Genomic DNA, 56294 nt, shown 5'->3' with positions numbered 1-56294 from the left:
GGTCAGCCAGTTGATCGTCGAGCAGGTGTTGTTCGACAACGGCCGCAAAAAGGCGGAGCGCGATTTTGCCAAGGCCGATGTCGAGGTGGCCGCCGTGACGCTGGCCGAGGATGTGAACGGGCGCGTGTTCGAGGCGCTCTCGCTCTATCTGGATGCAGCACAGGCGCGCGAGCGGTTGGTGCTGGAGCGGCGCACGCTGGAGGATATGAGCCATTTTGAATGGATCATGTCGGAGCGGGTCAAGGGCGGCGTATCGGATATGTCTGACCTCAATATCCTGCGCTCGCGTCTGGCGGAAATCCGCGAGGTGATGGCTGGGCAGCAAGAGGCCGAAGCCACGGCGCTGGCAGAATTGAACGCCATGGCGGCGCGGCCCCTTGGGGGGGTGACGGGCCTGTCGGAGGTGCCGGTTGACGCGGGGTCTGTGCAATCCTTGGACGTTCTGCGCGCCATGGCCGAGGCCGAACGCGACACCGCTGAGGCGGTGATGGCGCGGGCGGGTTTCTTGCCCGGATTGACGGCGGGGGGCACGGTTGGCAATGGCGACACGAGTTTTGGGCTGAACCTGCGGTCCGAACAATTGCTGGGTTTGGGCACCGGGGCGCAATTGAAGGCGGTGGACGCCGATAAAGAAGCCGCCAAGCGCCGCCGCGCGCAGGCGGATGAGGATAGCAACCGGGTTGTGCAGCGGCTGGAGGGGCAGTTGAGCGCCCTGTCGCGGCAGGTGGGCGAGGCAAGCACGCTGCGCGATACCGCCAGGGCCAATCTTGATCTTTTCCAAGCGCAATACGATGCCGGGCAGCGTGATGTCATGGATGTGGTTGGTGTCTATGAGACCTTTGCCCAGCGGCAAGCGCGCGCGCTGGCCCTGAAATACGAACTGGCGCTGGCGCGGCTGGAACTGGCGCGGCATTTGGGCGTGCTGGCGGAGGGGAGCCGGATTTGACCAAGGCCCCCGTCGCCCTGACGATCACGACCGGCGCGCGCGGGGGTGAGGCAAGTGGCCCACAACCTGCGCCAGCGCGGTTTGGTGAGCGGGCTGTGGCGCGGGCGAAACTGGGGGTGGCCTATGCCGCGCTTTTGGGTATCGAAGCGGTCGAGCGCGATATTCTGGAGGCGATGATCGCGAGCAAGGCGGGGGGTGGCCCTACTGACCAGCCGCAACCGCGCGCCCTGGCCGATGGGTTGGAGGCGGCGGGGCTGATGGCGCGGGTCGAGCCGGTGGCGCATCCGCATCCTGATCAATGGCCGGCGCTGGCGCAGATGACGAGCGGGCAATTCGTGCTGGTGCTGTCACAGGCGGGCAGCGTGTTGACGATCCACGACACCACCTGCGCCGATCAGCGCGCCGAGGTGCCGCTGGCCGAGTTCGAGCCGTTCTTTACCGGCCTTGTGGTGCGGGCCGATGCCCCGGTGCAAAGCCTGAGCCGCGCGCATGATGCGCCCGAGGCCGCGCCGCATTGGTTCTGGAGCCAGTTTGCCGGGTTCCGGCGGCATATCGCAGAAGTGGCGCTTGGCTCTTTCGTGGCCAATATTCTGGCGGTGGCGGTCGCGCTTTTTGCGCTTCAGGTTTACGACCGGGTGATCCCGCATCAATCCGAGGCGACGCTGTGGGTATTGGCGGCGGGGGCGGGTCTTGCGCTGGTGATGGAAGCCGCGCTGAAAATTGCGCGGGCGCAGTTGATGGACGGGGCCGGGCGGCAGATCGAACTCAATGTGCAGCGAATTCTGATGGACCGTATTCTTGGGATGCGGTCCGAGATTGCGAGCAAGAGCCCGTCGCAGATATTCTCGGCGATGCGGGAATTCGGATCGGTGCGTGAATTCTTTACCGTCTCGACCATTGGCACGCTGACGGATTTGCCGTTCATCGTGGTGTTTCTGGCGCTGGTGGCGTCGATTGCGGGCAATGTGGTTTGGGTCTTGATCCTGGGCGGGGTGATCATGGTTCTGCCCGGTTTCCTGCTGCAACGCCGGATGATGCGGCTGACGCAAGAGATGCAGGGGGCGAGCGCGCGGGGGGCGCGGCTGTTGCATGAGGCGATATTCGAGCTTGATACGCTCAAGACGCAGCGGGCCGAGGAACGGTTTCGCCGGATTTGGGGCGAGTTGACGGCGCTTCAGGCGATCAAGTCGAGCGAGCAGCGGCGGCTGGGATCAGTGCTGAGTTTCTGGGCGCAGGCGGTGCAGCAGGCGACCTATATCGTGGCGGTGATCCTTGGCTCTTATCTGGTGTTCGCGGGCGAATTCACTGTGGGTTCGATCATCGCCGTGGGGATTCTGACCAGCCGCACACTGGGGCCGCTGACGCAGCTTTCGAGCACGCTGGCACGCTGGGGCAATGTGAAATCGGCGCTGGTGGGGCTGGATGCGATTGCGCTGGCGGATCAGGACGAGGGCGAGGGGCGCAGCTATTTGCGGCGCACGGCGTTGACCGGCGCCTATGAGCTGCGCGAGGTGCAGTTTGCCTATGACGCAGGCGGAGCGCCGGTGCTGGATATTCCGGGGTTGATCATTCAGCCCGGTCAGGTGGTGGCGGTGCTGGGCACCAACGGGTCTGGCAAATCGACCTTTCTCAAGCTCTTGTCGGGGCTTTATGCCCCAAGCCGGGGGCGATTGATGCTGGATGGCACCGATATGGGGCAGATCGCGCCGCGCGATTTGCGGCGGATGATTGGCTATCTGGGGCAGGATGTGCGGCTGTTCACCGGCAGCCTGCGCGAGAACCTGAACCTGACCTTGCTGGAGCGCGATGACGCGCGGCTGATGCAGGCGCTGGATTTTGCCGGTTTGGGGCCCTTTGTGCGCGGTCATCCCAAGGGGTTGGACCTCGAGATACTGGACGGTGGTCAAGGGCTGAGCCAAGGGCAGCGGCAGAGCATTGGCTGGGCGCGGCTATGGTTGCAGGACCCGGCGGTGTGCCTGTTGGACGAGCCGACGGCGGCGCTGGATCAGACGCTGGAGCGCACGCTGGTCAGCCGGTTGGAGACATGGCTGAAGGGGCGCACGGCGGTGATCGCGACGCACCGGATGCCGATCCTGAGCCTGACAAGCCGGACACTTATTCTGCAAGCCGGGCGGATGGCGGTGGACGGGCCGCGCGATCAGGTGCTGGCGCATCTGGCGCAGGCGGCAGGCACCGGGCCGGGAGGGGCATGAGATGAGCGACGTTGGCGCGCGCAGTACGGCCAGCATTCTGGCGGAATTGAACGGGCGCTTGCGCGGGCCGAGCCTGATGGTTTGGCTTTGTGCGGCGAGCGTGTGGATTTTCATCCTCTGGGCGGCGTTTGCCTGGATCGACGAGATCGTGCGCGCGCCGGGCGAGTTTATTTCCACCTCGCGGCCGCAGATCATCCAGAATCTTGAAGGGGGTATTCTGGCGGAATTGCTGGTGCAGGAGGGGGATGTGGTGGCGCGCGGCGATGTTCTGGCGCGGCTGCACGATACGCGGTTCAATTCCGAAGTGGCGGATCTCCAGGACCAGATCGCGGGGCTTGAGGTGCGGCAACTGCGGCTTGAGGCGGAATTGGCGGGGCAGTTCGATTTTACGGTGCCCGACGGGCTGGCGGGGCAGGCGGGGGAAATGGTCGCCTCGGAGCGCGCGCTTTTGAAGGCGCGGCAAGAGGATTTCGTCAAGCGCAGCGAAGGGGCCAAGCGCGTGATGCAGCAATCCGCCGAGGAAAAGCGGCTGTTGGAAGGATTGCTGGAGAAAAAGATCGTGGCGCTGATTGAGGTTACGCGCGCCCGCAAGGCGCATGCGGATTCCGAGAAACGCTATGATGAGATCATCACCCAAGCCGAGTTGGAGCGGGCAGAGGCCTATTCCGAGACCCTCAAGGAATTGGCGACGCTGCGCCAGAATTTGCGGGCCAGTCAGGATCAGTTGAACCGGACGGTGCTGCTGAGCCCATTGCGCGGGGTGGTCAACAATCTGAGCGTGACGACGATTGGCGGTGTGGTGCGCCCCGGCGAAGAGATTCTGGAGATCATCCCGCTGGATGAAGAGATGTTTGTTGAGGCGCGGGTCGAGCCACGCAATATCGCCAATATCCGGCGCGGGCAGGAGGCGACGATCAAACTGACCGCCTATGACTATACGATTTATGGCACCCTAAAGGGCCGGGTGGATTTCATTTCAGCCGATACGTTCAAGGATGAGCGGGCGCGTGAGGCGGATGGTGATCCGCATTACAAAGTATCGCTGCGGGTGGATATGAGCGCGCTAACACCCCGTCAGGCGGGGATAGAGATCAGGCCGGGCATGCAGGCCGAGGTGGAGTTGCACACCGGCGAAAAGACCGTGCTGCAGTACTTGCTGAAACCGCTCTACAAGAGCCAACAGGCGCTGCGCGAGCCGTAAGGCACGTTGCGTCTGATCGGGGTCATATCGCCCCGGTCCCCGAGCCGTGGCCACGACGTTACCTCGGAGAGGTCCCGGGGCAAGCCCGGGACGGGGGTGGTTTTGATGGGGCGCAACACGCTATAGAGGCAGGGCAATGGGCATGAAAAAGGCGGCGATGGCACGGGGCCACGCCGCCTTTTTGGTTCTGTGCCAGGCTTAGCCTTCGGCGGGCTTGGGTGCCGCGGGGGCTGCGGCGGCGGGGGCCGCGGGCTTGGGGGCGTTCTTGTTGCCGGTCAGAGGATCGTCCTGACGCTGCACCGAGCCTTCGAAATGCGCGCCGCTTTCGATGGCGATGGTCTTGTGGATGATGTCCCCCTCGACGCGGGCGGTCGAGGTCAGGCGCACCTTGAGGCCACGTACGCGGCCCACGATACGACCGTTGATCACCACGTCATCGGCAATCACTTCGCCCTTGATGGTGGCGCCTTCGCCCACGGTCAGCAGATGCGCGCGGATATCGCCCTCGATAGATCCCTCGACCTGAATATCGCCGGTGGTCTTGAGGTTGCCGGTCACGTGCAGGTCCGAGGACAGCACAGAGGCGGGCGGCTTGGCCTTGGGGGCGGAGGCCTTGAATTCCGTATTCAGCGCGTCAGGCCGCGCCGAATCGAGCCGGTTCTCGGAGGCAGCCGGTTTGGCCTCTGCAGGCTTTTGCGCGGGTTCGTTGATTTTGCTCTTAGAAAACATTGTTTGCAGCCTTGATATATATCATGGGGTTGACGGACTTGTCGCCGACGCGGACCTCGTAGTGTAGATGTGTGCCCGTAGAACGTCCAGAGTTGCCCATATCACCAATCCGTTCCCCGCGCGAGACCCTTTGCCCGACGTTGACACGGATTTGAGACAGATGCGCGTAGCGGGTTTCGATGCCAAAGGCGTGCTGGATCTTGATCAGGCGGCCATAGCCCGAAAGCCAGCCCGCGTGGGTCACGACCCCGTCGGCGGTTGAATAGATCGGCGTGCCATGGGGGGCGGCGAAATCGGTGCCTTGGTGCATCCGGCCCCAGCGCATGCCATAGCCCGATGTGTAGCGGAACGCGCTTTTGACGGGCAGGGCAAAGGGCGCCTTTTGCGCGGCAATGCGGTAGAGGTTCAGCTCGTCCATCCGGCCAAGGATGCGGTTTGCGCGCTCGGCATCGACAGAGGGTTCTTCGCCACGGGTAGAGAAGGACAGCGGCATCAGCGGGCCGCCCTGGCCGGAATAGCCCCGGCGCACAGTATCAAGCAAAGAATCGGTGTTCAGCCCTGCGGCACGAAACATCTTGTCGAGCGGTTCGACAGAGATCGCCATCGCATCCTCAAGCTGGCTGAAGATCTGGTCGTTCTGATCCTTGAGCAGGTCCAGTTCCAAAGCCATCTCTTCGGCTTTGAGGAGGGCATCCTGGGCATTGGCGATGGTTGTATCGCGTTCCTCTGCGGCATCCTCGAGTGCGGCGGTCAGGAAATCGACGGTGGCATCAGAGCCTGCGTCGGCCGTCGGCCCGACGCCGGTGCCGCCCTCTGTCTCGAGGGAGAGGGCCAATTGCTCGACCTCGTCGCGCGCTTCTTCGCGCTCTGACATGGTGCGGCGCAGGGTGGATTGGATCACCTCGATGCCGGTTTCCAATTCGCGGCGGCGGGTTTCGGACGCCAGCAATTCGGACTGCATCAGCGAAATCTGTTCGAGCGCGGAAGAGAACCGCTCTTGTGCGGCAATCGCCTCTTGCGCGCGCTTGTCGCGTTCGGAGGACAGGGCGTTGAGGCGGTTTTCATAGGTGCGCTGATCGCGCTTGGCCTGTTCGCGGAAGTTGCCGGCCCCGATATTGTCCATCACGAGGATAGAGGTGGCGATGATTGACCACGCTATGATCGCCGAGGCCCCGAGAAAGGCGAAAAGCTGTGTTGAGGGGCGCAGGCGAATGAACCGCGTGTCATTGTCGGATCGCAAAAAGACCCGACGTTCGGGAAAATACCTTTCAAGGATCGCATGGATTTTTATCGCAAGTCTTGTTCTCACGCGCTCATTGTCCCTGTTACCCCTGCCGTAGTCCTAAAGGATGCCGCATTGATTGCAGGCACCGTAATGAACCGTGATTAGCCAGCGGTCGGGCTTTGGGCAAGATTTTTGACCAATCAGGGGGCGAGGCTGGGCTGTTTCTTGCCCGAGTGGCGGAAATTCGCCGATACTGCGGCCTGAATTTCAACCTTGAATTGAGCCAGCCTCGCTTAAAGGCCAGTAAAAATCGGGTGGAATGCCTGCTTCGGCCCGTTTTTCCTCGTTAAAGGGGGGTTTCAGCGCGCCGTGGAAGTAGCGGCGTACGAGGTCGTGGAAGGTGGTCTTGGGGTCGAGGTCGTGGCGACCGCACAGAAAGTGGAACCATTTGGAGCCATAGGCGACGTGATGCACCTCTTCGGCATAGATCACCTGCATGGCGGCGACGGCGGCGGACTCTCCTGCGCGGTCGAACACTTCGATCATGCCGGGGGTGACATCAAGGCCACGCGCCTCGAGCACCATGGGCACGACGGCAAGCCGGCCCATGAAATCCTGCGCCGTATCTTCGGCGGCGCGCCACATGCCTGCATGGGCGGGCAGAGCGCCATAATGGCTGCCCATCGCTTCAAGACAGTCGCATATCATGTTGAAATGCTTGGATTCCTCATCGGCGGATTTGACCCAATCATCGTAAAAGCCAAGCGGCATTGGGATGTCTGCAAAGCGTGCGATGATATCCCAATGCAGATCGACGGCGTTGAGTTCGATATGGGCCACGGCATGAAGAAGCGCGATGCGGCCCTGCACCGAACCGGGGCGGCGGCGCGGCACGTCGCGCGGGTCGAGCAGTTCGGGCTTGGCGGGCCGGGCGGGACGCAGGGGCGGTTGCGCATGCCCCAAAGGAATGTCGTGCCCTGCCGCGCGCGCGGCGAACCATGTGGCAGCATGGGCGCGCGACAGCGCCGTTTTGGTGCGGCCGTCGTGGGTAGAGAGCACCGCGACGGCCATGTCTGTCAGGGTTTGGGGGGTCACAGGGCCTTGACCGCGTCCAGCACCTCTTCGGCGTGGCCGGGCACCTTGACCTTGCGCCAGACACGCGCGATGCGACCCTCGCCATCAATCAGGAAGGTCGAGCGTTCGATGCCAAAGTATTTCTTGCCATACATGCTCTTTTCCGCCCAAACGCCGTAGGCTTCGCAAACATCCGTATGTTCGTCAGACAGGAGAGGCACAGTAAGTGCATGTTTCGATGCGAATTTTTCGTGGCTTGCGAGGCTGTCTTTGGAGATGCCCATGACCGTCACACCGGCGGCGTCGAACTGATCCTTGAGGGTGGAAAAGGCCACCGCCTCTTTTGTGCAGCCCGAGGTGTCATCGCGGGGATAGAAAAACAGGACAACTGCGCCGGGACGCAGGGCCGAGAGCGTAGTACTGTCACCCCCGGTGCGCGGCAGGGTGAAATCGGGGGCCATTTCGGATGTATCGGGCATAGGGTATCCTCTGGGATGAAAAATTGTGAATTCCATATTAGGACGCAAGAGACCAGAATAAAGCCACGAGGCAGAAGAGAGGCGCAAGACGCGCCCGAACGGATAGGATGAGCACGCAGCCGACACAAGAGCAGGGCGCGGCGGAAACGTCAGAGCCTGTCGCAAACCCGACCGCGCGCCCCCGCACGCGGCGTCAGGGTCGGCGTGCGCTGCGGCATGTGATGCAGTTTTTCTTTTCCTGCGCGGTGCTGGTTGTGGTTCTGGGCCTTGGTGTGGCGATGAGCATTGGCGCAAGCCTGCGCGCGCCCGGTTGGTTGCAGGAACGCATCGCCACGCGGATTGATGCAAGCGTGCCGGGGTATGCCCTTCGTTTTGGCGAGATGTCTTTGGTGGTGGGTGAGGATCTGGTGCCGCGTGTGGCGCTGCGCGATGTGGTGCTGGCCAATCTGGACGGGGTGCCGCTGGTCACGCTGGGATCGCTTGCGGTCACGGTGGCGCCCGCGCCGCTTTTGCGCGGCGAGGTGCAGCCCAAGGCGGTGCATCTGTCGGGGGCGCGTTTGGGGCTGCGGCGGATGGCGTCGGGCGAGTTCGCGATCATGTTCGAGGGCACGGGGCAGAACGGGACATTCAACGAGCAGATGGATGCGCTCTTTGCCCGACCACAACTGGATGCGCTGTCCCGTGTGACGGCGGATAACCTGACGCTGCGCTATGAGGATGCGCGCGCGGGCCGCGCCTGGAGTGCGGATGGCGGGCGGTTGGAGTTGACGCGCGCAGGCGATGATCTGACCTTGCGGGGCGATGTGGCGCTTTTGGGGGCGCGCGATTATGCGACAACGCTGGCGGTGAACTACACGGGCCGGATTGGCAGCAAGGTGGCAGAGTTTGGCGCTACTTTTGAGGATATGCCGGCAGGTGACATTGCCGGACAGTCGCCGGCGCTGGCGTGGCTGGGGGCGTTGCAAGCGCCGATTTCCGGGGCGCTGCGGGCGGAGGTGGACGCCGAGGGGCGGCTGGGCCCGCTCAACGCCACGTTGCAGATTGGGGCCGGTGTGCTTCAGCCTACAGCCGCCACGGCCCCGATCAAGTTTCGCTCGGCACGTAGCTATTTCACCTATGATCCCATGGTGCAGGAAATCCGGTTTACCGAATTGTCGGTCGATAGCGCCTGGGGGCAGGCGCGGGCCGAGGGCACGGCGCGGCTGGTGGGGATGGAGGCCGGGTGGCCGCGCGAATTGCAGGCACAGATCCGGGTGAGCGATGTGGTCGCGGACCCCGCCGATCTTTATCCCGAACCGATCCGGTTAGAAGAGGCGCAGGTGGCGCTGCGATTGCGGCTTGATCCATTCGTGCTGACCCTAGGCGCGTTGACCCTGAGCGATCAGGGTCAGTATCTGCGGGCGCGTGGCGAAGCGCGGGGCAGCGAGGCGGGGTGGGATATCTCGTTTGAGGGGGAAATGGACGGGCTGGCCCCAGAACGTCTGATGGCGCTCTGGCCACGTGCGGCGCTGGCCAATACCCGTAACTGGATTGATCAGAACGTAAAGACAGCGGATCTGCGAGATATCCAACTGGCCTTGCAGTTGCGGCCAAACCATCGGCCCGAATTCTACATTGGGTTTGATTTCGCGGATCTGGAGACGGTCTATATCCGTGACGTGCCGGCCCTTTCCGGGGCCTCTGGGCGGGCGTCGCTTTATGACCATCGCTTTGTCATTCATGCCGAGCGCGGGCATGTCGAGGCGGAAGAGGGCGGGTTCCTGAATGTTGCGGGGACCAGTTTCATCATCCCGGATGTGCGCGTCAAGGAAAGCCCGGCTGAGGTTATGCTGCAAAGCCGAAGCACGATCACGGCGGCGCTGTCGCTGCTTGATTCGCCGCCCTTCCGGTTTTTGCAAAAGGCCGGGCAGCCGGTGACGGTCGCCGAGGGGCAAGCCGAGTTGGGGGGGCAGTTGGTGTTCCTCTTGAAAAAGCAACTGACGGCGGAAGAGGTGGCCTTTGACGTGACCGGCACATTGAGTGCGGTGCAAAGTGACACGCTGCTCAAGGGGCGGCGGCTTGCGGCGGAGACGCTGGAGATCGAGGCGAGTAACACAGGTTTGGAGATTGGCGGCGCGGCGCAGGTTGGCGACGTGCCGGTTCGGGGCAGTTGGAGCATCGCGATTGGTGGCAACCCGCAAGGCGAAAGCCGCGTGCGCGGGCAAATCGAGCTGTCGCAGCGGTTTCTGGAGGAGTTCAAGATCGGGCTGCCGCCGGGCAGTGTGACGGGGGCCGGGCAGGGGGTGATGGAAATCGGCTTTGCCAAGGGACAGGCGCCGGAGTTTGCGCTGAGTTCCGATCTGGCGGGTGTCGGTTTGCGGTTGCCGCAACTGGATTGGGCATTGGGCGAGGCACAGCTTGGGCGGCTGGATGTGACGGGCCGTCTGGGTTCTGTGCCCGAGATCACGGCGCTGGGCCTGAGCGGTGCCGGGTTAGAGGCGCGCGGGCGGGTAAGCCTGAACGCAGGCGGTGGGCTGGACCGGGCCGAGTTCAGCCGGGTCACGCTGGGCGGATGGCTTGATGCGCCGGTGGCGCTGGTCGGGCGTGGGGTGGGCGTCGCACCGCGTATCGAGGTGACGGGCGGAACGGTTGATCTGCGGCAGACATCGCTGGGCGGTGCGGGCACTGGCGCGCGTGACGGCGGCGGCGGCGGTGGGGTGCCGATTGCCTTGCGGTTGGAGCGGTTGCAAATCTCGGAAGGGTTGGCGTTGACCAGGTTTAGCGCCGATCTGGATACCACGGGCGGCGCGAGTGGGAGCTTTACGGGGCTTTTGAACGATATCGCGCCAATCAGCGGGCAGGTGGTGCCGGTGGGGGCGCGCAGTGCCTTTCGGATCAGATCTGACGATGCCGGTGGCGTTCTCAAGGCGGCGGGGTTGTTGCGGCAAGCCCGCGAGGGGGCGCTGGAACTGGTGCTGACGCCCGCGCCGGAACCCGGGAGCTATGACGGGGTATTGGGCATTGATCAGGTTCGCATAAAGGAGGCCCCGGCGCTGGCGGCGCTGCTGAATACGGTCAGTGTGGTTGGGCTTTTGGAGCAGTTCTATGGGCAGGGGCTGCATTTTGGTCGGGTCGATGCGCGGTTTCGGCTGACGCCGGAGCGGCTGATCCTGTTGGAGGGCAGTGCGGTGGGGGCCTCGGTCGGAATTTCGATGGATGGCTATTATGGTCTGGCCGAGAAGCAGATGGATATGCAAGGCGTGGTCTCGCCCGTCTATCTGCTCAATGGCATCGGAGAGGCCTTTACCCGGCCCGGTGAGGGGCTTATCGGGATGAACTATACGCTCAAGGGGCCATCTTCGGACCCGGCGGTGTCGGTCAATCCGTTGTCAGCGCTTGCGCCGGGATTCCTGCGCGAGATGTTCCGGCGGCCTGCGCCCACGGTGGGCACGGGGCGGGCAGCCACCTCGGGTCAGGTCGAAAAGCCGCAAGAGCGCGAGGCGCAGGACATTCACCGAAGACAGGACAGATGAAGCTATCGGATTTTGATTTTGACCTGCCGGAGGCGCTGATTGCCACGCGCCCCGCAAGGCCCCGACGTGCGGCGCGGTTGCTGGTGGCCGAGGGTGAGGGGATCACCGATGCGGGGGTGGCTGATCTGGGGCGCTGGCTGCGGCCCGGTGATCGGTTGGTCCTGAATGACACGCGGGTGATCCCGGCGCGGCTGTCGGGTTTGCGCCATCGGTCGGGCGCGCAAGGGGACACGGCGGCGAAGATCGAGGTCACGCTGCTGGAGCCGGGGGCGGATGGCAGCTGGGGTGCGCTGATCAAGCCGTTGAAAAAGGTGAGCGAGGGCGAGGAAATCGTGTTTTCCGAGCGGCTCTCGGCGGTGCTTTTGGCCAAGGAAGAGGGGCAGGGGCGGCTGCGGTTCAACCTTGTGGGCGACGATTTCGATGCGGCGCTGGCAGAGGCGGGGGCAATGCCGCTGCCGCCCTATATCGCCGCGCGCCGACCTGCGGATGAACAGGACAAGGTGGATTATCAGACTGTTTGGGCGCGGGCACCGGGGGCGGTGGCGGCGCCGACGGCCTCGTTGCACTTTGATGAGGCGCTGCTTGCGGAACTGGCGGCGCTGGGCGTGGGGTTTAGCCATGTCACGCTGCATGTGGGGGCGGGGACGTTTTTGCCGGTCAAGGTCGAGGATGTGACCACCCACCGGATGCATGCCGAATGGGGCGAAGTCAGTGCCAAGGCTGCCGCCGAGATGGCCGCGACGCGCGCGGCGGGCGGGCGCATCATTCCGGTGGGCACCACCGCGCTGCGATTGATCGAGACGGCGGCGCGGGCCACTGGCGAAATCGCGGCCTGGTCAGGGGATACGGATATTTTCATCTATCCCGGTTTTGAGTTCCGCGTTGCGGATGCTTTGATGACCAATTTTCACCTGCCGAAATCGACATTGATGATGCTGGTGTCCGCGCTGATGGGGCAGGATACGATCCGGCGGATCTATGCCCATGCGGTGGCGGCGCGCTATCGCTTTTTCTCTTATGGGGATGCGTCGCTCTTGATCCCTGCGGCAAAGGCTGACAGGCGGGGCGCGCAAGGGACAGAGTAAGTCGTCTTTGGGGTGCCGCACCGTCGTGCATCTGTTAGGCTGGTCCCGAAGAATAAGGAGAGCGCGATGTTTCAGGTGCTGTCGGGGGCGTGGGCCCTCTTGCTGGGCATGATGTTGTTGCAGGTTGGCAATGGCATGCAGGGCACGCTTCTGGGGGTTCGGGGCGCTCTTGAAGGGTTTTCGACCTACGAGATGTCGGTGGTCATGTCGTCTTATTTCGTGGGCTTTCTGTTTGGGTCGCGGATGGCGCCGGATATGATCCGCCGGGTCGGGCATGTGCGGGTCTTTGCGGCCCTTGGCTCGATGATTTCGGCGGTTCTGATCCTTTATCCCACGATTACAGAGCCTTGGGCTTGGTCGATTGGGCGGGTGTTGATCGGATTCTGCTTTTCTGGCGTTTATGTGACCGCCGAAAGCTGGCTGAACAATTCCGCAACCAATGCCACGCGCGGCAAGGCGCTGTCGCTCTATATGATCGTGCAGATGATCGGCATCGTGTCGGCGCAGGGGTTGATGGTGCTGGCGGACCCGTCGGGCTATGTTCTGTTCGTCATCCCGTCGGTTCTGGTGTCGCTGGCCTTTGCGCCCATTCTGCTGTCGGTCAGCCCGACACCTGCATTTGGCACGACCAAGCCGCTCTCGCTTAGGCAGATCATGAAAATCTCGCCTCTGGGCTGTGTCGGGATGCTGCTGACCGGGGGGGTCTTTGCGGCGCAATTCGGGATGGCGGCGGTCTATGGTGCCGAAGCGGGGCTGAGCGTGGGGCAAATCTCGGCCTTTGTCGCGTCGTTTTACGTGGCTGCGGTGGTGGCGCAATATCCGCTTGGGTGGCTGTCTGACCGGATGGACCGGCGCAAGCTGATTGCGGCGGTATCGCTGGGCACGGGTATCGGCGCGGTGGTCGGTATGCTGCTGGGGGACAATTTCTGGTTTCTGATGCTGGCGGCCTTTATCGTCGGGGGCACGTCGAACCCGCTTTATTCGCTCTTGATTGCCTACACCAACGACTTTCTCGCGCATGAGGATATGGCGGCGGCGGCCGGTGGCATGGTGTTCATCAACGGCTTGGGGGCGATTGCCGGACCGCTGATGGTCGGCTGGATGATGGGGGTGATGGGGCCGGGGGGCTATTTTCTATATATCGCGATACTGATGTTTGCGATGGTGGCCTATGCCATCTATCGGATGACGCAGCGCAAAGCCCCGACGGTGCGCGAAACCGACCGGTATATGCCGGTTTCGCCGTCTTCTTCGCCGATGGCGGTAGAATTTGCGCAAGAATATGCCATTGAGAGCGCGCAAGAGGCGAAAGAGGATTGAAATCGGGAAATTATATCCTTTCTGTAGCATTATGTTACTGTGGAACGGGCTAAAATCCCGTTACCGTCTTAAAAACGTCATAGGATATTGAGGAGTCCCCCTATGGTCACACCCGACGACGTGCTGCGGTTCTGGCTTGATGAGGTCGGACCGGCGGGGTGGTACAAGACATCCGAGGCGCTGGATGCCGAAGTGCGGGAGCGGTTCTTGGCGGCATGGGAGAATGCCCGAGAGGGGGCGTGCGGTCTTTGGCTGACCTATCCCAATGGCATGCTGGCCTATGTGATCCTGACCGATCAGTTTCCGCGCAATATGTTCCGGGATGACGCGCGGGCCTTTGCCACCGACCAACAGGCGCTGGCGGCGGGCAAGGCGGCCATCAACCGCGGATGGGATATGCGGGTCGACGAACCGGCGCGGCAGTTCTTTTACCTGCCGCTCATGCATTCCGAAAACCTCTGTGATCAGGAACGCTGTGTGCGCCTCATGTGCGAGCGTATGCCCGAGCACGGGGCCGAGAACCTGACGCATGCGCGGGCGCATCGCGAGGTGATCCGGCAGTTTGGTCGTTTTCCCTATCGCAATGCCGCGTTGGCGCGGCCATCCACGGCGTCTGAACGGGCGTTCGAGTCTGAGGGTGGCTATGGCGGCACCTTGCGGCGGATCATGCAGGCGGCGTGATCTGCCCTTTTACTGTGTTCCGAATTGTTGGAAAAACGCGCGGGGCGATTGTTTGTTCAATCGGTCAATCATGTCGCGTTGCGATTTGGTGTAAAATAGTTTAATGGCAAACTAAATTTGGAAACGGAGGGCCACATGGCGTCGACTACCTATGATATGATTGTAATCGGGGCGGGTCCGGGCGGCTATGTGGCCGCAATCCGGGGCGCGCAACTGGGCCTCAAGGTGGCGATTGTCGAGCGCGAGCATATGGGCGGCATTTGCCTGAACTGGGGCTGTATCCCAACCAAGGCGATGCTGCGCTCGTCCGAGGTGTTTCACCTGATGCACCGCGCCAAGGAGTTTGGCCTGAAGGCCGAGGGGATCGGCTATGATCTTGATGCGGTGGTCAAACGTTCGCGGGGGGTGGCCAAGCAGTTGAGCGGCGGCGTCGCGCATCTGATGAAGAAGAACAAGGTCACGGTGGTGATGGGGGCTGCGAGTTTGCCCGCCAAGGGCAAGGTCAGCGTCAAGACCGAGAAGGGCGTCGAAGAGCTGGAGGCCAAGCACATCATTCTGGCCACTGGCGCGCGGGCCCGTGAATTGCCGGGGCTAGAGGCCGACGGTGATTTGGTGTGGACCTATAAGCACGCGCTGGTGCCATCCCGCATGCCCAAAAAGCTTTTGGTGATTGGGTCGGGGGCCATCGGGATCGAGTTTGCCAGTTTCTACAATACCTTGGGTGCTGATACGACAGTGGTCGAGGTGATGGACCGTATTCTGCCGGTGGAGGATGCCGAGATCTCTGCCTTCGCCAAAAAGGCGTTTACCAAGCAAAAGATGAAGATCATGGAAAAGGCCATGGTCAAGCAATTGGACCGGGGCAAGGGCACCGTGACCGCGCATATCGAGATGGGCGGCAAGGTTGAAAAGCACGAATTTGATACGGTGATTTCCGCTGTGGGTATTGTCGGCAATGTCGAGGGGCTGGGCCTAGAGGCGTTGGGCGTCAAGATTGACCGCACCCATGTGGTGACGGATGAGTATTGCCGCACCGGGGTAGAGGGCCTTTATGCCATCGGCGATATCGCGGGCGCGCCGTGGCTGGCGCACAAGGCCAGCCATGAGGGCGTTATGGTCGCCGAATTGATCGCAGGCGGGCATCCGCATCCGGTGAAACCCGAGAGCATCGCGGGCTGCACCTATTGCCATCCGCAGGTGGCGAGCGTTGGCCTGACGGAAGCCAAGGCCAAGGAAAAGGGCTATGCTGTCAAAGTGGGCCGTTTCCCGTTCATCGGCAATGGCAAGGCGATTGCGCTGGGCGAGCCGGAGGGCATGATCAAGACGGTGTTCGATGCCAAGACGGGCGAGCTTTTGGGCGCGCATATGGTGGGTGCCGAGGTGACGGAATTGATCCAAGGCTATGTGGTGGGCCGTCAGTTGGAGACCACCGAAGAAGACCTGATGAACACGGTCTTCCCGCATCCCACGCTAAGCGAGATGATGCATGAAAGTGTGCTCGATGCCTATGATCGGGTGATCCACATCTAAAGCAGTAACGCTGACGCGCCCGGATCAGGGCGCGTCGTTGAAATGCCACCGCGCACGGCGGGGCACGCGCACCGCGAGCATGGGCTTGAGCAGGCCCATGCGAAAGCGGGTAAGGTCGAGCGCCTCATGCACGCCCACGGTTTCTTCGCCATCGAGCTGAGTTTTGACCGCTGAGCGGCTGTAAAACGGCGCGTCGAGCATGGGTTTCACCTGATGTGGCTGATACCCGGCATCGGCGCGGGTATCGCGCGCCACCTGCCAGAGACTGCGGCGCATCTTGGCTTTGGGCGGCAGGGGGATGGTCTGTGCTTGCCCGTCTGCATCGAAATGCACCGCCGCAGCGAGCGATGAGCCATCCATCCGCACCGCGTCATAAAAGCAGGTTGAGCCGCCCCGCACCGGGTAGCGCCCCCATGTCCAATATCTGAAATCCTGTTCCAGCGCGCGGGTGCCGAAATTGGCATCGAAATAGCCATGGCCCGTCCATTGCCAACCGGGCGCGTCGAGATCGACCTCGATCGTCGAAGTGGGGCCAAAGGGCCGCCAGATATGGGTGCCCTCGGGGGTGAGCGGGAGTTCCACTTGTGTGAGCGCCGTTGGGGTCACGGTGATGCGCCCGCGCACGCGCGAAATGAGAGGGGGCGAGGAGATTTCATTGATCTCGATGATCAGGCGGCCATCTTCCCAGCGCATCGAGGAAGGGCCAACGGTCAGGCAATCGCGGCTCTGGCGCAGGGCCGATGTGCCCCGGTCGGTCATGGTAAAGCGGCCACCGGGGCCGTAGGTGGCGACGTTGATGCAGACGTGATTGGCCGGGTTGCGGCGGCCTGACCATGCATACCACGGCGAGAATACCGAACCGATGAAGGCAATCACGCTGACGGCGCGCCCGCCATCATCGCTCAGGCCGTCGATATACCACCAGGCGTAGCCGTTTGAGGGCACGTCGAGGTCAAAGTTCGGTCGCTCAAGATCGCCTCTGCCGCGTGCCGGGCGGAGAGCGTGGCCATCGGCACCCCCGCCCCCGGATGGGCCCCGCCCCCCACGAGGTAGAGCCCCCGGATCGGTGTGCGCGCCGTGGGCCGTTTCAGGCCCGCCGTCATGCCGTGCGGGCTCTGCCCGTAGAGCGATCCGAGAGAGGCGGGAAACATCCGGTCGAAGCGCGCCGGTGTCGTCAGCGCTCCCTCGCCCGGCAAGGGACTGAAGCGCAGGCCAAAACCCGCGAGGGTCTGAAAGGTTCGGGTGTGACATGAGGCGAAATCCTCGGCTGTTTGGGTGAGGCCATCGAGTGGTGGCGCGTTGAGAATGATCTCGAACCGCTCGCGGTGGGGCGGGTGTTCCGAGAGGCCACGATCCTGTGCGCAGATATAGATCGTAGGGTCGCGCGGGCAGCGCCCGGCGTTCAAATCATCGAATTCGCTGCGGGCATCCGTGGCGAAGAACACGTTGTGATGTGCCAGATCAAGGCCCGAGGGCGTGGCGGCAAAGGCCCAGACCTGCGCCGACAGGCTGCGTGGCAGTTTCAGAGTTTGGGAGGCAACCGAGGTTGTGGCGGGCCCGAGAGCACCAAGGGCAAGGGCGCGCGGATCGCCGTTGAACACGATGTAATCCGCCGCAAGCCGCGTGCCATCGCCAAGGGTAACACCGCGGACCTGTGCGCCCTCGGTCTCGATCCGCGCGACATGAGCGCCGTAGTGAAAATCTGCGCCATGGGCGCGGGCCAGCGCCTCGAGGCTTTGCGCAAGGCGGTGCATGCCGCCCCGCACCACCCAAACGCCAGCGGCCTCGGCCTGCCAGATGAGCGACAGAAGGGCGGGGGATTGGTAGGGCGAGCCGCCGACATAGGTGGCATAGCGGCCAAAGAGCTGTCTCAGGCGAGGATCATCAAACTGGCGCGCAAGGCTTTGTGCCAGGGTTGAGAGTGGGGACATGGCGTGAAGCAGGGCCGGTTGTCGGGCGACAGTTGCCGCGAGGGCCAGTGCAGAGGGTGATGCCGCCTGCATCATCGGTGCGTCGAAGGCGGAAAAGAGGCGACGGGCACGGGCGCAAAACTGTGTGAACTGCCGGGCGGCTTTGTTGCCCGCGAAATCATGGATCGCGGCGCGGCTGCGGGTTTCGTCGGCGAAAAGGTCTAGGCGGCTGCCATCGGGCCAGAAATGCCGGGCGAGGACGTCTTGGCGTACGAGGTCAATGTGATCCTCAAGACGCGCGCCGACACTGGCAAAGAGCGCGTCGAACACCGCCCGCATCGTCAGAACGGTGGGTCCGGCATCGACGGGCCCCGCATCCGAGGGCAGGGCACGCATTTTGCCGCCGGGGCCTGCGTGGCGTTCCAGCACGGTGACGGCAAGCCCCGCATGCGCAAGGCGCAGCGCCGCAGCCAGCCCCGCGATCCCGGCGCCGACAATCACAACCCTGTCGCGCGTTTTCAGAGGGGGCGTGTCTGATTTCATAACGCGATTGTTGACTCGCGCGAGCAATGTGTCCAGTATGATTTACACATGGTGTGTCAGAATAATGATACATCCCTCGAAAAAGGAGCGGCCATGCCCATTGAGACCCGCATTGAAGCGGCCATAGCGCAGGCGATTGCGCGGGGGCAGGCGGGGCAGACCCCGGCCCGATTGGCGGATGCCCTCGATTATTCCACCAGCCCCGGCGGCGCGCGCATACGTCCGACGATTCTCATGTCTGTGGCGCTGGCCTGCGGCGATGATCGCCCTGAATTGAGCGATGCCGCCGCTGCCGCGCTGGAAATCATGCATTGTGCAAGCCTTGTGCATGACGATTTGCCGTGTTTCGATGATGCCGATTTGCGGCGCGGCAAGCCTTCGGTGCATCGCGCCTATTCCGAACCGCTGGCGGTGCTGGCGGGTGATGCGCTTATCATCATGTCGTTTGAAATTCTTGCCCGAGTGGCAGAGTGCGATGCGGCGCGCGCCAATGCGCTGATTCTGGCGCTGGCGCGGCGCAGTGGCATGCCAAACGGCATTTGTGCCGGGCAGGGCTGGGAGAGTGAGCCGACCGTTGATCTGGAGGCCTATCACCGTTCCAAGACCGGCGCGCTCTTTATTGCCGCCACGCAGATGGGGGCCATCGCGGCGGGGCACGAGCCCGAGCCGTGGTATGAGCTGGGCGCGCGCATTGGCGCCGCGTTTCAGGTGGCGGATGATCTGCGCGATGCGCTTTTGGATGCCGAAACCTTGGGCAAGCCGGTGGGGCAGGATGATCTGCACGGGCGGCCCAATGCCGTATCGGAATTGGGTGTGGCCGGGGCTGTGACGCGGCTCAAGGATATTCTGGCAGGGGCGATTTCGTCGATTCCGTCCTGTCCCGGCGAGGCGCGGCTGGCCAAGATGGTGCAGATGCAGGCCGAACGCATTATCTCGGTGCTGCCTGCGCGCATGCGGGCCTGACATGACCGTGGCGGGCGATTTGCCCGAGCGCCGAGAGCGGCGGCGCGGTGGTTGGGTGACACGGCTGATCGCCAATCCGCGCTTTCAGAAGTGGGCCAGCGGCTTTCCCCTGACGCGCGGCATTGCGCGGCGCGACGGGGCCGAGATTTTCGATATTGTTCAAGGCTTCGTGCAATCGCAGGTGCTCTCAGCGATCGTTGAGCTGGATCTATTGCATCATCTGGCCGACGGGCCGGAGGCACCAACTGTCCTTGCTCGACGGGCCGGCATGGCCGAAGACCGCATGGCGATTCTGCTTCAGGCGGGGGCAGCCTTGGGGCTTTTCAAGCGGCGTCGCGACGGGCGTTTTGCGCTGGCTCGCAAGGGCGCGGCGATTCTCGGGGTGCCGGGGCTGGAGGCGATGATTCGTCACCACAGCGCCTTTTACGCCGATATGGCCGATCCTGTGGCGCTGTTGCGCGGGCAGGGCGACACGGAATTGGCGCGGTTCTGGCCCTATGTGTTTGGCGCAGCGGCCGAGATGGAGCCAGAGGTCGCGCGGCGCTATTCCGATCTTATGGCGCAGTCTCAGGGGCTTGTGGCGCAGGATGTGCTGCGGATGGTGCCCTTTCGCGATAGTAGGCATCTGCTGGATATTGGTGGCGGGAGCGGGGCGTTTCTGGCTGCGGTTGCCGCCCGCTATCCCGATCTGCGGCTCAGCCTTTTTGATCTGCCAGAGGTTATTCCTGCGGCGCAGGGGCGATTGACACAGGCTGGTCTAACTGGGCGGTTGACACTTTTTCCAGGCTCTTTTCGCAGTGATCCGTTGCCTGAGGGGGCTGATACCATCTCGCTCATCCGGGTTCTTTATGACCATGACGACGCCACGGTGACGGCGCTTTTGGCCAAGGTGCATGCTGCCTTGCCCCCCGGTGGGCGGCTGATTGTGGCAGAACCGATGGCCGGTGGTGCCAGCCCCGAGCGGGCGGGTGACGTCTATTTTGCCTTTTATACCATGGCGATGGGCACTGGGCGCGCGCGCTCTGCGGCGCGTATTGCCGAGCTGTGCCGCGCGGCGGGGTTTGCGGACATTCGCATCCCGCGCAGCCCGCGCCCCTTCGTTACCAGTGCTCTGAGCTGTGTAAAGAACGGCTGACGAAAATAATTCTGACAGTGTAAAGAAGAGTTGACACTTTGGCCTGTCCCGTTACACTTACAGGCAAGGGGAATCCAAAATCTGACAGTGTCAGACAACGGACAGGAGGCCACCATCGAAACCCGCGCCGTTCATCTCAGAGGACCAGAAGACCTCTCGGTTGATAGCCTGACGCTCAAAGCGCCGGGGGCCGGAGATCTGGTGGTTGACGTGACCCATTCGGGCATTTCCACCGGCACGGAAAAACTGTTCTGGTCCGGTCAGATGCCGCCGTTTCCCGGTATGGGCTATCCGCTGGTGCCCGGTTACGAGGCCGCCGGTGAGGTGGTCGAGGCCGCACCCGGCACCGGTTATAAGCCCGGCGATCATGTGTTCGTGCCCGGTGCTGATTGCTACGAGGGGGCCTTTGGTCTCTTTGGTGGTGCCTCTGCGCGGCTTGTGACCAAGGCGTCGCGGGTGTGCCGAATCGATGCGGGTTTCGGGGCCGAGGGCGCGCTTTTGGCGCTGGCGGCGACGGCGCGGCATGCGATGGCAGGGCTGGACAAGGCAGTGCCGGACCTCATCGTAGGGCACGGCGTTCTGGGGCGCTTGTTGGCGCGGTTGACCATTGCGGCGGGCGCACCTGCGCCGACCGTCTGGGAAACGCAGGCGGGGCGCAGCACCGGGGCGCAGGGCTATTCGGTGATCCATCCCGATACGGACACGCGCCGCGACTACCGCGCGATTTACGATGCCTCGGGCGATCCCGCGATCCTGAATACGCTGATCGGGCGTCTGGCCAAGGGTGGCGAGGTGGTGCTGGCAGGGTTCTATCCCCAGGCGCTCAGCTTTGCCTTTCCCATGGCGTTCATGAAGGAAGCGCGGCTGCGCGTTGCGGCGGAATGGGTCCATGACGACCTGACCGCGACCCGCGCGCTCGTCGAATCGGGTGTGCTTAGCCTGAGTGGGCTGATCACACATCAGGCATCGGCAAATGCCGCGCCGCAGGCCTATCGGACCGCGTTCAGCGATCCCGATTGCCTGAAAATGATACTCAACTGGAAGGACGCGGCATGAAGGACGAAGTACCGAATCTCAAGGATTTCGACCAGCGGCTGCGCGACGAGGCGCATGAAGAGCCCACCCTCGAAATTCCGCAAGGCGAACCCAAGTCCAAGACGCAGATCATCGCGATTTACGGCAAGGGCGGCATCGGCAAATCCTTTACGCTGGCCAATCTGAGCCACATGATGGCCGAGATGGGCAAGCGCGTGTTGCTGATCGGGTGCGATCCGAAATCCGATACCACGAGCCTGCTTTTTGGCGGCAAAGCGTGCCCCACGATCATCGAGACTTCGACCCGCAAGAATCTGGCGGGCGAGCCAGTCAAGATCGGCGATGTTTGTTTCAAGCGCGGCGGCGTGTTCGCGATGGAATTGGGCGGTCCAGAAGTGGGCCGGGGCTGTGGCGGACGCGGGATCATTCACGGGTTTGAGCTTCTGGAAAAGCTCGGGTTCCATGACTGGGATTTCGACTATGTCTTGTTGGATTTCCTTGGTGACGTGGTGTGTGGCGGGTTTGGTTTGCCGATTGCGCGGGACATGGCGCAAAAGGTCATTCTGGTGGCGTCAAACGATCTGCAGTCACTTTATGTGGCGAACAATGTCTGCTCGGCGGTGGAATACTTCCGCAAATTGGGTGGCAATGTTGGTGTGGCGGGTTTGGTCATCAACAAGGATGACCACTCTGGCGAGGCACAAGCCTTTGCCAAATCGGTGAATATCCCGGTGCTGGCCGCGATCCCGCAGGATGACGATCTGCGCAAGAAATCCGCGAATTATCAGATCGTTGGCACGGCGGCGAGCCAGTGGGGCGATCTATTTGCCGAGCTGGCCGATGCGGTCTCTGTTGCGCCGCCGGTGCGACCCAATCCGCTGGATCAGGACGGGCTTTTGGCACTGTTCGACAGCAAGGACACGGGCGGCGACTATGTGCTGGAACCGGCGACAGATGAGGATATGCGCGGCAAATATGCAGCGCCCAAAGCCTCTTTGGAGGTGGTTTATGACGATGCGTGAGGAACCCCGCCGCGAGACATTGGCCGAGGTGCAGCGCCTGCTGGCGCGCGCGCGCCCCGATCAATTGCGCCGCCTTTTGGCCGATATTCAGGCCGTCCAGCAGATGACCAACCGGGATGAGCACGCATCCCCCCAAAGGCGGGTGTCATGAGCGATGAAGTCACATATGACGGGGCCGCAGAGGCCCGCGTGATCACCGGCACCGCCGTTGAGACCGCGCCTGACCTGGCGGGTGGCTGCCATTCCGGGGCAGAGATGGAAAAGGCTGCGCGTCTGGCGGGGCAATCGGAATTGCTGGATCAATATGCCCGCGATTATCCCAAAGGGCCGCATGACCAGCCGCAGAGCATGTGCCCGGCCTTTGGCAGTTTGCGTGTGGGCCTGCGGATGAAGCGGGTGGCGACGGTGCTGTCTGGCTCGGCCTGCTGCGTCTATGGTCTGACTTTCGTGTCGCATTTCTACGGCGCGCGCCGCTCGGTGGGCTATGTGCCGTTCAATTCCGAGACACTTGTTACCGGCAAGCTATTCGAAGACATCCGCGAGAGCGTGCATGAAATGGCTGATCCGGAGCGGTTCGATGCCATTGTCGTGACCAACCTCTGTGTGCCGACGGCAAGCGGCGTGCCGCTGCGCCTGTTGCCCAGTGAAATCAACGGTGTGCGGATTGTGGGCATTGATGTGCCCGGGTTCGGTATCCCGACCCATGCCGAGGCCAAGGATGTGTTGGCGGGGGCGATGCTGAATTACGCCCGCAAAGAAGTGATGGCGGGGCCAGTTGCGGCCCCTGCGGGTGGCAAGTCTGATCGCCCGACCGTGACATTGCTGGGCGAGATGTTTCCGGCAGACCCGATGATGATCGGCGCGATGCTGGCGCCCATGGGCCTTGCCGCCGGGCCGGTCGTGCCCTGCCGCGAATGGCGCGAGCTTTATGCCGCGCTGGATTGCGGCGCGGTGGCGGCGATCCATCCGTTCTATACCGCTGCAATCCGCGAATTCGAGGCCGCAGGCCGCCCCATCGTGGGTTCGGCACCGGTGGGCCATGATGGCACCGCCGCGTGGTTGGCGGGTATTGGCGATGCCTTTGGTCTCTCGTCAGAGAAGGTTGCGGCGGCGCAGAACGCCTTTTTGCCCGCGATCAAAGGTGCTTTGGCCAATGCGCCGATCAAGGGCACGATCACCCTTTCGGGTTATGAAGGCAGCGAATTGCTGGTGGCGCGGTTGTTGATCGAAAGCGGAGCGCATGTGCCTTATGTCGGCACGGCCTGCCCCAAAACACCGTGGTCGGCGGCGGATGCCGAATGGCTGGTGTCCAAGGGCGTCAAGGTCAAATTCCGCGCCTCGCTGGAAGATGACTGCGCGGCGATGGAAGCGGTTCAGCCTGATTTGGCGATTGGCACAACGCCCGTTGTGCAAAAGGCCAAGGCCAAGGGCATTCCATCGCTTTATTTCACCAATCTTATCTCGGCGCGGCCCTTGATGGGCCCGGCGGGGGCGGGAAGCCTGGCCGAGGTGGTCAATGCGGCCATGGGCAACAAGGCCCGTATGGACAGCATGCGCGAGTTCTTTGCCGGGGTGGGCGAAGGCGACACCGCCGGTATCTGGGAAGGCAGTCCAAATCTGCGCCCCGATTTCCGCGCGCAGCATCAGAAAAAGCTCGATAAGCAGGCGCGTGCCGCCAAAGCGCAGGAGATGATCTGATGCTTATTCAGGATCATGATCGCGCGGGCGGGTATTGGGGGGCGGTCTATGCCTTCTGCGCCGTCAAGGGATTGCAAGTGGTGATCGACGGCCCCGTGGGCTGCGAGAACCTGCCGGTGACCTCTGTGCTGCATTACACCGACGCGCTGCCGCCACATGAGTTGCCCATCGTGGTGACGGGCTTGGGCGAAGGCGAGATGGGGGCTGGCACCGAAGAGGCGATGAAGCGCGCCTGGGGCACGCTTGATCCAGCGCTGCCTGCGGTGGTTGTGACCGGCTCGATCGCCGAGATGATCGGCGGCGGTGTGACGCCGCAAGGCACGAATATTCAACGCTTTTTGCCGCGCACCATTGACGAGGATCAATGGCAGTCGGCGGATCGGGCGATGACGTGGATTTTCACCGAATTCGGCATGACCAAGGGGCGGATGCCCCCTGAAAAGCCGCGTGAGGAGGGGGCAGCCCCCCGCGTCAATATCCTTGGGCCGATGTATGGCACGTTCAACATGCCGTCGGACCTGCACGAAATCCGGCGTCTGGTCGAGGGGATCGGGGCCGAGGTGAATATGGTGATGCCCTTGGGCGCGCATCTGGCCGAGATGCGCAATCTGGTCAACGCCGACGTCAATGTCGTTATGTATCGCGAGTTTGGCCGGGGTTTGGCCGAGGTTCTGGGCAAGCCCTATCTGCAAGCGCCCATTGGCGTAGAGAGCACGACGCTGTTCCTGCGCAAGCTGGGCGAGATGCTGGGGCTTGACCCGGAACCATTCATCGAACGTGAGAAACATTCGACGCTAAAGCCGGTCTGGGATCTGTGGCGCTCTGTGACGCAGGATTTCTTTGCCACCGCGAATTTCGGGATCGTGGCGAACGAGACCTATGCCCGCGGTATCCGGCTTTATCTTGAGGGCGATCTTGGCCTGCCCTGCGCCTTTGCGGTGGCGCGCTGTGCGGGCAAGAAGACCAACAACGAGGAAGTGCGCAGTCTGGTTCATACCAAGCGGCCGCTTATCCTGATGGGGTCGATCAACGAAAAGATCTATCTGGCCGAGACGCGCGCCGGATTTGGCCCGCAGCCGGTATTCCTGCCCATGAGCTTTCCGGGGGCGGCTATCCGGCGCGCCACAGGAACGCCAGTGATGGGCTATGCCGGGGCAACGTGGCTTTTGCAGGAAGTGTGCAACGGGCTTTTTGATGCGCTCTTTCACATCCTGCCGTTGGCCACCGAAATGGATGCTGTGCAGGCGACGCCCACACCGCTGCGCCGGGATTTCCCATGGGATGCCGATGCCGCCCGCGAGTTGGAGCGGATCGTGGCCGAACATCCGGTACTGACGCGGATTTCCGCGGCCAAGACATTGCGCGATGCCGCCGAAGACGCGGCGTTGCGGCAGGGCGACGAACGGGTCGTGTTGCAAACCGTTCAAGCGATTTCCCCCCGTATGACCGGGGTTCCAGTTCGAGAGGAGGACTGAGACGATGACTGACATGACATCAAACCCGCCCCGAGTGCGCAGCCGTCAGGCGCGCCGCCGTGGTCTGGAGTTTCAGCTCTATTTTGCTCTGATTTTTGCGTTGGCGCTGCCCTTCGCCACTCTGCGCTGGATGCGCGAAGTGGTGCAGTATCGCACGCTTGATCTGCGCGGACCCTTGGCGCGTGCCTGGGCCGAGGCGGATCGCACAACGCCACTGATTTTCTCGGCCTGATAGGCCGAGATCACGAGCTGCCTGCTCCATGATGGGGCGGACAGAACCCTGCGGGGCCATGCAGGCCCCGAAGGACCCGGTCGCGGGGCACGCGACGTCAGCATAACGTTCCGGAGGAAAGTTCATGGCTGATAAATCTGACCTGTCGTTCACAGGTCTCACCGACGAGCAGGCCCAGGAGCTGCATTCTGTGTACATGAGTGGCCTTTGGCTGTTCACGGCACTTGCAGTGGTTGCACACATTGCAACCTTCATCTGGTTCCCGTGGTTTTAAGGATAGGGGATAGACATGGCAAAGTTCTACAAGATCTGGCTCATTTTCGACCCCCGCCGCGTTTTCGTGGCGCAGGGCGCGTTCCTGTTCCTTCTGGCCGCGATGATCCATCTCGTGCTGCTCAGCACCGACGGTTTCAACTGGTTTGAAATCGCCGCTGCCAAGTATGGTCAGTGATTTCACTGTCCCAATGATCGCTGCGGGCGGGGCCAACGCCGCCCGCGGCTACCTAACGAAACGAAACGGCTGAGCGGGCACCCGCGACGGCCGGACAACGCGGGGACCACGAGATGGCTTTGCTCAGTTTTGAAAGAAAGTACCGTGTCCGCGGAGGAACGCTGATTGGCGGCGATCTGTTCGATTTTTGGGTCGGGCCCTTCTATGTCGGCTTCTTCGGGGTCACGACCGCATTTTTCGCAGCCCTTGGCACGATCCTGATTTTCTGGGGAGCGTCGCAACAGGGGACGTTCAACCCATGGCTCATCAACATCGCGCCACCTGACCTGAGCTACGGTCTTGGTCTGGCACCGCTGATGGAGGGAGGGTTGTGGCAAATCATCACCTTCTGCGCCACCGGGGCCTTTATCAGCTGGGCGCTGCGCGAGGTGGAAATCTGTCGCAAACTGGGGATGGGCTATCATGTGCCCTTTGCCTTTAGTTTCGCGATCCTGGCCTATGTGACGCTGGTGATCTTTCGCCCGCTTCTGATGGGGGCCTGGGGGCACGGGTTTCCATATGGGATCTTCAGTCACCTCGATTGGGTCTCGAATACCGGATATGCCTATCTGCACTTCCACTACAATCCGGCGCATATGCTGGCGGTGACGCTGTTCTTTACCACCACCTTTGCTCTGGCGCTGCATGGCGGCCTGATCCTGTCGGCGGCCAACCCCGAGAAGGGCGAAGAGATGAAGACGCCCGATCACGAGGACACCTTCTTTCGCGACTTCATTGGCTATTCTGTCGGCACGCTGGGCATCCACCGCGTTGGCTTTCTTCTGGCGATCAATGCGGTCTTCTTTTCGGCGGTCTGTATCATCATTTCCGGCCCGGTCTGGACCAAAGGCTGGCCCGAGTGGTGGAACTGGTGGCTCGACCTGCCGATCTGGCCCTCTCAGGTAGGGATGTGAACCATGATTGAATATCAGAACATTTTCACCCAAGTTCAGGTGCAGGGCACGCCCGAGATGGGCATGGACGACACCGGCGGGCGGCTGACGGCCGAACGCGCCGGCAAGCCCTTCTTCTCGACCCTCGTCGGTTGGCTTGGCAACGCGCAGATCGGGCCGATCAACCTCGGCATGCTGGGTGTGGTCAGCCTGATCAGCGGCTTCATGTGGTTCTTTATCGTCGGCCTCAATATGCTGGCGCAGGTGGGCTGGTCTTTGCCCGAGTTTCTGCGCCAACTCTTCTGGCTGGCGCTGGAGCCGCCGGGGCCGGAGCATGGGCTGTCGATGCCGCCGCTCAATGATGGCGGTTGGTATATCATCAGCTCGTTCTTTCTGCTGGTGGCGGTCTGTGCCTGGTGGTTGCGCACCTATCAACTGGCCGCAAGCCACAAGATGGGCAAACATGTCGCCTGGGCCTTTGCCTCTGCCATCTGGCTCTTTCTGGTGCTGGGCCTCTTCCGGCCGATCCTGATGGGGTCGTGGTCCGAGGCGGTGCCTTACGGTATCTTCCCGCACCTTGACTGGACCACGGCGTTCTCGATCCGCTACGGCAACCTCTACTACAACCCGTTCCACTGTCTCTCGATCGTGTTCCTCTATGGCTCGGTGCTGCTGTTTGCGATGCACGGGGCGACCATTCTGGCTGTGACCCGCTTTGGCGGCGACCGGGAGTTGGAACAGATCGTCGACCGCGGCACGGCGTCTGAGCGTGCGGCCCTCTTCTGGCGCTGGACCATGGGGTTCAACGCGACGATGGAGGGGATTCACCGCTGGGCCTGGTGGTTTGCGGTTCTCACCCCGATTACGGGTGGTATCGGCATCCTGCTGACCGGCACGGTCGTGGACAACTGGTTCATCTGGGCACAAGAGCACAACTTTGCGCCGATGTACGACGGGTCTTATGGCTACGAGGCTTATGGCTCTTACGAGGCCTTTATCGGAAAAGGAGAGTAAGCCATGTTTCCCAAATGGTTTGACAAATGGAACCGTGACAATCCGACCAATATCTTTGGTCCGGCGGTGGCCATCGGCACAGTGGGCGGCGCGGTCTTTGTGGCAGCTCTCTTGGTGACATGGGGCCAGCCCTATGCCACCGAGAGTATGCAGACCGGCCCACGCGGCACGGGCATGTCGGTGCCCGAGTTCAAGGTGGATCTGGCCAAGCCCGATCCCTCGATCGAGAGCTTCCTTGCCTCAACCTCGGCACCCGTTGTGCCACAAGGGGGCGAGCAGACCGCCGGTGAGGCCCGTGAAAACGTGCCGCCGGGGTTGGAAAACCTCACGGTTGAGAACTATGATCGCTTGCTGACCGCGATGCGTGTCTGGACCGGAATTCCCGATCTTTTCGAGAGCCCGGACAATTACCAGACCTCTGTGGGCCATGTCATGATCGGCATGACCCAGAACCTCAACGAGGAATGGTCCGGTCACGTCAACGCCAACAAGGAGGTGGGTGTGACCTGTTACACCTGCCACCGTGGTCAGCCGGTGCCCTCGGACATCTGGTACAAGATCAGCCCGGTCAATGAGGCCGTCGAGGGTTGGTCGGCCAATCAGAACCGGGTGACGGTGCAGTCGCAATACACCTCGTTGCCCTCGGACGCGCTTGAGAAATACCTGCTCGATGGCGAGAGCATCAAGGTGCATGATCTTGAATCCCGTGTGGCGGGTGTGCCGGGCACGGATGATTATCCGGGTATCCAGCAGGCCGAGCGGACCTATTCGCTGATGAATTATGTCAGCAATTCGCTTGGGGTGAACTGTGTGTTCTGCCACAATTCCCGCGCCTTCTATGACGGGGCGCAGGTCACACCGCAGTGGGGCACGGAAATCCTCGGGATCGAAATGGTGTTGGAGTTGAACAACACCTATCTCGTGCCGCTTGAGGGTCTCTTGCCCGAGAACCGGCTGGGACCTGTCTATGCTGACGCGCCCAAGGCCGCCTGCAAGACCTGTCACAAGGGATATCAGCAGCCTCTGCAAGGCACCAATGTGATCGGCGACTGGCCCGAGCTTGCCACGACAAGCGGCGAGCCGGATTACAGCAACTGACAAAGCACGGGGGCGCTATGATGCGCCCCCGTTGCCCTTTGCCGCCCCTCGCGCGGGTGGCATCAGCGCCACCGGGGAGGAGGCCGCCATGACCCACACCAGACCCAACACACCGCTTCTGGACCGTATCGCCGGACCATCGGATTTGCGCCAGATGCCGGACCGGCAATTGGCCGCCCTTGCCGATGAATTGCGCGCCGAGGTGATTTCCGCCGTGTCGGAAACCGGCGGGCATCTGGGATCATCCCTGGGCGTGGTCGAATTGACAGTGGCCATTCACGCGGTGTTCAGCACGCCGATGGACAAGCTGATCTGGGACGTGGGCCATCAATGCTATCCCCACAAGATTTTGACCGGCCGCCGCGACCGTATCCGCACGCTGCGGCAAAAGGATGGGCTGTCGGGGTTCACCAAGCGCAGCGAGTCGATCTACGATCCGTTTGGCGCGGCGCATTCCTCGACCTCGATCAGTGCCGCGCTTGGCTTTGCTGTCGGGCGCGACATGGGGCAGGCGACGGGCGATGCGATTGCCGTGATTGGCGATGGATCAATCAGCGCCGGCATGGCCTATGAGGCGCTCAACAACGCTGGGGCCGAGGGCCGGCGGTTGTTTGTCATTCTCAACGACAACGAAATGAGTATCGCGCCGCCGGTTGGGGCGATGTCGTCCTATCTCAGCCGCATGTATGCCAGCGAGCCTCTGGCGCGTATGGCGTCTCTCGCCGAAGGGTTCGAGGCGGCGCTGCCGACGCCGTTGCGAGAAAGCGCCAAGCGCGCGCGGCAATTGGTGACGGGGCTCACGGGCTCTGGCACGCTGTTTGAAGAGCTTGGATTTCAATATGTCGGGCCGATTGATGGCCATGACATGGGGCAGCTTCTATCTGTGCTGCGCGCTGCGCGCACGCGGGCGACGGGGCCGGTTCTGATCCATGTCTGCACCGTCAAGGGTAAGGGCTATGCCCCGGCCGAGGGGGCGGCGGACAAGGGCCACGGCGTGTCGAAATTCGACCCGGCCACCGGCGCTCAGGCGAAATCGAAACCCGGTGCGCCGTCCTACACGGGTGTATTCGGACAAGCGCTGGTCGATGAAGCGGCGCGCGATGATCGCATCGTTGCCGTAACCGCCGCGATGCCCGATGGCACTGGCCTGACCAAAATGGCCGAGCGGTTTCCGGCGCGGGTGTTCGATGTGGGCATTGCCGAGCAACACGCTGTGACCTTTGCCGCCGGGATGGCGGCAAGCGGATTGAAGCCGTTTTGCACGATCTACTCTACCTTCCTGCAACGCGCCTATGATCAGGTTGTGCATGATGTGGCCCTGCAAGGGCTGCCGGTGCGATTTGCCATTGACCGCGCGGGGCTGGTGGGGGCCGATGGTGCCACCCATGCGGGCGCGTTCGACATCGGGTATCTCGGCAATCTGCCGGGCATGACCCTGATGGCGGCGGCCGATGAGGCGGAATTGGTCCATATGGTCGCCACTGCTGCCGCGCATGATGCAGGGCCGATTGCCTTTCGCTATCCGCGTGGATCCGGCACGGGCGTTGCGCTGCCCGAACGGGGCAAGCCGCTGGCCATTGGCAAGGGCCGCGTGATCGAGGAGGGCACCGATGTGGCGATCCTCAGCTTTGGCGCGCATCTTTTTGAATGTCAGGTCGCGGCCGATATGGTGGCGGATGACGGGATTACCGTGACCGTGGCCGATGCCCGCTTTGCCAAACCGCTCGACACGGACCTCTTGATGCAGCTGGTTGGCCATCACCGCGCGCTCATCACGGTGGAACAGGGGGCAATGGGGGGCTTTGGCAGCATGGTTCTGCACGAGTTGGCGCGGCGTGGCGCGTTTGACAAGGGGCTGATCCTGCGCACGCTTTGCTTGCCGGATCGGTTCATAGATCAGGCGGACCCTGCGGATATGTATGCCGATGCGGGCCTGTCGGCCACGGATATTGCCCATTCGATCCGTGCCGCTGTGGCAGGGCGGGCCGAAGTGGTGCCATTGCGGCAGGTGCGCTGACTCTACGGCGCAGGCGGGCGTGTTACGGTCTGAAGATAGGCCCAGACATCCTGTGCCATTTGCACATCGCGCAATTGATAGGCCATCTTGCCGCGTGCCTGCGGATCATCAAGGTAGGTGCGCAAAAATGCCGTGGCATCGCGGATGTAGCCCACGAAGCCCTCTTCGTTCCAGCGTAGGCCGGATGTACCCGCCGCCACCATCGAGCGGGAGTAGTTGAAGCCCGGCACGCTGCCCGCGTGCCGCCCGATCACGCCATAGAGATTGGGGCCGGTGCGCCCACCGCGCACCACCGGCGTTTCAGTCTCGTCGATGATTGAATGGCAGGCCCGGCAATCCTTGAAAAGCGCCTCGCCCCGCTGTGCATCGGCGGCCAGCGTCGCGGTGCCAAGTCCCGACAGCCCAGGAATCAAAAGCCCAAGAATCAAAATCGCGCAAAGGTTGCGCATGCTGAGACCTCCTCGCCTCCGCTTTCCCGTTATTAGGTGGGCGGTCTTGAGGTCAGGTCAATCAGCGGGGCGGGCAGATCACGCGGTTGTCACACCGCGTGCGCTATGCGTTTGACGGCCAGAAATATCACGCCACGGCATGCGCGAGGGCGCATTGCTTCCAGAGCACGGTCAGGGCCCGCACGAGGTGGTCGAGATCGGCATCGGTATGCAGCGGGCCGGGGGTAAAGCGCAGGCGTTCGGTTCCCTTGGGCACTGTGGGATAGTTGATGGGCTGCACATAGATGCCATAGTCGCGCATCAGGATGTCAGCCAGCATCCGGCATTTGACCGGGTCCTTGATCATCACCGGGATGATATGGCTGTCATTGTCCAGATGCGGAATGCCCACCCGGTCCAGCAAGCTGCGCAACCGCGCCACTTGCGCGCGCTGCGCCTGCCGCTCTGTTTGCGATTCCTTGAGGTGGCGGATGCTGGCCGTCGCCGCCGCAGCCACTGCCGGGGGCAGGGCCGTGGTAAAGATAAAGCCGCTGGCGAAAGAGCGGATAAAGTCGCACATCGCGGCAGAGCCGGTGACATAGCCGCCCATGCAGCCATAGGCCTTGCCCAGTGTGCCTTCGATCAGGGTGATCCGATGCGCAAGGCCGCGTTCCTCGGACACGCCACCACCGCGCGGGCCGTAGAGGCCGACGGCATGCACCTCGTCAAGATAGGTCATCGCGCCATGTTTCTCGGCCACTTCGACGATTTCTTCCATCGGGCTGATGTCACCATCCATGGAATAGACGCTCTCGAAGGCGACGATCTTGGGCGCATTGGCGGGCAGGGCGGCCAGTTTGCGATCCAGATCCTCGGGGTCGTTATGCCGCCAGATCACCTTTTTGGCGCGGCTGTGGCGGATGCCTTCGATCATGCTGGCGTGGTTCAGCTCGTCCGACAGGATCACCGCATCGGGCAGGCGCGCGCCAAGGGTCGAGAGTGCGGCCCAGTTCGAGACATAGCCAGAGGTGAACAGCAGCGCCGCCTCTTTGCCATGCAGATCGGCCAATTCGCGCTCCAGCACCAGATGGTGATGGGCTGTGCCCGAGATGTTGCGCGTGCCGCCCGCGCCGGTGCCGCAGGCGTCGATCGCGTCTTTCATCGCTTGGCGGACCACGGGATGCTGTCCCATGCCGAGATAGTCGTTGGAACACCAGACCGTGACCTCTTCGGGTGCGTCTGCATCATGGCTCTTGGCCTTGGGAAAGGCGCCGCATTGCCGCTCCAGCTCTGCGAAAATGCGGTAATTGCCTTCCTTTTTCAGCGCGTCGAGTTGCGCCGTGAACATGGCATCAAAATCCATGATGTCCCTCCGGTCTTGATTTTTCAGGTGTGGGTTTGGGCGCGGGCAGCATCCAGCGCCAGAGTTTCGCATCCGGCAATGGCAGCACCATCAACCAGTGTTCGAGAAGGGCCAGCGCCGTGATCGCCGCCAGCAGGGCAAAGCCAACGGCTGTCTCGGGTGTGGGCGCGGACCACAGCCGCTCGAGCCAGCAGGCCACGGCAAAGCTAAGCGCCGAGACCGTGAGCGGAAAGAACCAGCCCACGGGGGCCATGCGGAAATGGCTGGCCAGATGCGCCAGTTGCGCAGGCAGGAATTCGGTATTGATCTTGGGCACGCCGAAATAGAGGTTCAGCTTGGCGCTGATCCGGGCGAAATAAAGGATGCTGAAGGTCCAGAGACCAACGGTGTTGACCGCATCGGTGGCATAGAGCCAAAGCAGAATCAGCACGCCGGTCAGCAGCATTTCGTGATAGGCGACCGTGCCCCAGGCGCGGATGAACCGCTCCCACCCGACGATATGCGCGGGGCAGGGGCGCTGGTTGGGTCCGGTGATCGCCCCGGTGAGAAAGCTGAGCTCGATCCAACCCCAGATCGCCAATGCCGCGAGGAATGCCCCACAGGCCGCGCCGGTGCCGGTTTGCCCCAAGGTCGTCTCGTAGCCCCAGATACCCAGTGCCAGTACGGGCAGCGCCATCAGCACCGCCCGCCGCCGTGCCGCAGCCCCCCGCCGTTCGCAGAGCCGCACGACAATGAGGATCGCCCCGGTGGCGAACCACCAGAGAAAAACCGCCATCAGCGCTGCGATCCAGGGGCTTGTCACGACTGTCCTTTCATCTGGCTTTAAATACCTCGGGGGGCATGGGGGGCTGGCCCCCCACTTGGGTCAATAGGCCGGTTCCATCCGGGTCGAAGCGGGCAGGGCGTGCTTCTTCGCCGGAATGGTGTAGAGCCCGACAAAGGCCGCCGCCGCGCGCATCTGTGCGCCCAGCGACCGCAAGCGCCCGCTCAGGCCGCCCTGCGTGCGGGCCACTGCCAGATCGGCATTCGCCTTTTGCAGCTTCACCAACCCGGTTTGCCAGCGCGGATGCTCGATATCGAGGGTGATCGGGAAGATCTGTTTGCTGATGTCGGATGTCTTGGTGAAGACCTCATGCGCATACCAATCGGGATCAACGCCAAGCGCGTTATGAAACGCGGGCCGCTGATGGTCGCGCACATACATGGTGGCATAGACCGCCGTCAGGAAGAACTTGATCCACAGCACATTCTTGCCGGAGGTCAGTTTGGGGTCGGTCTTCATCAGAAGCGCAAAGGCCTCGCCATGGCTGAACTCGTCGTTGCACCATTCCTGAAACCATTTGAAAATCGGATGAAAGCGGTGTTCGGGATGCGCCTCGAGATGGCGAAAGATCGTGATATAGCGGGCATAGCCGATCTTTTCGCTGAGGTAAGTGGCGTAATAGATGAACTTGGGCCGGAAATAGGTGTATTTCTTTTGCTGGGTCAGGAACCCGAGGTTCACCGCCACGCCCGCTTCGCGCAGCGCGTCGTTGATGAAACCGGCATGCCGGGCCTCGTCGCGCGCCATGAGTTGAAAGAGCTGGGTGATGTCCTTGTTGTTGCCGCGCCGCTTCATCTCTTTGTAGAGCACGCAGCCCGAGAATTCGGCGGTGCAGCTTGAGACCAGAAAGTCGATGAACTCTTTCTTGAGCTTCGGCTCCATCCCGTCCCAATCGACATGGTCCCAATCTTCGTTTTTCTTGAAGTGGCCCTTGTTGGGGTCGGCCTCCATCTGATCAATCAGTTTGTCCCAGTCTTCGCGCACCGAAGAGACGTCGACCGCGTCAAGCTCATCGAAATCGGTGGTGTAAAAGCGCGGCGTGAGCAGGGTGTTCTGCATTGCCAGTTCTGTGGCGGCCTTGCTGTCGAACTTGGCATTCGCCTCTTGAATGGCCAGACCCTCTTCGACGGTGGTGGCGTCGGCGGAATGTTTGACGGCGATATTCATAGCGTCACCTCGTCGGAAAAGGAGAATTCACAGAGTTCCATCACTTCGAAATCGCCGGTCCAGCGGGTCCAGAGACGTTCGAGGGCGCTGGCGCGGATGATGGTGGCCTCGCGATCCTCACTCACGACCATGCCGTAGGGGGCCATGATTTCGGGGCCATGCACCTTGACGCTGTCGCCGGGATAGACGGTGGTGCCGTTGTTGAAACGCACATGCGCGTGCAAGCTATCGAAACAGTGGCTGATTTCGACCGTGCAGGGGGCGCGTTCAACTTCGCGTGTCAGAAGTCCCATTGTGGTGATCCTTTCCTAGCGGGTCAAAAGTTTGGTGAAAGCCATCGAATTGGTCTGGCCAAAGCCCATCAGATCGGCACCCCATCCGGTCGAGGGGTCGTAGACCGAGAGGCGGCCATCCTTGCGGGCGATGATGGTGACAGGGCCGGTGAGGGGCACGCCATGCTTGGCGCGCTCGCGGTCGAGAACGCGCGATACGCCGGCGATAAAGCCGCCCTCTTCGGGCGAGAGCGTTGCGATCAGTGCGCCATTGGCATCGAGAACCTTGGCGGCACCGCTCATATCGCCGCTGAGGAACACATGGCGCTCCAGCACGATTTCGCTGTCCGGCGGGGTGGCGACCAGCGGAGCATCGGTGAGGCGCGCATAAGTGACCAGCGCCAGCACCGCCAGCACCAGACCCAGCATCGCGCGGATCATCACGCGCGGCACAAGTTCGCGATCTGCTGGGGCCTTGTAACGGGGGGCGCTTGTATCGGTCATCTTATCCGCTCCTGTTCATTCTGCCGCGAGGGCGTGCTGCGGGGCGCTGCGGGCGATTTTGGGTGTGGCAACGCGGGTCTCTGCCGCCTCGGCCAGAAGATGCGCGACCTTGGCCGCCTCTGGGATGCAGCGCAGCGCAGGCTGGGTGCGGCGCATGACCCAAGGGCGCACATGCGGCCAGCACACGAGGTAGCTGAGGCGCGTGTCGCCCATGAGGTCGAGCACGATGGTGCCGGTTCCGCCTTTGGTCAGTTTGAGATCGGCGCGCCCGACCTGCGTATAGGGCAGGTTGAGCGTGACCGTGAGCGCCGCGCCGATGCGCATGGCCACGCGGCGGTTGGTGATCGTGTAGACCGTGGCGCGGGCCTGAATATAGCCGACCAGCATCAGCATAAGGCAGACCACGATCCCCATGATCACCAGCGGCAGGGCGGCCGCGATGGCTGTGACAAGTGGCATCTGGTCCATCATGGTGATGAACCGCCAGACCGCGAGCACGACGAAATAGCCTGCCACCCATGGCAGGCTGAGCGCCTCGACGCTCAACCGCCACCAATCGGGCGCTCCCTGCCAGAGGATACGCTCGCCCTCGGGCGGGGTTTCGGGCAGGCCCCTTACGGGTTCAACGGCAAAATCGTCGTGGCTCATGGTCTTGGCTCCTTCTTATCCCAGCAGTGGCTCTTGCCGCGCGGTGCTGGCATAGAGTGTGCCGCCGCCGTAATAGCCGCTGATCTTGTCTTCCTCGAGCAGGGTGACCTGTCGCGGTGAGGCATGTTGCGGAACGCCTGCGAAATGCGGGCCAAAGATCGAGCGGACGTTGACGCGGTCCGACTTGATCCGGGCAAAGGTGATCGGCACCAGACGCTTGCCTTCGCCATGCGGTGCGGCCAGCTCGATTTCCAGGTAACGGACCAGTTGCTCGGGCTCGTCGATCCACATGTCGCTGATCTTGCCGACGATCTCGCCATCACCGGCCATCACCGGCAGGCCACGCGGATCACGCCCTGCGGCCACCACGAAATGCTCGGTTGCGGCCATCGGCACGATTTTGGGATGGCCGTGGCCGTCCAGTTCCGGCACATCGCGGCGCGGTGCCCAAGAGGCGGGACCAACCCCATCAACCATCGGATTGCCGGTGGGCGCAAAGGGGAAGCCATTGCCAGCCGCGGTCTTTTCCAGCGCCAGATCGGTACGCTCGGGGTTTTGGCCCGAGGGTACAGTCAATTCACCCCGGCCATGCGGCAGCTTGAAGGTCTTGTCGCTTGGCAGCGGAAACAGGCCCTGATTGGCCGACAGCTTGCCATCGTCATCCTCAAGCGGATAGCCCTCGCGCATGTTTTCGCGCTGAATGTAGAAAATCAGCAGGGCAAAGAATCCGTAAAACAGCCAGAGTGAGAGGCTTGCGAGATCAAAATTTCCAAAGAACGGCTCGGTCATATCAGACTCCTTTCGAGCGATCGCAGGTCATGTGGGGAAATCGGCCAGCCCGATGCGGCCGCCCCCGGAGTGAGTTGTGCTGCCGGCCTGTTTGAACCGCACCAGCGGGCCAAGGACGGCAAGGGTAACGAACAAAAGGGCAATTTCCCCGTGATAGACGACGGAATAGCCAGTGGCGGGCGTGCTGAGCGCCTCGCCCATCTGACCGGAAAGGGCGAGATGATTGACCACGTCGCGCACGCCGCCGCCGATGGCAATCGAGAGACCCGCCGCGGTGGCCTGTGCGGCCCCCCAAGCCCCAAGCGCCAGGCCATGCCCGGCAACGCCGCCTGCGGCCAGCGCCATGGCTGCCGTAAGGGTCGAGACTGCGAAAAGCCCGCCGCCAAGACCAATCAGGCCAGCCCCGGCGAAAAACAGGGCAGGCGCCTGCATCGGCGCCGCAAAGATCACGGTTGAAAACGCGACGATCCCAACCAAAAGGCCCGTACCCGCCATCCGGTAGGCATTTGCCCCCCGCAGCAGTGCGCGGCCTGCAAGACCAAAGCCCAAAAGTGCGCCAATCGCCCAGACCGAGGTGAGCATCGTGGTGGAGGAGACCGACAGCCCCAGAACTTCGCCGCCATAGGGTTCGAGCAGCACGTCCTGCATGTTAAAGGCCATGGTGCCAAGGAACACGACCGCCAGCAGCCGCCCCGCTGTGCCCCCCGCCATAAGATCCGCCCAAGCAGCGCGGAATTCGGGGCGCGGGGCCTCGCGCTCTTCCCGGCTCATGGGATTGAGTTTTTCCTGTTTCCAGAGTGCCACAAGGTTGAGCAGGATGCCTGCCAAGGCCGCCCCCTGCACCACGCGCACCAGTGTGAAAGGTGCGAAATCCCGCAAAAGCCAGCCGATCACGATGGCCGAAATCGCCATGCCCAACAGGAACATGACGTAGAGCAGCGCCACGACGCGGGGCCGCGTTTCATCGGTTGCGCGGTCGCTGGCCAAGGCCAGACCGGCGGTCTGGGTCATATGCAGGCCAAGGCCGGTCATCAGGAACGCCAGCGCCGCCAGCACCTCGCCTGCCCATGTCGGCCCCACCTCTTGTTGGCCCGACAGAACCAAAAGCGCGAAGGGCATGACGGCAAGGCCGCCCATCTGCCAGAGCGAGCCGAACCAGAGATAAGGGATACGCTTCCACCCCAAGGCGGAGCGGTGTGTGTCTGACCGGAATCCCATCAGGGCCCGGAACGGCGCGATCAGCACCGGCAGGGCGATCATCGCCGCAACCACAAGGGCCGGCACGGAGAGTTCCACGATCATCACCCGGTTGAGGGTGCCCAACAGAAGCACCGTCGCCATCCCCACCGACACCTGAAAGAGCGACAGGCGCAACAGTTGCCCAAGTGGCAGACCCTCGCTTGCCGCATCGGCAAAGGGCAGCCAGCGCGTGGTCAGTGCCATCAGGGGGGAGGGGCGGCGCGTGCTCATCTGTGAACCTCCATCGCCTGAGAGATGTAAAAGCCTGAGGTCACGCGGGCCAACGGGCGCAGGCTGGCGGTGCTGCCGGCATAGCGCAGCGCCCGTTGTAGCCGTTTGGCCGAATGGGGCACCATGCTGGGCGAGCGGTCGGCGCGCGGGAAAAGTTTGCCCATGCGCCACATCGCCATCAAAAGCGGCGTGCGCGGCGCTACGGTAAAGACCACCGTTGCGGTGGTGCGCGCGGCCAGCGCATCAAGCGCGCGCGCGAGGTCGGATTCGGTGTAATAAATCAGGCTGTCCATCGCCATGACGTGATCAAACCGGCCAAGGGCAGGATTGAGCATATCGCCTGCGTGAAAGCTGACCAGCGGGGCGAGCGCCTCTGGCAAGCGCCGCCGCGCCACGTCGATGAGGGCGGGGGAAATATCCACCGCCATCACCTCGGCCCCGCGCGCGGCCAGCTCTGCTGTCATTTGCCCGGCACCACAGCCCGCATCGAGCACGCGCAGCCCGCGCATGTCTTGCGGCAGGCGCGCCAGCATCTGCGCGCGCATCCGGTCACGGCCCACGCGGACGGTCTGGCGGATCTTTGACACCGGCGCATCACTCGTCAGCCGCTCCCAGACTTGGGTCGCGGTACGGTCGAAATAGGTTTCGACCCGGTCGCGCGTCTGCGCCCAGTCATCTTGTGGGGTCCCAAGGGCCGGAGGTGCGCTGAAGTCTCGCATCAATCGAACCCTAGCAATTCAAAGATGTCCCGGTCTTCCATCGGCGCGGGGGCCAGCGGATCGGTGCCATTCCAAAGATGTTGTGCGAGCCCGGTGTAGATATCGCGCACCATCTGCACCTCTTCATCCAGCTCCATTTCGAACAGTGTCTTTTTCTTGAGGCGCGAGCGGCGGATGGCGTCGATATCGGGCATATGGGCAATGCGGTTAAAGCCCACCACGTCGCAATAGCGATCCACCTCATCGGTGTCCTTGGATCTGTTGGCGACGCAGCCCGCCAGCCGCACCTTGTAATTGGCGGATTTGGCCTGCACGGCCGCGATGATCCGGTTCATCGCATAGATGCTGTCGAAATCATTGGCGGTGACGATCAGCGCCCGGTCGGCATGTTGCAGCGGGGCTGCAAAGCCACCGCAGACCACATCCCCCAGCACGTCAAAGATCACCACATCGGCATCATCGAGCATGTGATGCTGCTTCAGAAGTTTGACCGTCTGGCCGACCACATAGCCACCACAGCCGGTGCCCGCAGGTGGGCCACCAGCCTCGACGCATTTCACGCCGCCCCAGCCCACAGTCACGAAATCCTCGGGGCGCAATTCTTCGGCGTGGAAATCCACGCTCTTGAGAATGTCGATCACCGTGGGCTGCAACTGGCCTGTCAGGGTAAAGGTGCTGTCATGCTTGGGGTCACAGCCAATTTGCAACACCCGTTTGCCCATGGCGGCAAAGGCCGCCGAAAGGTTGGACGAGGTGGTCGATTTGCCGATCCCGCCTTTGCCATAGACCGAAAAGACCTTGGCGCCTTCGATTTTCATATCGGCGTCCTGATGCACTTGCACCGATCCCTCGCCGTCCTGTCCCCTCAAGTTGGGAATGTCGTCGCGCGGGCTCATATGGTCCTCCAATCGGCTTGCGCCGTGATGTTGTGTTTCATCGGTCCCGAAATACTCCGGGGGTGTGGGGGCAGGCCCCCACTCTGACACTGGTCATAGTCACAAACAGTCGTCATTCTGCGGCCACCCCTTCCATCCGGTCTTCCATCGCTGCGGCGGCTGATTGCAGCGCGGCGAGGGTTGCCGCGTCGGTCTGCCAATAAGCGCGGTCATGTGCCTCGAGCAGGCGGTTCGCCATCCGCGAGGAGGCCACCGGGTTGAGATCGCTCAACCGCTTGCGCATCGCCTCATCCAGAACAAAGGTTTCGGAAATCCGCTGATAGATCCACGGCTCTACCTGTCCGGTGGTGGCGGACCAGCCCATCGTATTGGTGACATGCGCCTCGATCTGGCGCACACCCTCGGCCCCGTGGCGCAAGAGGCCCTCGTGGAATTTCGGATTGAGCGAGCGGGCGCGGGTTTCCAGTGCGACCTGATCGGCGAGCGTGCGCACGGTGCCGGTGCCGCGTGTGGTATCAGAGATATAGATCGCCGCCTCTTTGCCGCCGCGCGCGCGGCGCACGGCGCGGGAAATCCCACCCAGCGTGTCAAAGTAATGGTCGACCGTGGTGACACCCAGTTCGACCGACTCGAGGTTTTGATAGGCCACTTCGACCCGTTCCAGCGCCGCTTGCAACAGCGCGCCTTGCGCCTGTGCCTTACCGTTGACGCCATACGCAAAGCCTTTGCGCGCCTGATAGGCATCGGCCAGCTCGTCTTCGTCGTCAAAGGCAGAGCTATCGACCAGTTGATTGACATTGGAGCCATAGGCGCCTTCGGCATTCGAGAACACCCGCAGCGCTGCCGTTTCCAGATCGCAGCCGGTCTTGGCCATCTGGGCGCGGGCATGGGCGCGGATATAGTTCATCTCGTCCGGTTCATCGGCCCCGGCCGCCACCAGCGCTGCCTCGGCCAGCATCCGCACCTGAAGCGGCAGCAGATCGCGGAAAATGCCGGAGAGTGTCATCATCACGTCGATGCGCGGGCGGCCCAGCACGTTAAGCGGGATGAGGTCTGCGCCCGAGAGGCGGCCAAAAGAGTCAAACCGCGGCTTGGCCCCCATCAGCGCCAAGGCTTGGGCCATGGGCGCGCCATCGGCCTTGATATTGTCTGATCCCCAGAGCACCAGCGCGATGGAGCGTGGCAGGCTCTTGTGCGTTTCCAGCAGACGTGCCGCTTGCCGCGCGCCATCGCGGCAGGCGAATTCGGTCGGCATGCGGAAGGGATCGAAGGCGTGGATATTGCGCCCCGTGGGCAGGATATCCGCCGAGCGGATCAAGTCGCCGCCGGGGACGGGCGGGGTAAAGTGCCCGCCAAGCGCCCGCAAGAGCGCCGCAATTTCGGTTTCCTGCTGCAAGAGCGCATCGACCCGCGCCCGCGTTTCGGCATCAGTGCCGTCCATGATCGCAAGATACCCGGCGCGCGCTTCGGCGCTCATGGGGCGGCCCAGCACGTGCAGGCCTTCGGGGATCAACGCGTCTTCGGTTTCAAGCAGTTTGAGCCAGAGCGTGTCGGGCTCGCGCCCGCCCATGTCGACGGTGACGGCTTGTTCGGCGATGAGGGCGCGCAATTCCTCGCGCTCGGGCGCGTCGCCCGCCATTTCACGCCACCGCTTGAGGCTGTCCTTGAGTTCCACAAGACCCTTGTAAAGGCCAGAGGCCGCCAGCGGCGGGGTCAGATGTGTGACGGTCACGGCCCCGGAGCGGCGCTTGGCAAGGCTCGCCTCGGACGGGTTGTTGGACGGGTAGAGGTAGACATTGGGCATGTCGCCAATCAGGCGGTCCGGCCAGCAGGCAGCGCCCGGTCCGGCCTGTTTGCCCGGCATGAATTCCAGCGCGCCATGCATGCCAAAATGCAAGAGAACATCGGCGTTAAAGCGGTTCTTGAGCCAGAGGTAGAATTGCGCGAAAGCATGTGTCGGGGCAAAGCCATGCTCGAACAGCAGGCGCATCGGGTCGCCCTCATAGCCAAAGGCCGGTTGCAGCCCGACAAAGACATTGCCGAACTCGGCCCCAAGGATGAACACCCCACGCCCGTCCGATTGCACCTTGCCGGGGGCAGCGCCCCATTGCGCCTCGATCTCGCGGAGCCAGGGTGTGCCGGCCACGATATCGTCGGCGCTGACATGGGCCGCGATATTGGCCTCTTGTCCATATTGGCGGGCGCTGCCCTCTAATACGGCACGGCGCAGCTCTTCGACCGTTGCGGGCGGGGTCAGGTCATAGCCGCGCGCGGCCATGGCGTGCAGCATGTTGTGCAGCGATTGAAAGACATCGAGATAGGCCGCCGTGCCTGCCGCACCGGCATTGGGCGGAAACCCAAAGAGCACGATGCCCACGCGGCGCGTTGCCACCTCTTGCCGGCGCAGATGCGCCAGCCGCGCGACCCGCGCTGCCAGAACCTCGATCCGCTCGGGGCAGGGGGCCATCGCCTTGGCCCCGTCACCGGTGCAGCGGCGCGCGCAGCCGTCGCAGGCCGTATCGCCATGGCGCCCGGCAAAGACTGTGGGGTTTGTAGCGCCGTCGATTTCGGGCAGGGCGACCAGCATGGTCGTCTCGATCGGGCCCAATCCGCCTGCCGATCCGGCCCATTGTGCAAGGGTCTGAAATTCGAGCGGATGGGCCGCGACATAAGGAACATCCAGACGGCTGAGCACATCAACCGCCGCGGCGCTATCATTATACGCGGGGCCGCCCACAAGGCTGAACCCGGTCAGAGACACAAGCGTATCGACACGCCCCTCGAAGAACCGTTCGACCGCCGGGCGGCCATCGAGACCCGAGGCAAAGGCCGGGATCACCTTGAGGCCGCGCGCCTCGAACGCGCGGATCACGGCGTCATAATGGGCGTGATCGCCCGACAGAACATAGCTGCGCATGACCAAGAGGCCGACAGTGCCGGTGGTTTCTTGCGGTGCGGGCAGGCGGGCGAGGTCGGTCGTGATCCGCTCTGGCAGGTCAGGATGGTAAAGGCCCACTTCGGGGTAATCCTGCGGGGCCGGGGCGCGGAGTGCGCGCCAACGTGCCTCGTGACCATAGCGCGACATCAGGAACCGCAGCATCGCTTCGATATTGTCGTCTGATGTTCCCAGCCAATATTGCATGACCAGAAACCACGCGCGCAGGTCCTGCGCCTTGCCGGGGATGTATTTCAGGATGCGCGGCAAGCGCCGCAGCATCTTCATCTTTTTCTCGCCCGATTCTGCCGACGGCTTGTCCGTGCCGCGCAGCCGCTTGATCAGCTTGCGTGCGCCGGTTTCGGGGGCGGCCATATCGAGCGTGCCCATGCGGGTCAGTTTCACGATCTGGGCATCGGCAATGATGCCGATCATCGCGTCACAGTGATCGCGCCGCGCCTGAAGGTCGGGGAGGATTGCCCGGATGTGATCTTCGAGAAACAGCAGGCTGATGAGGATCAGGTCGCCGCGCGCGATATCGGCACGGGCTGCCTCGAGTGCTGTGGGGTTTTCGCCCCATTCGGCAGCGGCATGCACCTTGAGCGTGAGACCGGGGAATTCGGCCGCCATCCGCTCTGCCACGCGGGCGCAGGCACCCGCCGCATGGGCATCCAGCGTCAGGATCACGACGCGGTAGGGGGCCGTTGCGGCCGGGGGGATCACGTCATCGCGCATAATGGGCCTTTGCCTCGTAAAGCGTGTCGATGCCGATTTCGTTCAGCCCCTTTTGCGAGGCGAAAATCTCGGTGTTGCGCCGGGCCTTGCCGCGCACGAAGAAGGGGATCTTCTTGAGTTCGCGTTCGGCGTCGGCCAGCCAGACCACCACGTCGGATGTTTTGGCAGGTGTGTCTGTCGGGGCCGGGGTCTCTGCAGGGGCTTTGGCTGTGTGCTGTCCGCCATGGTGGCTGGCACCGGCGGCATCGTGGAACTCGAAATCGTCGCGGAACATATGCAAAAGATGCTCTTCCAGCCCCATCACCAGCGGATGCACCCAGGTATCAAAGATCACATTTGCGCCTTCGATCCCCATCTGGGGGGAATAGCGCGCCGGGAAATCCTGAACATGGACGGGGGCCGAGATCACGGCGCAGGGAATGCCCAGCCGCTTGCCGATCATCCGCTCCATCTGGGTGCCGAGGATCATCTCGGGCGCGGCGGCCTCGATCGCGGCCTCAACTTCAAGATAGTCGTCCGTGATCAGCGCGGTCAGACCGTATTCTTTGGCCAGCGCGCGAATGGGCCGCGCCATTTCGCGGTTGTAGCAGCCAAGGCCCACCACCTCGAAACCCATTTCGTCGCGGGCGATGCGGGCGGCGGCGGCGGCATGGGTGCCATCGCCAAAGATGAACACGCGCTTGCCCGTAAGATAGGTGCTGTCGACGCTGGCCGAATACCAAGGCAGGCGCAAACGCTCTTCATCCATTGCCTGAGGAACATTGGCCAAGACGCTGACTTCGCGAATGAAATCGCGGGTGGCGCCAACGCCGATGGGAACGGTTTTGGTAAAGGGCAGGCCCAGTTCCCGCTCCATCCAGCGGCAGGCGCTCTCGCCCGTCTCTGGGTACATCAGCACGTTGAAATGCGCGGCCCCCAGCCGGGTGATGTCAGACGGCGTGGCCCCATAGGGCGCACAAACATTCACCGAAATGCCCATATCGGCCAGCATGCCGGTCAGTTCGGTGATGTCATCCCGGTGCCGAAATCCAAGGGCTGTCGGGCCGATCAGATTACAGCTGACCTGCGCGGTTTTCTCAACCGGCTTGGCCAAGGCGCGGGTGATCTGGAAAAAGGTTTCATCTGCGCCGAAGTTTTCCTTGCGCTGATAGCTGGGCAGTTCCAGCGCGATGACCGGGACGGGCAGGCCCATCATCTCGGCCATGCCGCCTGGGTCGTCCTGAATCAATTCTGCGGTGCAGGACGCGCCGACAATCATCGCCTCGGGCTTGAACCGGTCATAGGCTGCCTGACAGGCGGTCTTGAAGAGATTGGCGGTATCGGCCCCAAGGTCACGCGCCTGAAAGGTGGTGTAGGTCACGGGGGGGCGGTGATTGCGCCGCTCGACCATGGTAAATAGCAGGTCGGCATAGGTATCGCCCTGCGGTGCGTGCAGCACGTAATGCAGCCCCTTCATCGCGGTGGCGACACGCATCGCGCCGACATGCGGCGGGCCTTCATAGGTCCAGAGGGTGAGCTTCATGATGCCGCCCCCAGTTTTAGGGCCGCACGGCGGCGCATCGGGCGCGAGAAGAGCCCCGCCAGATCGCCCGCCTGTTCGTAGAAATGCACCGGGGTAAAGACCAGTTCGATGGCCCATTTGGTGGCGAGCCCCTCGGCCTCGAGCGGGTTGGCAAGGCCCAGACCGCAGACGGTCAGGTCGGGCTGTGCCGCGCGGCAGCGGTCAAGTTGCCGTTCCACATCCTGCCCTTCGGTCAGTTGCGGACCTGCCTCGAGCAGATCGAGATCGGGGCCTAGGATGTTCTTGTGCAGAAAGGGCGTGCCCACTTCGATGGCGCGCATGCCGCATTCGCGGGTCAGGAACCGGGCCAGTGGAATTTCCAGCTGGCTGTCGGGAAAGAAGAAAATCGACTTGCCGCTCAGGCTCTCGGCGGCCTGGGCCACGGCGCGGGTTGCGCGGGCGCGGGGGGCGGCGGTGACACGCTCGAATGTGGCGTCATCGACGCCAAACTCATTGGCTACGGCGCGCAACCAGCCGGTCGTGCCCTCAGCGCCAAAGGGGAAAGGGGCGGGCAGATGCCGCGCGCCGCGCCGCTCTAATGCGGCCAGGGTATCGCCAAGGAACGGTTGCAACAGGGCAAAAACAGTGTTCGGCCCCACGCTGAGCGGATCATCCGCCCGGCGCGCGGGCAGGATTGCCACATCGGTGATCCCCATCTGTGCCAGCAGATCACGGGCCTGATCCTCGACCACATCGGGCAGGGCCCCCACCAGCATCAACTGGCGTGCGTCGGTTTCGGGCAGGGAAGGCACCATGGAGGCCAGACAGGCATCCTCGCCTTGGGTAAAGGTGGTCTCGATTCCTGAGCCGGAATAGTTGAGCACGCGCACATGTGGGGCGTGCTGCACGCTCAGCTTTTCGGCGGCGCGGGCGAGATCCAGCTTGATCACCTCGGAGGGGCAAGAGCCGACGAGGAAAAGTTGGCGAATGTCGGGGCGCCGCGCGATGAGGCGGCCAACCTCGCGCTCAAGTTCGACCTGAGCATCGGCGAGACCGGCAAGATCGGTTTCTTCCAGAATGGCGGTGCCGAAACGTGGCTCGGCAAAGATCATCACGCCGGCGGCGGATTGCAGCAGATGCGCGCAGGTGCGCGAGCCGACCACCAGAAAAAAGGCATCCTGCATTTTGCGATGCAGCCAGATGATGCCGGTCAGACCACAAAATACCTCGTGCTGACCGCGTTCACGCAGAACAGGGGCTTCGCGACAGCCAGTGCTTGGGGGGGTGTCAAAGCTCATGCCGCCTCTCCTGCTTGAAGGCGCGCCATGCGCAGTTTCCACAGGAATTGTCCGGCGTTGATGACATAAGCCGCATAGGCCGCCAGTGCGAGACCCATCAGCGCGTGAGGGGTCAGGGCATGGGTCCAGAGCGCCCAGAGATAGGCGGTGTGCAGGGCGATGACGCCAAAGCTGAACACATCTTCCCAGAAGAACGCAGGCGCAAAGAGGTATTGGCCGAACACGACCTTTTCCCAGACAGCGCCCGTGACCATGATGAGATAAAGAACCCCGGTCTTGATTACGATTGACCAGGTGGCCGCGGCGAAACCGTCACCCGTGATGAGGTAACGCAGCACAAGGCCGAGTGAGATGAGAAAGACAAGAAATTGCACGGGTGCGAGAATGCCCTGCACAAGCGTCCAGACCGTGGCATCGCGGCGCGCGCGCTCTGCGGCGGTGTAGAGCGCTCCGGTCGCTTGTTGATGATGCGCCTGTCGCGCCATATCCCCTCCGGTCCCGTGTCTCTGGCCTGTCCTGATGCTACGACCTGAGGGCTAAATGTGTCAATTATAATTTACACTTTTGGGCGCGGTTAACTTGTAATGAAATCTGGACGCGTGTCGCGCGGCGGCTTTGCGGCGCGGCTTCAGCGGCTTTTTTAGGCGGTTGATCGCCCATTCTGCGTGTGGTTTGCCTAATTTTACCCCGATACGCATGGATTCCGCGCGCGGGGCAGATTTGTTGCCTTGGTCTGTCAGGATAATTTGACATTTGACCTCTGCGCCCGCACACTAGGTATACGGAGCAGAAAACGCGCCGCCCTTTTGTCCCGTGCGCGATTCGCAGTATAGTGAAACGCAGAGGATCGCGGGATAGTAGGGTCGCCTGGGAGGGCAACGCATGAGGGAACCCGACGACAGCGGGTCTGGTCCGCAAGCATCAGGAATACGGTTTCTTGTCGAATCCGCCTTGCGAAAGGTGGCGCTCGACAAGCAGGGCGGAGATATTCCCAAGAGCCGCGGTGAGTGGATTGCAAGGCTGTGCGCCGCGCTTACCGACGAATCCGAAGCGGCGCATCAGCGGGTCATTGCCTCGATGGTGGCCAACGGGATTTCCTCAAATGAGATCTATCAGACTTATGTTCCCGACGCCGCGCGCTTTCTTGGAGAGATGTGGGTGCAGGACAAGGCAAGCTTTGTCGATGTAACGGTGGGGGCGGCCCGGCTTCAGGCGCTGTTCCGGTCGCGGGACGCGGCCGATCTGGGCGGCTGGATGGATCGCAGTATTCCGCTTGGTCAGTCGGTGTTGATGATTGTGCCAACCTTTGAGGATCACTCGATTGGCGCTTTTGTCGCGGCGGATCAGTTCCGCCGACATGGTATTTGGGTCCACATGGCCATAGGGCTGGAGGTTGAGGAGCTGAAACATCTGCTTGGGTCTGGCAGGTTCGCCATGGCCGGTATCACGGCGGGAAGTCTGAAAACGCTTGAACAATTGACGGAATTGATAGATTACCTACGTTCTAATTTGGACAGTTGTCCGCCCATCGTTATCGGAGGGCGGTTGGTGGACAAGCCGAGAGAAGTGGAAAAGCGGACTGGCGCGGATTTTGCAGTACGGACAGCACGAGAAGCAATTGAGCTGTGCGGTCTTGCATCCGTGGTTGATCCGTTATCAATCGACGCGAATACGTAATCCGCGCGCCCTGCGCGCGAGAGTTGGGATAGCAGCGTGACGAAGCAGAACAGGACGTCTGAGCGGCCCCTAACGGGTGGATTGCCCGGATCATCGAGCGTTGATCGCTTGATCGAGCAAGCCTCTGACATCGCGGTCATGCTTGACGAAAAATCTCTTGTGGTCGCCATATCGGTTAGCCCGGACCTGCCTGAATTGGGCAGTCTGGAGCATTGGGTTGGGCGGGATTTCCGCAATTTCCTCACGGTTGAAAGCCGCACCAAGTTTGATGCCCGTCTGTTAGAGATGCGGGCTGATCCTGATGCCCTGCCGCGCCCGTTGGAGATGAATCACCGAGACAATGCCAATTGGGAATTCCCGGTGCGCTACACGTTGCACCGTGATCCGGACAGTGGTGGCGTTCTCTTGCTGGGGCGCGATATGCAGCCGCTGGCGGAAATTCAGCAGCGTCTGGTGCGCGAGCAGATGGCGCGCGAGCGGGAGCTGGAAAAGTTTCGCGGCATTGAGACCTGTTACCGGGTGGTGCTTGAGGCGTCCGAGACGCCGCTGGTTCTGGTCGAGCCGGATCAGGGGCGCATTCGTGACATCAATTCCGCCGGGGCGCTGTTGCTTGGGTCCAAGCGGGATGTGCTTGCGGGCAATGCTTTTGCGCAGGCCTTTGAAGGGCAGCGGCGGGGCGGGTTCATGGATCAGTTGCGCGCTGCGGCGGCCTCGGATGAAATCACCGGGTTAGAGGCTGTGGCGCGGCGCAATGGGCGGCTGGTGCAGTTGAGCCCGGATTTCTTTCGCGCCTCGGGCGAGGTGCTGATGCTGTGCCGCATGGCACCGGTCGAAGATGAAGAGGCGGCGCGCCCTGAATCGGCGCAATCGCTGACGGCGCTCTTTGAAGCGGCGAGCGATGCAATCGTGCTGCTGGATGCCAATGGTTTGGTTCGGGATGCGAACGAGGGCTTTTTGGTGCTGTCCGATGCCGCGCAATTGCGGGATGTGCAGGGACGTTCGATGGCGGATTTCTTGTCGCGGGGCAGTGTCGATCTCAAGCTTATTCTGGATAACACCCGCAAAACCGGCCGGATGCGCAGCTATGCCGCACAGGTACAGAGCATCGTTGGCACGCGCACGTCCGTGGATATTTCCGCCGCACGCCTGCGTGGGCGCAATGCTGATCTGGGTGTTGGCCTGATCATTCGCGATACCAGCCCCCGCGATCTGCCCAATGTCGAAGAAGCCTCGGCCGTGGTCAGCGAAGAAGCGATGCGCAATGTGATGGACCTTGTCGGGACAGCCTCGCTTAAGGAATTGGTATCTGCCACCTCGGACGTGGTCGAAAAGATGTGCATCGAAACCGCTGTGCGCCTGACCAACAACAACCGGGTCGCCGCCGCCGAAATGCTGGGCCTGTCGCGGCAGAGCCTCTATGTCAAGCTGCGCAAGTTCGGGTTGATCAACGCACAGGATGATGAATAGGCCGATTTGCGCGCCTGCATTCGAGAATCCTCTTCCCTCGCGATGGATTGTATAGTTTAATTGACACCATGAGTGTCACAGAGTCCTTACACATCGTGCGCCGCCTGCCAGAGCCTCGGGCCCTGCTGACCTTGATCAAGCCGATCACATGGTTTCCGCCCATTTGGGCCTACCTGTGCGGTGTCATCTCTTCGGGCGTTTCTCCTTTGAATAACTGGGGTCTGGTGATCCTGGGCATGGTGCTGGCGGGGCCGGTCGTCTGTGGCATGAGCCAGGCGGCGAATGACTGGTGTGACCGGCATGTGGATGCGATCAACGAACCGCATCGCCCGATTCCCTCTGGCCGGGTGCCGGGGCGTTGGGGGCTGTGGGTGGCGCTGGCGATGTCGGCGCTGGCGCTGGGGATGGGGGCGTTCCTCGGGCCTTGGGGCTTTGGCGCGACGGTGTTTGGCGTGCTGGCGGCTTGGGCCTATTCGGCAGAGCCGGTGCGCCTCAAGCGGTCGGGTATCTGGGGGCCGGGCCTTGTCGGGCTGTGCTATGAGGGGCTGCCGTGGTTCACGGGCGCGGCCGTGTTGGCCGCAGGCGCGCCCAGCGGGCCGGTCATCATAATTGCTGCGCTCTATGCCATTGGCGCGCATGGCATCATGACACTCAATGATTTCAAGGCATTGGAGGGCGACCGCCAGACGGGCGTCAATTCCTTGCCCGTCACGCTTGGCCCGGAACGGGCGGCGCGCGTGGCCTGTATCGTGATGGCCCTGCCGCAACTGGCGGTGATCGGCCTTTTGCTGGCCTGGGGCCGCCCGTGGCATGCTGCCGCAATCGCCGTGCTTTTGCTTGGCCAGTTTTGGGCAATGCGTATTCTTCTCTCTGATCCCAAGGGCCGTGCGCCTTGGTATAACGGGACAGGCGTCATGGCCTATGTCACCGGTATGATGATCGCGGCCTTTGCCCTGCGCATGATCGGAGGCGCGCCATGACGCTGAGTTGGTTGCAGATTTTCCGCATGGGTCTGGTGCAGATGTGCCTTGGCGCGGTGGTGGTGCTGACCACCTCGACGCTCAACCGCCTGATGGTGGTTGAACTGGCGCTGCCTGCGGTGCTGCCGGGTCTTTTGGTGGCGCTGCATTACGGCATTCAGATCACGCGGCCCAATTGGGGGTATCTCTCGGATACGAGCGGGCATCGCACCCGCTGGATCATCGGGGGAATGGCGGTGCTGGCCTCGGGCGGGTATCTCGCGGCGCTTGCCGTGGTGATCATGGAAAGCCAATTTGGCCTTGGTCTGGGCCTGTCTATTCTTGCCTATGCCCTTATCGGGCTGGGTGTTGGTGCGTCGGGCACCTCGCTTTTGGCGCTTTTGGCCACGGCCACAGCCCCGCGGCGGCGGGCGGCGGCGGCCACGATCACCTGGCTGATGATGATCGGCGGCATCGCCGTAACCGCAACCACGGTGGGTGCCTTTCTCGACCCCTATACCCCGGCCTTGTTGCTGGAAATCGTGGGCGTTGTGGCACTGGGCGCGGTGGTGCTGACCGCGCTTGCTATTCACGGCATCGAGGCGCGCGTTGGGGCGCAGCCTGCCCGTGCCGATGCGCCGCTGCGGTTTCGTGAAGGTTTGGCCGAAATCTGGGCCGAGCGCGAGGCGCGGCTTTTTACGATTTTCGTCTTCCTGTCGATGACAGCTTATTTCATGCAGGAACTCATCTTGGAACCCTATGCCGGGTTGGTGTTTCATTTCACCCCCGGCCAATCCACGCAGCTCAGCGGTGCGCAGAATGGCGGGGTGTTCCTTGGCATGCTGACCGTCGGGGTTGCCGCCACGGGGCTTCGGCTTGGTTCGATCCGGCATTGGGTGGTGGGGGGCTGTTTGGGTTCGGCTTCGGCGCTTGCAGCGATTGCGCTGCTCGGGGCCTCGGGCGCGGCGGCGGCATTCGTCCCGATCGTCGTCGTGCTCGGGTTCTTCAACGGCATGTTCGCGGTGGGCGCGATTGGCGCGATGATGGCGCTGGCGGGGCAGGGGCGCGAGGCGCGCGAAGGCACGCGGATGGGTCTCTGGGGCGCGGCACAAGCGATGGCCGCAGGTTTCGGCGGGCTGATGGGCGCGGCCTCGGTCGATGTGATGCGCCTTTTGTCTGATACGGATGCTACGGCGTTCGGCACGGTCTTTTTCTTTGAGGCCGGACTTTTCGTGCTCTCGGCGCTGATGGCGCTCAGGGTGATTGATCATGGCCGCGACCGCGGCGCGACGCTTGTTCCGGGGGAATGACCATGTTTGACGTAGTTGTAATCGGGGGCGGTCCGTCTGGGGCCACTGCAGCCGAGGATCTGGCCCGCTCGGGTTATAAGGTGGCGCTTTTGGACCGTGCCGGGCGGATCAAGCCCTGCGGCGGGGCGATCCCGCCGCGCCTGATTGCCGATTTCAACCTGCCTGACGCGCAGATCGTGGCCAAGATCACCACCGCGCGCATGATCTCGCCCACCGGGCGGCACGTGGATATTCCGATTGAAAACGGCTTTGTCGGCATGGTGGATCGCGAGCATTTCGACGAGTTCCTGCGTGTTCGTGCGGCACAGGCCGGGGCTGTACGCGCCACGGGCACCTATCTGCGGATTGATCGCAGCGGGCCGACACCGGCGGTGATCTACCGCGACAAGGTTACGGGTAACGCACGCAGCCTGCCCACGCGGCTGATCATCGGGGCCGATGGCGCGCGCTCCAGCGTGGCGCGGGACGAGGTGCCGGGGGCCGAGCGCATCCCCTATGTCATCGCCTATCACGAGATTATCGAGGCGCCGGAGGCCACCGCCGCCTATGATCCCAAGCGCTGTGATGTGATCTATGACGGGGCGATTTCGCCGGATTTCTACGGCTGGGTTTTTCCGCATGGCAAATCCGCGAGCGTTGGCATGGGCAGCATGATCAAGGATGTCGATTTGAAACAGGCCACCGCCGATTTGCGCGCGGCCTCTGGCCTTACGGACTGTCCGACAATCCGCCGCGAGGGCGCGCCGATTCCGCTCAAGCCGTTGGATTGCTGGGATAATGGCCGCGATGTGGGCTTGGCGGGCGATGCGGCGGGCGTGGTTGCGCCGTCTTCGGGTGAGGGGATTTACTATGCCATGGTCGGCGGTCGGGTGGCCGCGACGGCGGCGAGTGCTTGCCTTGCCTCGGGGCGGGTGCGCGATCTCAAACTTGCGCGACAGCTTTTCATGCGCGAGCATAAAACGGTGTTCCGGGTTCTGGCGTCGATGCAAAATGCCTATTATAGGTCCGACGAGCGGCGCGAGCGCTTTGTCTCGCTCTGCCATGACATCGACGTGCAGCGGCTGACATTCGAGGCCTATATGAACAAGAAACTGGTCAAGGCGCGACCCATGGCACATCTCAAGATCGGGTTGAAGAACCTCGCCCATCTGACGCGGCTGGTGTCCGCGACCCGAACATGACAGCGCTCATCCCGACATGGATCGGCGGTGATCTGGTTGCCGTGGACAAGCTCGAGGCGCATCAGCGCGGTTTGCGGCACAAGGCGGTGTCGGTCTTTGTCATGGCGGGTGAGGATCTTTTGATTCAGCGCCGCGCGCTTGGCAAATATCATACGCCCGGTCTGTGGGCCAATACCTGCTGCACCCATCCGCATTGGGGCGAAGATCCGCTGGCCTGCGCGCATCGCAGGCTGTCCGAGGAGTTGGGCATCACCGGCCTCTCGCTCACCCATCGCGATCAGGTCGAATACCGCGCCGATGTGGGCGGTGGTCTGACCGAGCATGAGGTGGTGGATATGTTCATGTGCCGCCTGCCTGCGCGCTGTGCGCTTGCCCCGAACCCGGATGAGGTGATGGAGACGCGCTGGATCTCGCTGAATGCGCTGAACGCCGCGATCCGCATGCATCCCACGCGCTATACGCCATGGTTGCGGATTTACATGGCCGAGCATGCGGCGCAGATTTTCGCCTGAGGGCGTTCGCCTTTACATCTGCCCCATCAGGGCAAGCCCGCCATAAAGCGTGACCGCGCCCAAGAGAATCGCCACGATCACGTTGCGCAGCAGATAGCCCGCGATCAGCGTCACCAGCGCCGCCGCCATGCGCGGGGCATCAAGCGTGCCGCCCGTCGCCGCAGGCCAGACCACCAAGGGCGCCACCAGCCCCGGCAGAACCGCGACGGCGGTATAGCGCAGATGCCGGAGCAGCCACGCGGGCAGGGGCCGGTCGCCGATCAGCCCGGTAAAGACAAAGCGCAGCCCAAAGCTGCCCAGACCCAAAAGCACGATCACGATCCAGAGGCTTGTTTTGTCGATCATGGCAACCGCGCCTCCTTGCGCCGCTCAAGCATCAGCTCGACTTGCGCGCCGGTCATCATGCCCGCAACACCCGCGACCAGAAGCCCGAGGTTATAGGGCAGGAACGCAAAGACCAGCGCCAGTGTGACGGACACAAAGGCCGCCGCCAGATGCGCCGGCGTGCGCAGCATTGGCGCGATCATCGCCAGAAAGGTGATCGGCAGCGCAAAATCAAGCGCCAGCCCCTCGGGGATCGAGGTGCCAACCAGCGCCCCCACCAGCGTGAAGATATACCAGAGCGGGCATATGGGCGTGACCACGCCAAAGAAATACGCGAGCCTTTGGGGAATTGACCAACCGGGGTTTTTTTCAAAGGCGACGATGGCGCAGGTATAGCTTTGATCGACGGTGAAATAGGCGGCCAGCGCCCGCTGCCCCAAACTTGCCCCGCCGATATAGGGCGTGAGAGAGGCCGAATACATCGCCATCCGCAGATTGACCGCCAGCGCAGAAATGAGCGCAATCGCGGTGGGTGCGCCATCACTCAGCAGTTGCAACGCGGTGAATTGCGCCGCGCCTGCGATCACCAGAACCGAAAAGCTGAGCGTTTCAAACACGTTCAATCCAGCCTCGGTCGCGACCACGCCAAAGAGCAACGAGAAGGGCACGATCACGAGAATGAAGGGCGCACCGTCGCGCACGCCTTGCCAATAGGTCGAATTGGTGGTTTGCCTATGCACCGCTTGCCCCCTAAGTTGCCCCCGTGCCCTGACACCGCCTATCCAATGCCAGAAGGAGATGCAATTGGCCACGACCGAGGACCTCCTGTCTTATCTCATCGCGCCCGATCCTGCCGCCCCGCGCCTTACGCGCGCGGTCGAGGGCATGGATCACGAGGGCAACCGCACGCAGATTTCGGTGGTCGAGGAGCGCCCCTTGACGATTTTCCTCAATGCGCAGGAAATCGTGACTGCCATGACGATTGGCGATTACCCTGAATATCTGGCGCTTGGTTTCCTGCGCAATCAGGGGATGCTGGGGCCGCAAGAGACGGTCTTGGGCGTGGATTACGACGAAGAGTTGGACACCGTCGTCGTGCGCACCGATGGTCAGACCAGTTACGAGGAAAAGCTCAAGAAAAAGACCCGCACCAGCGGCTGTGCCGTGGGCACGGTCTTTGGCGATATGATGGAGGGGCTGGAGGGCGTGACCCTGCCTGCCGTGACGGTCAAGACCTCGGATCTTTATGCCTTGGCCAGTGTGATCAACCGCACGCCGTCGCTCTATCTTGAGGCGGGGGCGATTCACGGCACCGTGCTTTGTCAAGGCAACCGCCCGCTGGTCTATATGGAGGATGTGGGCCGCCACAACGCCGTGGACAAGATCGCGGGCTGGATGCTGAGCGAGGGTGTCGATGCGGGGGATAAGTTGCTTTACACCACCGGGCGTTTGACCTCGGAAATGGTGATCAAGACCGCGATGATGGGGATACCGGTGCTTGCCTCTCGCTCTGGCTTTACCGCGTGGGGCGTGGAAATCGCGCGCCAGGTGGGGCTGACGCTGATTGGCCGGATGCGCGGCAAGCGCTTTGTCTGTCTTGCGGGGGATGACCGCCTGTTGCGGGATGCGGACCCCGAGAGCGTGGGCGATGAGGAGAAAAAACACCGCCGCAAAGGGGCCGACGAATGACCGAGTCCCTTGGTGTTATCCTTGCCGGCGGGCAGGCCACGCGCATGGGCGGCGGCGACAAGGGGCTGTTGGCCCTTGATGAGCGCCCGATCCTTGCGCATGTGATT

At 62.6% G+C, this 56294-nt stretch carries 53 protein-coding genes (2 of these 53 cut by a window edge); 30 read left to right on the top strand and 23 right to left on the bottom strand.

Annotated features, from left to right (window positions below):
• The 3 genes in view from RAK1035_RS18660 to RAK1035_RS18650 are tightly spaced (at most 1 nt apart) and all read left to right on the top strand, a layout consistent with a single transcriptional unit that may run on beyond the window.
• A protein-coding gene (locus RAK1035_RS18660) for a TolC family protein (protein ID WP_008280409.1) crosses the window boundary here: on the top strand, nt 1-946 show its 3' portion. 320 nt of this gene lie to the left of the window's left edge; the window shows 946 of its 1266 coding nt (coding positions 321-1266); its start codon lies off the left edge, out of view; it ends in the stop codon at nt 944-946.
• The gene (locus RAK1035_RS18655; protein ID WP_008280408.1) at nt 943-3159 is read left to right on the top strand and encodes an ATP-binding cassette domain-containing protein; all 2217 of its coding nucleotides are present in this window, start codon (nt 943-945) and stop codon (nt 3157-3159) included. The genes RAK1035_RS18660 and RAK1035_RS18655 overlap by 4 nt, the downstream gene beginning before the upstream one ends.
• A 1-nt stretch (nt 3160) precedes the next feature.
• Entirely contained in the window at nt 3161-4360 is a 1200-nt protein-coding gene (locus RAK1035_RS18650; RefSeq protein ID WP_008280407.1) for an HlyD family type I secretion periplasmic adaptor subunit, read from the top strand.
• Nucleotides 4361-4558: 198 nt separating this feature from the next.
• Here RAK1035_RS18650 and RAK1035_RS18645 read toward each other — a convergent pair whose 3' ends face one another.
• The 4 genes from RAK1035_RS18645 to RAK1035_RS18630 all read right to left on the bottom strand — a co-directional run bounded on the left by RAK1035_RS18645 (nt 4559) and on the right by RAK1035_RS18630 (nt 7867).
• A complete protein-coding gene (locus RAK1035_RS18645; RefSeq protein WP_008280406.1) occupies nt 4559-5089 on the bottom strand; it encodes a bactofilin family protein in 531 nt (176 codons plus the stop codon).
• Nucleotides 5079-6398 carry a M23 family metallopeptidase gene (locus RAK1035_RS18640; protein ID WP_198133577.1) on the bottom strand — a complete coding sequence of 440 codons (1320 nt, stop codon included), beginning with the start codon at nt 6396-6398 and terminating at the stop codon, nt 5079-5081. Before RAK1035_RS18640 ends, RAK1035_RS18645 begins: the two co-directional genes overlap by 11 nt.
• A 183-nt stretch (nt 6399-6581) precedes the next feature.
• The gene (locus RAK1035_RS18635) at nt 6582-7385 is read right to left on the bottom strand and encodes a ferritin-like domain-containing protein (protein ID WP_008280404.1); all 804 of its coding nucleotides are present in this window, start codon (nt 7383-7385) and stop codon (nt 6582-6584) included.
• 20 nt (nt 7386-7405) lie between these two features.
• A complete protein-coding gene (locus RAK1035_RS18630; protein WP_008280403.1) occupies nt 7406-7867 on the bottom strand; it encodes a peroxiredoxin in 462 nt (153 codons plus the stop codon).
• 107 nt (nt 7868-7974) lie between these two features.
• Between RAK1035_RS18630 and RAK1035_RS18625 the strand changes: the two genes are divergently transcribed.
• From RAK1035_RS18625 to lpdA, 5 genes are all read left to right on the top strand, one after another.
• The gene (locus tag RAK1035_RS18625) at nt 7975-11379 is read left to right on the top strand and encodes a YhdP family protein (RefSeq protein WP_008280402.1); all 3405 of its coding nucleotides are present in this window, start codon (nt 7975-7977) and stop codon (nt 11377-11379) included.
• The gene (gene queA, locus RAK1035_RS18620; protein ID WP_008280401.1) at nt 11376-12464 is read left to right on the top strand and encodes a tRNA preQ1(34) S-adenosylmethionine ribosyltransferase-isomerase QueA; all 1089 of its coding nucleotides are present in this window, start codon (nt 11376-11378) and stop codon (nt 12462-12464) included. The genes RAK1035_RS18625 and queA overlap by 4 nt, the downstream gene beginning before the upstream one ends.
• A 66-nt stretch (nt 12465-12530) precedes the next feature.
• Nucleotides 12531-13784 (top strand): MFS transporter, encoded by a 1254-nt coding sequence (locus tag RAK1035_RS18615; protein WP_008280400.1) that lies wholly within the window; start codon nt 12531-12533, stop codon nt 13782-13784.
• 102 nt (nt 13785-13886) lie between these two features.
• Entirely contained in the window at nt 13887-14465 is a 579-nt protein-coding gene (locus RAK1035_RS18610) for a DUF924 family protein (RefSeq protein ID WP_008280399.1), read from the top strand.
• A gap of 135 nt (nt 14466-14600) precedes the next feature.
• Nucleotides 14601-15995 carry a dihydrolipoyl dehydrogenase gene (lpdA, locus tag RAK1035_RS18605; protein ID WP_008280398.1) on the top strand — a complete coding sequence of 465 codons (1395 nt, stop codon included), beginning with the start codon at nt 14601-14603 and terminating at the stop codon, nt 15993-15995.
• A gap of 24 nt (nt 15996-16019) precedes the next feature.
• On the opposite strand, the gene crtC is transcribed toward lpdA, so the two are convergent.
• Nucleotides 16020-16901: a carotenoid 1,2-hydratase gene (gene crtC / locus RAK1035_RS18600; RefSeq protein ID WP_037297518.1), complete on the bottom strand. Its 882-nt coding sequence runs from the start codon at nt 16899-16901 to the stop codon at nt 16020-16022.
• Complete coding sequence (crtD, locus tag RAK1035_RS18595; RefSeq protein WP_008280396.1) at nt 16898-18448, bottom strand: 1-hydroxycarotenoid 3,4-desaturase CrtD; 1551 nt, start codon at nt 18446-18448, stop codon at nt 16898-16900. Before crtD ends, crtC begins: the two co-directional genes overlap by 4 nt.
• A gap of 93 nt (nt 18449-18541) precedes the next feature.
• On the opposite strand from crtD, the gene RAK1035_RS18590 reads away from it, so the two are divergent.
• The 14 genes from RAK1035_RS18590 to dxs all read left to right on the top strand — a co-directional run bounded on the left by RAK1035_RS18590 (nt 18542) and on the right by dxs (nt 31520).
• Nucleotides 18542-19411, top strand: coding sequence for a polyprenyl synthetase family protein (locus RAK1035_RS18590; protein WP_081506585.1), 870 nt, complete (start codon nt 18542-18544; stop codon nt 19409-19411).
• A gap of 1 nt (nt 19412) precedes the next feature.
• Nucleotides 19413-20546, top strand: a complete 1134-nt coding sequence (locus RAK1035_RS18585; protein ID WP_008280394.1) for a methyltransferase — start codon at nt 19413-19415, stop codon at nt 20544-20546.
• 114 nt (nt 20547-20660) lie between these two features.
• Nucleotides 20661-21602, top strand: a complete 942-nt coding sequence (gene bchC / locus RAK1035_RS18580) for a chlorophyll synthesis pathway protein BchC (protein WP_037297512.1) — start codon at nt 20661-20663, stop codon at nt 21600-21602.
• A complete protein-coding gene (locus tag RAK1035_RS18575; RefSeq protein ID WP_008280392.1) occupies nt 21599-22603 on the top strand; it encodes a chlorophyllide a reductase iron protein subunit X in 1005 nt (334 codons plus the stop codon). The genes bchC and RAK1035_RS18575 overlap by 4 nt, the downstream gene beginning before the upstream one ends.
• On the top strand, nt 22590-22754 hold the full coding sequence (locus RAK1035_RS20290) for a hypothetical protein (RefSeq protein ID WP_157132400.1): 165 nt from the start codon (nt 22590-22592) through the stop codon (nt 22752-22754). The genes RAK1035_RS18575 and RAK1035_RS20290 overlap by 14 nt, the downstream gene beginning before the upstream one ends.
• Nucleotides 22751-24301, top strand: a complete 1551-nt coding sequence (gene bchY, locus RAK1035_RS18570) for a chlorophyllide a reductase subunit Y (RefSeq protein ID WP_008280390.1) — start codon at nt 22751-22753, stop codon at nt 24299-24301. The genes RAK1035_RS20290 and bchY overlap by 4 nt, the downstream gene beginning before the upstream one ends.
• Nucleotides 24301-25776, top strand: a complete 1476-nt coding sequence (gene bchZ, locus RAK1035_RS18565) for a chlorophyllide a reductase subunit Z (protein ID WP_008280389.1) — start codon at nt 24301-24303, stop codon at nt 25774-25776. The genes bchY and bchZ overlap by 1 nt, the downstream gene beginning before the upstream one ends.
• Before the next feature lie 4 nt (nt 25777-25780).
• Nucleotides 25781-26008 carry a cytochrome PufQ gene (pufQ, locus tag RAK1035_RS18560; protein WP_008280387.1) on the top strand — a complete coding sequence of 76 codons (228 nt, stop codon included), beginning with the start codon at nt 25781-25783 and terminating at the stop codon, nt 26006-26008.
• 124 nt (nt 26009-26132) lie between these two features.
• The gene (gene pufB, locus RAK1035_RS18555; RefSeq protein ID WP_008280386.1) at nt 26133-26282 is read left to right on the top strand and encodes a light-harvesting antenna LH1, beta subunit; all 150 of its coding nucleotides are present in this window, start codon (nt 26133-26135) and stop codon (nt 26280-26282) included.
• 15 nt (nt 26283-26297) lie between these two features.
• On the top strand, nt 26298-26459 hold the full coding sequence (gene pufA / locus RAK1035_RS18550) for a light-harvesting antenna LH1, alpha subunit (RefSeq protein WP_008280385.1): 162 nt from the start codon (nt 26298-26300) through the stop codon (nt 26457-26459).
• Between the two features lie 113 nt (nt 26460-26572).
• Nucleotides 26573-27412 (top strand): photosynthetic reaction center subunit L, encoded by an 840-nt coding sequence (pufL, locus tag RAK1035_RS18545; RefSeq protein WP_008280384.1) that lies wholly within the window; start codon nt 26573-26575, stop codon nt 27410-27412.
• Between the two features lie 3 nt (nt 27413-27415).
• Nucleotides 27416-28405 (top strand): photosynthetic reaction center subunit M, encoded by a 990-nt coding sequence (gene pufM / locus RAK1035_RS18540; RefSeq protein WP_008280383.1) that lies wholly within the window; start codon nt 27416-27418, stop codon nt 28403-28405.
• Nucleotides 28406-28408: 3 nt separating this feature from the next.
• Nucleotides 28409-29503: a photosynthetic reaction center cytochrome PufC gene (gene pufC, locus RAK1035_RS18535; RefSeq protein WP_008280382.1), complete on the top strand. Its 1095-nt coding sequence runs from the start codon at nt 28409-28411 to the stop codon at nt 29501-29503.
• Nucleotides 29504-29591: 88 nt separating this feature from the next.
• Entirely contained in the window at nt 29592-31520 is a 1929-nt protein-coding gene (gene dxs / locus RAK1035_RS18530) for a 1-deoxy-D-xylulose-5-phosphate synthase (protein WP_037297510.1), read from the top strand.
• A gap of 2 nt (nt 31521-31522) precedes the next feature.
• Here the strand turns inward: dxs and RAK1035_RS18525 are convergent, their stop codons facing one another.
• The 15 genes from RAK1035_RS18525 to bchF all read right to left on the bottom strand — a co-directional run bounded on the left by RAK1035_RS18525 (nt 31523) and on the right by bchF (nt 47553).
• Nucleotides 31523-31969, bottom strand: a complete 447-nt coding sequence (locus RAK1035_RS18525) for a c-type cytochrome (protein ID WP_008280380.1) — start codon at nt 31967-31969, stop codon at nt 31523-31525.
• 127 nt (nt 31970-32096) lie between these two features.
• Nucleotides 32097-33311: a 5-aminolevulinate synthase gene (hemA, locus tag RAK1035_RS18520; protein ID WP_008280379.1), complete on the bottom strand. Its 1215-nt coding sequence runs from the start codon at nt 33309-33311 to the stop codon at nt 32097-32099.
• On the bottom strand, nt 33301-34113 hold the full coding sequence (puhE, locus tag RAK1035_RS18515) for a putative photosynthetic complex assembly protein PuhE (protein WP_008280378.1): 813 nt from the start codon (nt 34111-34113) through the stop codon (nt 33301-33303). Before puhE ends, hemA begins: the two co-directional genes overlap by 11 nt.
• Before the next feature lie 63 nt (nt 34114-34176).
• On the bottom strand, nt 34177-35301 hold the full coding sequence (acsF, locus tag RAK1035_RS18510) for a magnesium-protoporphyrin IX monomethyl ester (oxidative) cyclase (RefSeq protein ID WP_008280377.1): 1125 nt from the start codon (nt 35299-35301) through the stop codon (nt 34177-34179).
• Nucleotides 35298-35594: a hypothetical protein gene (locus RAK1035_RS18505; protein ID WP_008280376.1), complete on the bottom strand. Its 297-nt coding sequence runs from the start codon at nt 35592-35594 to the stop codon at nt 35298-35300. The genes acsF and RAK1035_RS18505 overlap by 4 nt, the downstream gene beginning before the upstream one ends.
• 15 nt (nt 35595-35609) lie before the next feature.
• Nucleotides 35610-36077 (bottom strand): photosynthetic complex assembly protein PuhC, encoded by a 468-nt coding sequence (gene puhC, locus RAK1035_RS18500; RefSeq protein WP_008280375.1) that lies wholly within the window; start codon nt 36075-36077, stop codon nt 35610-35612.
• A gap of 15 nt (nt 36078-36092) precedes the next feature.
• Entirely contained in the window at nt 36093-36725 is a 633-nt protein-coding gene (gene puhB / locus RAK1035_RS18495) for a photosynthetic complex putative assembly protein PuhB (protein WP_008280374.1), read from the bottom strand.
• Nucleotides 36726-36740: 15 nt separating this feature from the next.
• Nucleotides 36741-37514 (bottom strand): photosynthetic reaction center subunit H, encoded by a 774-nt coding sequence (gene puhA / locus RAK1035_RS18490; RefSeq protein WP_008280373.1) that lies wholly within the window; start codon nt 37512-37514, stop codon nt 36741-36743.
• A 27-nt stretch (nt 37515-37541) separates the two neighbouring features.
• Nucleotides 37542-38984: a PucC family protein gene (locus tag RAK1035_RS18485; protein ID WP_008280372.1), complete on the bottom strand. Its 1443-nt coding sequence runs from the start codon at nt 38982-38984 to the stop codon at nt 37542-37544.
• A complete protein-coding gene (bchM, locus tag RAK1035_RS18480) occupies nt 38981-39703 on the bottom strand; it encodes a magnesium protoporphyrin IX methyltransferase (protein WP_008280371.1) in 723 nt (240 codons plus the stop codon). Before bchM ends, RAK1035_RS18485 begins: the two co-directional genes overlap by 4 nt.
• Nucleotides 39703-40599: a ferredoxin:protochlorophyllide reductase (ATP-dependent) iron-sulfur ATP-binding protein gene (gene bchL, locus RAK1035_RS18475; RefSeq protein ID WP_037297426.1), complete on the bottom strand. Its 897-nt coding sequence runs from the start codon at nt 40597-40599 to the stop codon at nt 39703-39705. The genes bchM and bchL overlap by 1 nt, the downstream gene beginning before the upstream one ends.
• Nucleotides 40600-40711: 112 nt before the next feature.
• Nucleotides 40712-44269 carry a magnesium chelatase subunit H gene (locus RAK1035_RS18470; RefSeq protein WP_008280369.1) on the bottom strand — a complete coding sequence of 1186 codons (3558 nt, stop codon included), beginning with the start codon at nt 44267-44269 and terminating at the stop codon, nt 40712-40714.
• Nucleotides 44259-45791 (bottom strand): ferredoxin:protochlorophyllide reductase (ATP-dependent) subunit B, encoded by a 1533-nt coding sequence (bchB, locus tag RAK1035_RS18465; RefSeq protein WP_008280368.1) that lies wholly within the window; start codon nt 45789-45791, stop codon nt 44259-44261. The genes RAK1035_RS18470 and bchB overlap by 11 nt, the downstream gene beginning before the upstream one ends.
• Nucleotides 45788-47068, bottom strand: coding sequence for a ferredoxin:protochlorophyllide reductase (ATP-dependent) subunit N (locus tag RAK1035_RS18460; RefSeq protein WP_008280367.1), 1281 nt, complete (start codon nt 47066-47068; stop codon nt 45788-45790). The genes bchB and RAK1035_RS18460 overlap by 4 nt, the downstream gene beginning before the upstream one ends.
• Nucleotides 47065-47553 (bottom strand): 2-vinyl bacteriochlorophyllide hydratase, encoded by a 489-nt coding sequence (bchF, locus tag RAK1035_RS18455; RefSeq protein WP_008280366.1) that lies wholly within the window; start codon nt 47551-47553, stop codon nt 47065-47067. Before bchF ends, RAK1035_RS18460 begins: the two co-directional genes overlap by 4 nt.
• A 397-nt stretch (nt 47554-47950) precedes the next feature.
• Between bchF and RAK1035_RS18450 the strand changes: the two genes are divergently transcribed.
• The 6 genes from RAK1035_RS18450 (at nt 47951) to idi (ending at nt 54174) form a co-directional block, all read left to right on the top strand.
• The gene (locus RAK1035_RS18450) at nt 47951-48745 is read left to right on the top strand and encodes a cobalamin B12-binding domain-containing protein (RefSeq protein ID WP_232279176.1); all 795 of its coding nucleotides are present in this window, start codon (nt 47951-47953) and stop codon (nt 48743-48745) included.
• A gap of 36 nt (nt 48746-48781) precedes the next feature.
• The gene (ppsR, locus tag RAK1035_RS18445) at nt 48782-50212 is read left to right on the top strand and encodes a transcriptional regulator PpsR (RefSeq protein ID WP_037297425.1); all 1431 of its coding nucleotides are present in this window, start codon (nt 48782-48784) and stop codon (nt 50210-50212) included.
• A gap of 68 nt (nt 50213-50280) precedes the next feature.
• Nucleotides 50281-51192 (top strand): chlorophyll synthase ChlG, encoded by a 912-nt coding sequence (gene chlG / locus RAK1035_RS18440; protein WP_008280363.1) that lies wholly within the window; start codon nt 50281-50283, stop codon nt 51190-51192.
• Nucleotides 51189-52481 (top strand): BCD family MFS transporter, encoded by a 1293-nt coding sequence (locus RAK1035_RS18435; protein ID WP_008280362.1) that lies wholly within the window; start codon nt 51189-51191, stop codon nt 52479-52481. The genes chlG and RAK1035_RS18435 overlap by 4 nt, the downstream gene beginning before the upstream one ends.
• 2 nt (nt 52482-52483) lie before the next feature.
• A complete protein-coding gene (locus tag RAK1035_RS18430; protein WP_037297424.1) occupies nt 52484-53662 on the top strand; it encodes a geranylgeranyl diphosphate reductase in 1179 nt (392 codons plus the stop codon).
• Nucleotides 53659-54174, top strand: coding sequence for an isopentenyl-diphosphate Delta-isomerase (idi, locus tag RAK1035_RS18425; protein WP_008280360.1), 516 nt, complete (start codon nt 53659-53661; stop codon nt 54172-54174). Before RAK1035_RS18430 ends, idi begins: the two co-directional genes overlap by 4 nt.
• Nucleotides 54175-54186: 12 nt before the next feature.
• Here idi and RAK1035_RS18420 read toward each other — a convergent pair whose 3' ends face one another.
• Nucleotides 54187-54519 (bottom strand): AzlD domain-containing protein, encoded by a 333-nt coding sequence (locus tag RAK1035_RS18420; protein WP_008280359.1) that lies wholly within the window; start codon nt 54517-54519, stop codon nt 54187-54189.
• Nucleotides 54516-55238 (bottom strand): AzlC family ABC transporter permease, encoded by a 723-nt coding sequence (locus tag RAK1035_RS18415; protein WP_008280358.1) that lies wholly within the window; start codon nt 55236-55238, stop codon nt 54516-54518. Before RAK1035_RS18415 ends, RAK1035_RS18420 begins: the two co-directional genes overlap by 4 nt.
• Before the next feature lie 58 nt (nt 55239-55296).
• Here RAK1035_RS18415 and RAK1035_RS18410 point away from each other — a divergent pair, with 58 nt between their 5' ends.
• Both RAK1035_RS18410 and mobA read left to right on the top strand, forming a co-directional pair.
• A complete protein-coding gene (locus RAK1035_RS18410; protein ID WP_008280357.1) occupies nt 55297-56187 on the top strand; it encodes a formate dehydrogenase accessory sulfurtransferase FdhD in 891 nt (296 codons plus the stop codon).
• Nucleotides 56184-56294 carry the 5' end (the start) of a molybdenum cofactor guanylyltransferase MobA gene (gene mobA, locus RAK1035_RS18405; protein WP_008280356.1) on the top strand. The gene runs 525 nt beyond the window's last position, so only the first 111 of its 636 coding nucleotides appear in the window; its start codon is at nt 56184-56186; the stop codon falls past the right edge of the window. Before RAK1035_RS18410 ends, mobA begins: the two co-directional genes overlap by 4 nt.

The sequence above is a fragment of the Roseovarius sp. AK1035 genome, from assembly GCF_003288315.1.
Taxonomy (GTDB): Bacteria; Pseudomonadota; Alphaproteobacteria; order Rhodobacterales; family Rhodobacteraceae; genus Roseovarius; species Roseovarius mucosus_A.
This window is presented reverse-complemented; position numbering and strand designations above follow the sequence as displayed.

What these genes read in the sequence shown, in the direction of transcription:
- RAK1035_RS18650 (WP_008280407.1), top strand. Translation starts at nt 3,161, where the DNA reads ATGAGCGACGTTGGCGCGCGCAGTACGGCCAGCATTCTGGCGGAATTG.
- RAK1035_RS18645 (WP_008280406.1), bottom strand. Translation starts at nt 5,089, where the DNA reads ATGTTTTCTAAGAGCAAAATCAACGAACCCGCGCAAAAGCCTGCAGAG.
- RAK1035_RS18635 (WP_008280404.1), bottom strand. Translation starts at nt 7,385, where the DNA reads ATGGCCGTCGCGGTGCTCTCTACCCACGACGGCCGCACCAAAACGGCG.
- RAK1035_RS18630 (WP_008280403.1), bottom strand. Translation starts at nt 7,867, where the DNA reads ATGCCCGATACATCCGAAATGGCCCCCGATTTCACCCTGCCGCGCACC.
- RAK1035_RS18625 (WP_008280402.1), top strand. Translation starts at nt 7,975, where the DNA reads ATGAGCACGCAGCCGACACAAGAGCAGGGCGCGGCGGAAACGTCAGAG.
- queA (WP_008280401.1), top strand. Translation starts at nt 11,376, where the DNA reads ATGAAGCTATCGGATTTTGATTTTGACCTGCCGGAGGCGCTGATTGCC.
- RAK1035_RS18615 (WP_008280400.1), top strand. Translation starts at nt 12,531, where the DNA reads ATGTTTCAGGTGCTGTCGGGGGCGTGGGCCCTCTTGCTGGGCATGATG.
- RAK1035_RS18610 (WP_008280399.1), top strand. Translation starts at nt 13,887, where the DNA reads ATGGTCACACCCGACGACGTGCTGCGGTTCTGGCTTGATGAGGTCGGA.
- lpdA (WP_008280398.1), top strand. Translation starts at nt 14,601, where the DNA reads ATGGCGTCGACTACCTATGATATGATTGTAATCGGGGCGGGTCCGGGC.
- crtD (WP_008280396.1), bottom strand. Translation starts at nt 18,448, where the DNA reads ATGAAATCAGACACGCCCCCTCTGAAAACGCGCGACAGGGTTGTGATT.
- RAK1035_RS18590 (WP_081506585.1), top strand. Translation starts at nt 18,542, where the DNA reads ATGCCCATTGAGACCCGCATTGAAGCGGCCATAGCGCAGGCGATTGCG.
- RAK1035_RS18585 (WP_008280394.1), top strand. Translation starts at nt 19,413, where the DNA reads ATGACCGTGGCGGGCGATTTGCCCGAGCGCCGAGAGCGGCGGCGCGGT.
- RAK1035_RS18575 (WP_008280392.1), top strand. Translation starts at nt 21,599, where the DNA reads ATGAAGGACGAAGTACCGAATCTCAAGGATTTCGACCAGCGGCTGCGC.
- RAK1035_RS20290 (WP_157132400.1), top strand. Translation starts at nt 22,590, where the DNA reads ATGACGATGCGTGAGGAACCCCGCCGCGAGACATTGGCCGAGGTGCAG.
- bchY (WP_008280390.1), top strand. Translation starts at nt 22,751, where the DNA reads ATGAGCGATGAAGTCACATATGACGGGGCCGCAGAGGCCCGCGTGATC.
- bchZ (WP_008280389.1), top strand. Translation starts at nt 24,301, where the DNA reads ATGCTTATTCAGGATCATGATCGCGCGGGCGGGTATTGGGGGGCGGTC.
- pufQ (WP_008280387.1), top strand. Translation starts at nt 25,781, where the DNA reads ATGACTGACATGACATCAAACCCGCCCCGAGTGCGCAGCCGTCAGGCG.
- pufB (WP_008280386.1), top strand. Translation starts at nt 26,133, where the DNA reads ATGGCTGATAAATCTGACCTGTCGTTCACAGGTCTCACCGACGAGCAG.
- pufA (WP_008280385.1), top strand. Translation starts at nt 26,298, where the DNA reads ATGGCAAAGTTCTACAAGATCTGGCTCATTTTCGACCCCCGCCGCGTT.
- pufL (WP_008280384.1), top strand. Translation starts at nt 26,573, where the DNA reads ATGGCTTTGCTCAGTTTTGAAAGAAAGTACCGTGTCCGCGGAGGAACG.
- pufM (WP_008280383.1), top strand. Translation starts at nt 27,416, where the DNA reads ATGATTGAATATCAGAACATTTTCACCCAAGTTCAGGTGCAGGGCACG.
- pufC (WP_008280382.1), top strand. Translation starts at nt 28,409, where the DNA reads ATGTTTCCCAAATGGTTTGACAAATGGAACCGTGACAATCCGACCAAT.
- dxs (WP_037297510.1), top strand. Translation starts at nt 29,592, where the DNA reads ATGACCCACACCAGACCCAACACACCGCTTCTGGACCGTATCGCCGGA.
- RAK1035_RS18525 (WP_008280380.1), bottom strand. Translation starts at nt 31,969, where the DNA reads ATGCGCAACCTTTGCGCGATTTTGATTCTTGGGCTTTTGATTCCTGGG.
- hemA (WP_008280379.1), bottom strand. Translation starts at nt 33,311, where the DNA reads ATGGATTTTGATGCCATGTTCACGGCGCAACTCGACGCGCTGAAAAAG.
- acsF (WP_008280377.1), bottom strand. Translation starts at nt 35,301, where the DNA reads ATGAATATCGCCGTCAAACATTCCGCCGACGCCACCACCGTCGAAGAG.
- RAK1035_RS18505 (WP_008280376.1), bottom strand. Translation starts at nt 35,594, where the DNA reads ATGGGACTTCTGACACGCGAAGTTGAACGCGCCCCCTGCACGGTCGAA.
- puhC (WP_008280375.1), bottom strand. Translation starts at nt 36,077, where the DNA reads ATGACCGATACAAGCGCCCCCCGTTACAAGGCCCCAGCAGATCGCGAA.
- puhB (WP_008280374.1), bottom strand. Translation starts at nt 36,725, where the DNA reads ATGAGCCACGACGATTTTGCCGTTGAACCCGTAAGGGGCCTGCCCGAA.
- puhA (WP_008280373.1), bottom strand. Translation starts at nt 37,514, where the DNA reads ATGACCGAGCCGTTCTTTGGAAATTTTGATCTCGCAAGCCTCTCACTC.
- RAK1035_RS18485 (WP_008280372.1), bottom strand. Translation starts at nt 38,984, where the DNA reads ATGAGCACGCGCCGCCCCTCCCCCCTGATGGCACTGACCACGCGCTGG.
- bchM (WP_008280371.1), bottom strand. Translation starts at nt 39,703, where the DNA reads ATGCGAGACTTCAGCGCACCTCCGGCCCTTGGGACCCCACAAGATGAC.
- bchL (WP_037297426.1), bottom strand. Translation starts at nt 40,599, where the DNA reads ATGAGCCCGCGCGACGACATTCCCAACTTGAGGGGACAGGACGGCGAG.
- RAK1035_RS18470 (WP_008280369.1), bottom strand. Translation starts at nt 44,269, where the DNA reads ATGCGCGATGACGTGATCCCCCCGGCCGCAACGGCCCCCTACCGCGTC.
- bchB (WP_008280368.1), bottom strand. Translation starts at nt 45,791, where the DNA reads ATGAAGCTCACCCTCTGGACCTATGAAGGCCCGCCGCATGTCGGCGCG.
- RAK1035_RS18460 (WP_008280367.1), bottom strand. Translation starts at nt 47,068, where the DNA reads ATGAGCTTTGACACCCCCCCAAGCACTGGCTGTCGCGAAGCCCCTGTT.
- bchF (WP_008280366.1), bottom strand. Translation starts at nt 47,553, where the DNA reads ATGGCGCGACAGGCGCATCATCAACAAGCGACCGGAGCGCTCTACACC.
- RAK1035_RS18450 (WP_232279176.1), top strand. Translation starts at nt 47,951, where the DNA reads ATGAGGGAACCCGACGACAGCGGGTCTGGTCCGCAAGCATCAGGAATA.
- chlG (WP_008280363.1), top strand. Translation starts at nt 50,281, where the DNA reads ATGAGTGTCACAGAGTCCTTACACATCGTGCGCCGCCTGCCAGAGCCT.
- RAK1035_RS18435 (WP_008280362.1), top strand. Translation starts at nt 51,189, where the DNA reads ATGACGCTGAGTTGGTTGCAGATTTTCCGCATGGGTCTGGTGCAGATG.
- RAK1035_RS18430 (WP_037297424.1), top strand. Translation starts at nt 52,484, where the DNA reads ATGTTTGACGTAGTTGTAATCGGGGGCGGTCCGTCTGGGGCCACTGCA.
- idi (WP_008280360.1), top strand. Translation starts at nt 53,659, where the DNA reads ATGACAGCGCTCATCCCGACATGGATCGGCGGTGATCTGGTTGCCGTG.
- RAK1035_RS18420 (WP_008280359.1), bottom strand. Translation starts at nt 54,519, where the DNA reads ATGATCGACAAAACAAGCCTCTGGATCGTGATCGTGCTTTTGGGTCTG.
- RAK1035_RS18410 (WP_008280357.1), top strand. Translation starts at nt 55,297, where the DNA reads ATGCAATTGGCCACGACCGAGGACCTCCTGTCTTATCTCATCGCGCCC.